Source organism: Leeuwenhoekiella parthenopeia (assembly GCF_020782115.1).
Taxonomy (GTDB): Bacteria; Bacteroidota; Bacteroidia; order Flavobacteriales; family Flavobacteriaceae; genus Leeuwenhoekiella; species Leeuwenhoekiella parthenopeia.
The window spans coordinates 1-57,671 of the sequence record NZ_JAJGMW010000019.1 but is presented as its reverse complement, the minus strand read 5'-3'; the positions used below and the strand labels follow the sequence as shown (position 1 = coordinate 57,671).

The window sequence follows — 57,671 nt, the reverse complement described above, 5'->3', positions numbered from 1 at the left end:
TAGTCGTAACGGGTATGCTGTGGCGAACGCCCAGTTCGGCATCGCGAAACATTTGAGGAGTGAAAAACAGGCTGTCTGTGGTTTGTATGCGGTTTTCACCACTACCCGAATAGTTGAAGTTGATATTTTGAAATATACCCTTTTTGGTGCCTGATTTTGGCGCAAAGGGATAGATACGACCCACGTTAACCTGTAAACTGGGCAGGGTCATATTTATTTGCTGCGTCTGGGTATTTTGCGAATGCCGTGCCGTAAGGGCCAGATTGACATCGGGTACGGTTTGAAAGGTTTTTGAATACGAAACAGATGAACTCAGCGTGTTGGTCAAACGGCTTGCTACGTTGTCAATATTTGTTGACTGCCTGAAATAGTTACTGCTCCCCAGGTTTACCGATGCCGAAAAACGACTGTTGGGGCTTGATTTGGTATCCTGACTGTGTGACCATTGAATGTTGTAGGTGTTGGTTTCCGAAAAATCGGGTAATCCGCGTTCGCTGGCGAGTAAGCGTTCAAAACGAATGTTCACATTTCCACTGAATTTGTAGCGCTTTCGGTACGAGCTGCTTCCGCGCAACGCGTAGCTTCCGTTGGTGTAATAATCACCCTGTAAGGTGAGGTCTACATAATCATTGATGGCAAAATAATAACCTCCATTCTGTAAAAAATAACCCCGTTCGCGGTTTTCACCCGGCGAAGGCAGAATAAAACCTGAAACACTGGTTTCCTTTTCCATCGGGAAGTAGGCAAATGGTACACCTAATGGGATAGGCACGTCATAGACAAACATATTCACCAGACCGGTTACTATCTTTTTGCCGGGTACAAATTTGACCTTTCGGGCGTAAAAGTAATATTCGGGATCATCCTCATTCTCACTCGTGGTGAAACGTACGTTTTTCATAAAAACAACCGAGTCATTAACCCGTTTACTTACTTCATTTCTGATGTAGAATTCCTGTTGTTGTGTACGTGAGCCGTAGATCAGCGCTTTTTCGGTTTTAAAATTGTATTTGATGGAGTCTGGCTCTACGGTATTGGGTCCCTGAACAAAGACCGGAGCCTGGATATAGGCTCCCGTTGAATCTACAATTCCTTTAGCAAAAACAGTATTTGTAGTGTTGTCTACCACGATCTGCCCGGCCGTGATATTGATATCGGTATAGGTTACCTGAGCCTCATTGTATAGGTAAAGTTTGTTTTCCCTTCTGTTGAAGCGACTGTAGTCTGTGGCATTGTATTTGACAATATCGGTAAGAGATTCTCTTGGGGCCTTGATGCTGTCTTTTGCGGTGGTGTCCTGTAAAGCTTCCGGTTTTTGCTCGCTTAGAAGAGTACCTTTGGGCATTAGCCTGTTAGTCTCAGAGGTGTCTGCGGGTATCGTGTTAAGCGTGCTAACCGGAAGTTCCTGAGACCATACAGACCCACATGTTATAAGGCTTAAGCCTAAAACCAGCAGTACTGAGAGGATCTTTGTTTGCAATGGGATTAATACTATTTTTGTAAATGTAAGGGCAAAATTCAAAGTGCCAAAATTACATCTATTTTTTAGAAGCCCTAGGCAAACCCGGGTAAAATAGAAATGCCTGGATCGCACTGTGTTTTTAACAGTGCAAAAATGAAGCACAGGTTTTAAAATGATTGTAAAATAGCCCAACAAAATTGACGTTACCCAAATATGAGAACGATTATAACCTACTTATTAGTATTTATAGTTTTCGCTTATGCGAAAACAAGTTATGCCAATCTAAAACCCGTTGATCTTAAGAAGTTTGTGGTGGTGATTGATGCCGGTCATGGCGGTCACGATCCCGGAAAAAATACCAAAAGCGGCATTAAAGAGAAAGATATTGCGCTAAAAATTGCTCTTTTGGTAGGAGATAAACTGAAGCGTGACCGGGATATTGAAGTGATTTACACCCGCAAAACCGATGTGTTTATAGGTCTAGAAGAGCGGGGTCATATTGCAAACCGTGCGAAGGCAGATTTGTTTATATCTATACACTGCAATGCCCATAACACGCAGGCTTCGGGAGCAGAAAGCTATGTTTTGGGATTACACCGTAACCAGACTAACCTCGAAGTGGCGAAGGCTGAAAACGAGGTGATCTTCTTGGAAGATAATTACAAAGAGAAATACGCCCAGTATAATTTAAATGCTCCCGAATCACTCATCGGGCTTACCCTGATGCAGGAAGAGTTTCTGGATCAAAGCATTCAGTTGGCAAGTTATGTTCAGGATAATTTCAGGGAAAAACTGAAACGAAAAGACCGTAGTGTGAAGCAGGCCGGTTTTGTAGTCTTACATCAGACCGTAATGCCCAGTATTCTTATTGAAACCGGATTTATTACCAATACGGAAGAAGGAAGGTATTTGAATTCATCAAAGGGGCAGGAAGAGATTGCGGGTTCTATCGCAGATGCGGTGATAAACTATAAAGACAATGTCAGGGCAAATGATTTTTTACCGGTTCAAAATGAATTACCTGTAGCCCAAGTAGAAGATGTAGTGGTTGAAGATGCCGTATTTCGCGTGCAGATAGCTGCAAGCAGCCGTGACCTCGAGCCCAAAGCCTATAACTTTAAGGGGCTTTCCCCCATAGAACGGGAGAAGGAAGGAAAGCTCTACAAATACTATTACGGCAATACCTCTAATTACTCTGAAATTCAACGTAAATTAAGCGAAGCTCAGGCCAAAGGCTATAAAACCGCGTACATTGTGGCCTTCAAAAATGGGATTAAGAGAAACGCTAATGATTTTATAAATAAAAGTTAGTGGGTTAAGTCCCAAGAGATTTTATTCCTAAATTTGAGGCTCATCAAAAATTCACTGCATTGAACATTTCTAGAGAGGTAAAAACAGGTCTTTTAGCGGTTGTTGCCATCGCGCTATTGATCTTTGGTTATAGTTTTCTGAAAGGGAATAACCTGCTCAACAACGACCGTACATATTATGCAATCTATGATAATGTGGAAGGCCTTTCCCCGGGTTCTAATGTAACCATTAATGGTTTGGTTGTAGGTAAAGTACTTTCTATTGATTTTGCAGATACTAAAGGTGATCTTCTCGTGACTTTTAATGTTCAGAACGATTTTCAATTTTCAAAAAACAGTAAGGCACAAATTTACGGCGGCGGACTCATCGGCGGAAAAAACCTTTCGATCGTTCCGGAATACGATCGTGACGAGATGGCAAAGTCTGGTGATACGCTAGAAGGAACCATTGATGAAGGAATATTTGAGTTGGTAAATGAGCGTCTTACGCCATTACAGGCCAAAGTAGAATCAGTCATCAACAGTACCGATTCTGTCTTAACGGGCGTCTCCAATGTGTTAGATGAACCCACCCGCCGAAATCTTAGAGAAACCATCGCAGATATCAGCCAGACCGCTATTTACTTCAAGGAGGCTTCAAAAAATCTCAATACGCTTTTAGCCGATAATGATCAAAAGTTATCCCGTACCTTTACCAATCTAGATAAGATGTCTGCTAACTTCAGCAAAGTGAGTGACAGCTTATCTCAAATAAACATCAATGAACTGGTAGGGAAAATGGAGCGTGTGGTAGCAGATTTTGAAAGCATTACTTCTAAAATTGAACAGGGAGAAGGTTCTTTAGGCCAGCTTATTAACGATAAAGATATGTACAACAATATGGAGCGGGCCACCAAACAGATAGAAGAGTTGCTTCAGGACATAAAACTCAACCCCAAGCGCTACGTACATTTCTCTGTTTTTGGCAAGAACCCCGGTCCGTACGAGGAGCCTAAAGACTCACTTAAATAAAGCTGATGGAGTATTTACCTAATATTTTATTTATTCTGGCACTGGCTGCCGGCGTTGGTTTTTTTGTTATCAATTGCAGAAAACTCATTCGCAATATAAAATTAGGTCGTGATGAAAACCACAGCGACAATAAACCGCAGCGTTTTAAAAACATGGCCAAGATTGCCCTTGGGCAGTACAAAATGGTGCGCAGACCGGTTTCAGGAATCATTCACGTACTGGTTTATTTAGGTTTTATCATTATCAATATCGAAGTACTTGAGATCATCATAGACGGGATCTTCGGCACACATCGTATTTTTAGCTTCCTCGGAGGCTTTTACGATTTTTTGATAGCTGTGTTTGAAATTTTTGCCCTGTTGGTTTTGGTGGGTGTGATTATCTTTTGGATACGGCGTAATGTGTTACATATAAAACGCTTCCTGAATAAGGAACTTAAGGGTTGGCCAAAACTTGACGCCAATCTTATTTTATATTTTGAAGTGGTTTTGATGTTGCTCTTCCTTACGATGAATGCAGCAGATCTTAGCCTTCAATTGCGAGGTGCTGATCATTATGCTCAGGCTTCAGGTGTTGTCGGGTCGTTCCCGGTAAGCCAGTTTATCGTCCCGTTGTTTGAAAACATGGACACGGCTTCCGTAATTTTAATTGAGCGTGCTGCGTGGTGGATACATATTCTGGGTATTTTGGTTTTTCTCAATTACCTATATTATTCCAAGCACCTGCACATTCTTTTGGCATTTCCAAATACCTATTTCGCCCGGCTTAAACCTCAGGGAGAATTTGATAATTTAGAAGCCGTTACCAATGAAGTAAAATTGATGATGGATCCTGATGCCGATCCCTACGCGATGCCTGCTGAGGAAGAAAGCGATGAGGTTCCGGCTAAATTTGGCGCCAGCGAAGCAACAGATTTAAGTTGGGCACAACTGTTAAATGCCTATACCTGTACCGAGTGTGGCCGCTGTACCAGCGAATGCCCCGCTCATCAGACCGGGAAAAAATTATCGCCGCGTCGTATTATGATGGCTACCCGCGATCGTATTGAAGATATCGGCAAAAATATAGATGCTAATAAAGGGGAGTTTAAGGAAGACGGTAAGCAGTTGCTTGACGATTACATCACCCGCGAGGAACTTTGGGCCTGTACAACCTGTAATGCCTGCGTTGAGGCCTGCCCGGTAGGTATCAATCCGCTATCAATCATTATGGATATGCGCCAGTACCTGGTTATGGAACAAAGTGCCGCTCCTTCTGACCTCAATAACGCAATGACTAATATTGAAAATAATGCAGCGCCCTGGCCGTTTAATCAAATGGACCGGGCAAACTGGATAAACGAAATCTAGCAACCAATCCTAATTTTATAATTTGAATCTCATGAAAAAAGAGGAAGTAGACAAAATGTTAAGTGAAAAATTGCAGGACGGCGAACACGTAAGTCCGGTTTTGCCCGAAGGAGTTAAAAACTACCTCATAGATATAGATGGTACGATTACCGAAGATGTACCAAATGAAGAGCCCGAGCGCATGGCTACCTGTAAGCCTTTTCCGGATGCTTTGGCAACCCTTAATAAGTGGTATGATGAAGGGCATATTATATGCTTCTTTACCTCACGTACCGAAGAGCATCGCGAAGTAACCGAAGCCTGGCTTGAAAAGCACGGTTTCAACTACCACAGTTTGCTTATGGGTAAACCCAGAGGCGGTAACTACCACTGGATAGACAATCACCTGGTGCGTGCTACGCGTTATAAAGGAAAGTTTACAGATTTAGTAGAAAAAGACGTTACCATAGAGGTATTTAAAGACTAAAAAAAGAACAGGATTTATGGCAGAAGCGATCAAAGTTCCTACAATGGCAGAATTTATGGCACAAGGCAAAAGCCCTGAAGTTTTATTCTGGGTAGGTTGTGCCGGAAGTTTTGACGACAGGGCAAAAAAAATAACCAAAGCCTTTGTAAAATTACTTGCAAAAGCGGGAGTGGAGTTTGCCGTGCTGGGAACTGAAGAAAGCTGTACCGGAGATCCTGCTAAACGTGCCGGGAATGAGTTTTTATTCCAAATGCAGGCGGTTACCAATATTGAGGTACTTAACGGTTATGAGGTCAAAAAGATCGTAACTGCCTGTCCGCACTGCTTTAATACCATTGCCAACGAGTATCCGGGATTGGGCGGTACGTATGAGGTTTTACATCATACCCAGTTTTTAAAATCATTGATTTCTGAAGGACGTCTTACAGTAGAGGGCGGGAAGTATAAAGGCAAACGCATCACGTTTCATGATCCCTGTTATCTGGCACGAGCAAACCGAATCTATGAGGCTCCAAGAGATCTTCTGGCAAAGCTGGAAGTAGAACTCGTAGAAATGAAACGTTGTAAGACTAATGGCTTTTGCTGCGGGGCAGGAGGTGCTCAAATGTTTAAAGAACCCGAGCCCGGAAACAAAGACGTAAATATTGAACGTACCGAACAGGCTTTAGAAACTAAACCAGACATCATTGCGGCAGGTTGTCCATTTTGCAATACCATGATGACCGACGGGATTAAGAATAAAGAAAAAGAATCTGAAATCGAGGTTTTAGATATCGCTGAAATGATTGCAGCTGCAGAAGATTTATAAGATTATCTAAACATTACTTTTAAAAAGCATCGTGAAAACGATGCTTTTTTTTTACAAGTTTTAAAATACATAAGTACAATATGTGTAGCTAAAAAACCTACAAATAAAGGTGTAAATTCTAAATTATAGAGTTTAAATTGCTTTTATCGATTAAATTAGCTTTTAGACTGAATTATATACTATATTTACAGAAACAAGTAGGATATGTGCCTTTTAAACATAAATCAGAGCTGTGTCCGTATAGTGTTTTATGTTCTAGGTATAATATGCGGCACTTGCCAGATTACCGCTCAGGGAGTGGGATTTGGTACTACAAATCCACAAGCTACGCTGCATGTGGCCGGGGCGATGCAATACATTCCTGATACTTCAGTACAACCTAAGCGTGTAGTAGGTATAGATAATACCGGTTTGCTTGGGGAGATTGGTTTAGGAGATGATTTTGGTATCGTAAACAACCAGCTTACCATTATAAACGATTCGGGTGCAGACCTTCTTAATATAGAAGATTTGTCTGTGACAACAAACGTTCTGAGCAGTGGTAATATTTACCACGACTTCAATATTGCTCTTGACGGGGTACATCAATTAACACCTATAGTAAGGCTTAATGATGTTTCGGGTAATTACAGCATCAGCGGTTTTGAAGGGGGTATCGATGGTAAACATATCTATGTTTTAAATGAATCTGAAGTAAATGTTACTTTTTTAGATAAATCAAATGGTGCAACAGCCTCTAAGATTGAGAATCAAATAGTACTGCCTAACGGAAGTAGTATGGGACTTAGTGGTAAAGGTGTTGCCGAGTTTATTTATGATGGAACCATTGATAAGTGGTTACTGGTAAATCTTAGAGACTAAATCCCTGTGCCTATGACTCGAAAATTACTTTTTCAACTTGGTGTGATTATTTTTGGAAGCGGTCTCATGACGGCTCAGGTGGGTATTGGCACTTCAAATCCACAACACCAGCTTGATGTAGCCGGAAACGTGCGTGTACGTGATTTATCGTCTACCGGTCTCGACCTTACCGGTACCACAACAAACGGTTTACTTCGTAAAACCGAGTTGGGAGGAGGTATCATTAAGGAGAATAATAAAAAGGAAATTCGGCTTACACCTACCAAGCTTTCCTTAGGGGAGTATGATTTAGATACGGTAATTCCCGATAACGATAGTGGAGGCAACCGTTTTTATAACAATCTGGACCTGGATATTCTAGGAACAAACAAAGACATAACCCTTCTAACCGTATTTAATACCGGTGGTAAAGTTTCGATTACCGGATTAAAAGATGGGAGCCACGGCCGTCGTGTGATTATTTACAATGCAGGTACTGCAAATATGAGCTTTGAGCAGGATAGTCCGGAGTCATTGCCCCAAAATCGAATACTTACCCTCGCCAATGCTTCGCGGTCGACTTCGGGACAGGGATTTTGTGAACTGGTCTATGATGAAAACGGTGGCGACGACGCTTTGGGACGCTGGTTTATTATCAAGTTTCAGGAATAATTATAACAACCCCCTACATTATGAAATTAGTTAATCCTCTGCTGATTGTGATTTTCAGTATCCTTACTGCACCTGTTTTTGCTCAGGTAGGTATTGGTACCACAGAGCCCACTACCATGCTTGACGTTAATGGTACAATAATGGTCGAGTCTGCAATTATAGATAAGAACGTAGACGCTCTCGTCGCAGCAGATGAGAACGGAGTGCTAACAACGATTGACTTAGGTCAAAATCTCGTTATGAACGAAGGTAGAATCTCCTACAGGAGTTCTAGTTTTTATTCTATGGGCGTTCAGGATTTATCGGGCATAAGCGTACTTCCGGGTGGAATAACCAGTAATCTGGACGTCAACATTGATCCGGGTGAGGCTAATGAGGGGAAAATCGTCATCAAACTCATCAATACTCCCGGAAATATAAAGATTACAGGTATTCAGGGAGGTTATGACGGCAGACACCTCTATTTGTATCAGGATGATAAAAGCACTCTTACCATTCTTAATATGAGTAACCTATCGCTACCGGGTAATCAGGTAGATACACTCACAGGTTCTTCCTTTAATATTTCAGGGCAGGGTATGATCGAGCTGGTTTACGACGGTCCCACCAGTAAATGGGTTGTAATCTCTCATATTGAATAGTTTTAAATTCCCCTAAATCCTTTTGATTTAAAACATTGGCTCTCTTTTAAAGCTTTGGTTTTTATAGCCTTTTAACACTCTGTTTTCGCGACAACTTTGCGATAAACCTTAAGTTTGTGATCCTATACAAGATCACAATTCATGCTTATACCATTTCAAGATTTAGCTAAAAATTCCCGCCTTTGGATCTACCAGAGCGACCGTAAATTTACGGAGGAAGAATTACCCAAACTCAATCAGGAACTTTCAGTCTTTTTGGAGCAATGGACTGCTCATGGGGCAGATCTCAATGCAGCCTTTGAGATCAAATACGATCGCTTTATTGTAATAGGTCTGGACCAAAGTTTTAACGCGGCTTCCGGTTGCTCTATTGATGCCCAGGTGCGTTTTATTCAAAAGCTGGAGGCAGCCTACGAAGTTTCTCTACTTGACAAGATGAATGTGACCTACATTCAAAACGACCGTTTACATTTTAAACCTTTGGCCGACTTTAAAAAGATGGCTAAAGATGGCGCCGTGGGTAAGAATACCATCGTTTTCAACAATTTGGTGAATACCGTTGAAGAATATGAGGAACATTGGGAAGTTCCTGCAATAGAAAGCTGGCATAACCGTTTCTTTAAATAAAAAAGATATGCTGCATAAATCAGTTTTCCTGATGCTTGTTTTTTTAACCGGCTTTCAGGCTTTTTCACAGAGTAAAAACCCCCTTATAGCAAAAGAAATCTCAGAGCAGCAGGCCTGGGTAGATAGCGTGTACAATGCGATGAGCTTAAAAGAGCGTATTGGCCAGCTTTTTATGGTTGACGTTTTTTCGAGCGATCCCAAGGCAAAAACCGATGCGATCAAATCACTCATTCGCAATCAGCATATTGGCGGAGTGATTTTTTCTAAAGGAGGACCTATGCGTCAGGCTAAACTCAATAACGAGTTTCAGGCTGCAAGTAAAGTACCCCTGCTGGTCGCCATGGATGCCGAATGGGGCCTTGCTATGCGTCTCGATTCAACCTATGCTTTCCCGTGGAATATGACCTTAGGGGCCATAAAAGACAATTCAATTGTTGAAGCTGTAGGGAGACAAATAGGTTTGCACAATAAGCGTTTGGGTGTTCACATCAACTTCGCCCCGGTGGTAGATATCAATGTAAATCCCGAAAACCCGATTATTGGTAACCGTTCTTTTGGGGAAGACCGCACTAATGTTACTCAAAAAAGTATTGCGTTTCTAAAAGGAATGCAGAGCACCGGCGTTTTGGGTAGTGCCAAGCATTTTCCGGGGCATGGGGATACCAATCAGGATTCGCATAAAACTTTGCCAACGATACCTTTTTCGCGCAAGCGTCTCGATTCTATAGAGATGTATCCCTACAAACCGCTTATTGACGCAGGTATTGCCAGTATCATGGTTGCGCACCTCAATGTGCCTGCTCTGGAAAGTCGTAAGGGCTATCCCACTTCGATTTCTAAAAAGGTGGTGACCGGTTTGCTTAAAGACAGTCTTGATTTTCAAGGGTTGATTTTTACCGATGCCTTAAATATGAAAGGTGCCGCCAACTTTAAGGAGCCCGGGGATATCGATCTGGAAGCTTTTTTGGCAGGAAATGATATCTTGCTTATCAGCGAAAATGTACCGAAAGCAGCAGCAAAAATTGAAGAAGCCTACAAAAACGGAAGCATTACCGAAGCCCGACTTTCCCGCTCTGTAAAGAAAATTTTATTCGCCAAGTTTAAAGTAGGACTCAATGCTTACCAGCCGGTTGATACCCAGAATCTCTACGAAGATTTAAATAAGCCGGAAGATGATGTGATTTACACCAAAGCGATGGCTCAGGCTTTGACGGTTTTAAAAAATGACGGTGCAATCCTGCCCGTTAAGGATTTAGACGATAAGAAAATCGCTTATGTAGAATTAGGCGATGACAGCGGTAAGGCCTTCTTTGAAGCGATGCGTAAATATGCCGATGTGACTCAGATAAGCGGTGCCAGTGCCGCTGAGCTTTTACAGAAACTGGAAAAGTTTAATTACGTCATTATTGGTTTTCACCGCTCAAATGAAACTCCCTGGAAGTCCTTTTCTTTTTCAGCGCAGGATGTAGCTACGATTGAAGCCATTGCGGCAAAGAAACCTACGGTGCTTGATGTATTTGTGCGTCCGTACGCCTTGCTTCAGCTTAAGGACCTGACTAAACTGGAAGGGGTTGTGCTTTCGTATCAAAACAGTCGTATCGCGCAGCAGCTCAGTGCTCAGCTTATCTTTGGAGCTATCAGTGCCGAAGGAAAGCTTCCCGTTTCGCTTAACCCGCATTTTAGAATCAACACCAGCTATGAGACCGGAACCTTGCGTCGCCTTAAATACGGCATCCCCGAAGAGGAGCAGATGGACTCTCAAAAACTACAGGGAATTGATAAACTGATGCGCGAGGGACTTACCGATCTTATGTTCCCCGGAGCTCAGGTGCTTGTAGCCCGTCATGGAAAGGTGATTTTTGAAAAAGCCTATGGTTATCACACCTACCGTAAAAAGCAACCCGTTGCGCTTGACGATGTATACGATTTGGCTTCAATGACCAAAATTCTGGCAACCTTACCCGTCTTGATGCAACAGTATGATGCAGGAATGCTCAAACTTGATGATCAATTGGGAGATTTGCTTCCGGTTTTAAAGGGTACCAATAAGCAGAATATTACAGTCAAAGAAGTTTTATCCCATTATGGGCGCTTAAAACCCTGGATTCCCTTTTATACGGCGACTTTTGATGAAAGTGGAAAGCTTTCTAAAAACTACTACCGCACCCGTCCCGAGGACGACTTCAGCATTAAAATAGCCGAAGATTTATACCTGCGTAACGATTACCCGGATAGCATCATAAAAACCATTGCAGATTCCGATTTGCTTTCAAGACGTGTTTATAAATACAGTGATCTTTCGTATTTCCTTTTTAAAAAATATCTGGAAGATACGTTAGGTTCTGATCTCGATACGCTTACGCAAAGACGGTATTACGAGCCTCTGGGCGCAAATTTTATGGGATATAAGCCCTTGTCCCGTCTTGCAAAAGCAAAGGTTGTGCCTTCAGAAAACGATACCTATTGGCGTATGCAACAGGTGCAGGGCTATGTGCACGATATGGGTGCTGCGATGGAAGACAATATTGGTGGCCACGCGGGCCTTTTCAGCAATGCCAATGATGTTGCCAAGATGATGCAAATGTATTTGCAAAACGGATATTATGGTGGTAAGCGGTATTTTTCAGAAAACACCATGAAAGCCTTTAATACCTGTTATTATTGCGATGAGGGTGTGCGCCGCGGGATCGGATTTGACAAACCGCAATTAGGTACTGCAGGACCCACCTGTGGCTGTGTGGCTAAGTCGAGCTTCGGTCATTCGGGTTTCACCGGTACGTTTACCTGGGCCGATCCGGAGTCTGAGATCATCTACGTGTTTCTTTCTAACCGAACCTTTCCGACCGCAGAAAACCGAAAGCTGATTACCTCAGATTTAAGAACCCGCATCCAGCAGGTAATTCAGGAGGCGATCATACTTTAGCGACTTCTTAATTATTTCTAAAAAAAAGCTTTTGTAATCGATGCCGTCTGATTATTGAGTAATTTTAGACGATGAAAATTGCTATAGTTTGTTATCCCACTTTTGGAGGGAGCGGTGTAGTCGCAACCGAGTTGGGAATTGCGCTTTCCAAGCGCGGTCACGAAGTTCATTTTATAACCTACAAGCAGCCCGTACGCCTTGACCTGCTCAATGAAAAAATATTTTTCCACGAGGTCAATGTACCGGAGTATCCCTTATTTCATTTTCAGCCTTACGAACTGGCGCTTTCGAGCAAACTGGTAAACATTATAAAGGCTTATAATATAGATGTGCTTCACGTGCACTATGCCATTCCACATGCCTATGCAGGCTATATGGCCAAAAAAATGCTGGAGCAGGAGGGAATACGTATTCCTATGGTCACCACGCTACACGGTACAGATATTACCCTGGTAGGTAATCATCCGTTTTATAAGCCGGCGGTTACCTTTAGTATTAATAAAAGTGATGTGGTGACTTCGGTTTCTCAAAGCCTTAAAGAAGACACCAACCGCCTGTTTGACATCAAGCGTAAAATTAAGGTGATCCCCAATTTCATTGATTTGGCAACTGTAAAAAATACGTTTACAGATTGTCAGCGCGGGCTAATGGCCAGCGAAAATGAGCGCATCATCACCCATATCAGTAACATGAGGGAAGTAAAATGCATCCCTGATGTAATTAGGACTTTCTACGCGATTCAAAAGAAAATCCCTTCAAAACTCATTATGGTTGGTGACGGCCCTGAACGCGGACCTGCAGAAGATCTGGCTGCTGAACTGGGCATTGCCGCTAAGGTGGTGTTTTTGGGTAATAGCAACGAGGTAGAGAAAATTCTGTGTTTTTCAGATCTGTTTTTACTTCCTTCTAAAGCCGAAAGTTTTGGTCTTGCCGCACTTGAGGCTATGTCGCACGGTGTTCCGGTAATTTCTTCAAATGCCGGAGGTCTTGCCGAAGTAAATATTCACGGGTTTTCCGGTTTTCTTAGTGCAGTGGGCGATGTTACCGATATGGCTGCAAACGCCCTTACTATTTTACGCACCGATGCCGGACTTAAAAACTTCAAAAAGCAGGCTAAAGAACAGGCGCAGAATTTTGCTATAGAAAAGGTTGTGCCTTTGTATGAAGAGGTGTATACCAAAGCCATTAAGCGCATTGCACTTAAGAAGAAATCTTCCCTTACAAAATAAGAACACTTCCTTTTTCAGGTTTAAACTGAAACTTTAAAGCATAAAAAAAGGCCGTCAATCGACGGCCTTTTCAATAGTGTTGATTTCTTATTAGAACTGGTAACGCAAACCTAATGCGATATCAAAATCTAAATCGTCATTATAGTCTCCGAAAGCAAACTCAGGTCTGAAGTCCAAAGAAATTAAAAGCGGAATGTCAAAATTATATTCAATACCTATATCTCCTGCGGCAAATACGAATGTATCATTCTCGTCTCTGAATGGTCCGTCATTATAATCATAACTAGCTAAACCACCACCAACACCGGCGTACCAGTTAAAGCCACCGTCAATGTTCCATACCCATTGGTATAATCCTGCGAGTTTAAATCCATCGTAATTTCTACCATCTCTTAACCCTAAATCTAATTCCAGACGGTTATTTCCGCCTAAAGCACGTTGGTAAGAGATTTCAGCACCAAAACCATCATTATCTCCAAGACGTATACCTAAAGCGTTGTCAGCGATTTCCTGTGCCTGTGAGCTAAATGAAAAGCCGGCGATTAAAACAAAAGCTATAAATAATTTTTTCATAATAAATTCGTGTTTGTTAATACTTGATTGGTGCAAATGTAGTTTTAGAAAATACAAGTTATAATAGCGCACACGCCAATCTTTTGTTAAGCTTATCTAAGACTCTGTTAATATCTGTATCCGTGAATAATTGTACCTTTAGCCTATGATTACAAGCCTTGACGAAGCCCTCGATACCCTTACAGCATCACTCGAAGGAGAGTTGATGTTAGATCAATTGCACCGCAACTTATATGCGACCGATGCCTCGGTATACCGCCGTCTGCCTCTTGCAGTGGCATTTCCTAAAACCGAAGAGGATCTTAAAAAACTCATTCTTTTTGCACACTCACATAAGGTGGGACTTATTCCCCGAACAGCAGGTACATCTCTGGCCGGGCAATGTGTGGGTGAGGGGATCGTGGTAGATGTTTCTAAACATTTTACAAGGATCATAGACTTTAATCAGGAGGAAAAAACCGTTACGGTTCAGCCCGGAGTCATTCGGGATGAGTTAAACCGTTTTCTGGAATCTCACGGTTTATTTTTTGGTCCGAATACCTCTACTTCAAACCGCTGTATGATTGGTGGAATGGTAGGTAACAACTCTTCGGGTACAACTTCTATTCAATATGGCGTAACCCGCGATAAAGTAGTTGAGCTAAAAACCCTTTTGAGCGACGGTAGCCAAGCGGTTTTTAAAGATTTAACTGCGGAAGAATTTGCGCTAAAGCGAAAACTAAACACGCTTGAAGGGAAAATCTACGATACGCTGTATCAGCAATTAAATACCAAAGAAGCTCAGACCGAAATTAAAAGTAACTATCCCAAGCCCGAAATACACCGTCGTAACACCGGTTATGCGCTTGATGCCCTGTTGAATAATGAGGTGTTTTCCAATACGCCCGAAGCCTTCAATATGTGCAAATTGCTCGCCGGAAGCGAGGGAACCTTGGCATTTACTACAGAGATCACCTTAAAGCTTGACGAACTTCCACCTGCAGCAGGTGTGATGGTTGCTGCGCATTTTAAAACCATCAATGCCTGCCTCGAGGCCGTTGTGCCGGTGATGCAGCATAATCTGTATGCCTGTGAAATGATGGATAAGGTGATTTTAGATTGCACCCTGAATAATCGCGAGCAGCAAAAAAACCGGTTTTTCATTCAGGGCGATCCAAAAGCGATTTTGATGCTTGAGGTACGTGCAGCAGATTTAGATACCGCCCGCAGGCAGGCTCTTAAGCTAATAGAAACATTGGATGCATCGGGATTAAGTTATGCGCATCCTACGCTCGAAGGACCCGAAATCAACCAGGCGCTGGAGTTGCGCAAAGCCGGTCTGGGCCTTTTGGGCAACATCGTAGGCGATCGCAAAACCGCCGCCTGTATAGAAGATACCGCAGTAGCTTTAGAAGACCTGGCCCCGTATATCAAAGAGTTTACCGCTCTGATGAGTACGTTTGATCAGGATGCCGTGTACTACGCACATGCCGGTGCAGGGGAGTTACACCTGAGGCCTATTCTCAACCTGAAGAAAAGTGATGATGTGCTGCTGTTTCGTCAAATTACCACTGCTGTGGCGCATCTGGTAAAAAAATACAACGGTTCCCTGAGTGGTGAGCACGGCGATGGGATTGTACGCAGCGAGTTTGTGGAGCTGATGCTGGGTAAAGCCAACTATGAGCGCATAAAAGCGGTTAAAAATGCCTTTGACCCGCAGCATATCTTTAATCCGGGTAAAATTGTTGATGCGCAACCGCTTGATACGCATTTGAGATATACACCGGACCGCGAAGAACCGGAAGTAGAAACATTGATGGATTTTTCAGATTCTGAAGGCATTTTGAGAGCGGCTGAACAATGCAACGGAAGCGGCGATTGCCGAAAACTTCCACTGGCCGGAGGAACCATGTGCCCCAGTTACCGTGCTACCCGTAATGAAAAGGATACGACCCGCGGCAGGGCTAATGCCTTACGGGAATTTTTGACCAATTCGCCCCGAAAAAATCCTTTTAATCATAAAGAACTCAAAGAGGTTTTTGACCTGTGTCTCAGCTGTAAAGCCTGTGCCAGCGAGTGCCCCAGCAATGTGGATGTAGCAGCATTAAAAGCTGAATTTGAATACCAGTATAAAAAAGAGAACGGGAGCTCCCTCCGTACCCGTGCTTTCGCCTTTAACAGCTATCTCAACCGCTTTGCTTCGGTAGTGCCCGGCGTTACAAACGGTTTGTATACCGGTAAACTTACTGGTAAATTGATTAAGAAAACCCTCGAGGTGGCCCCTGAGCGAAGCCTTCCGCCTTTGGCTAAAAAAACCTTGCGCAACCGCCTTAAAAAACTGCGGGCTTTCAACCCCAAAAATCCAATTAAGACTGTCTATCTATTTGTAGATGAGTTCACTAATTTTCTGGATGCACAAATAGGTGAAGATGCCGTGGTGCTCCTGCAACGCCTCAATTATGAAGTGCGTACGATAGACCACGCAGAGAGCGGGCGCTCGATGATTTCAAAAGGCTTTTTAAAGGAAGCTGCTAAGGTTTCCGACAAAAACATCAAGGCATTTAAGAATCTCGTTGATGCAGAACATCCGCTTATCGGGATCGAACCTTCGTCTATTTTAGGCTTTAGGGATGAATACATTCGGCTGAGTGAAGATGTGGAGGCAGCAAAGATTTTGGCCAAAAACGTATTTATAATAGACGAGTTTATCGCAGCCGAAATCAAGCTGGGGAATATCACCTCCAAATCTTTTATCACGCAAGAGAAAAAACTCAAGATTCACGGGCATTGCCATCAAAAATCCCTCAGCGGGATGGAACATACCTTCACGATGCTCAACCTTCCTGAAAATTATAAGCCAACACTTATTCCTTCCGGATGTTGCGGTATGGCCGGGTCTTTTGGGTACGAAAAAGAGCATTACGAACTCAGTATGCAAATAGGGGAGCAGACCCTGTTTCCCGCTGTGCGCAAAGCGCCTTCAGACACGCTTATCGTGGCGCCGGGTACCAGTTGCAGACATCAGATTAAAGACGGGACACAACGCGAGGCATTGCATCCCGTGACCGTTTTGCGGGAGGCTTTATTGTAGTCTATTATTCTACCGAAATTAATTCAAGATTTTGTAGGCCCAGGCGTTTGAAGGTGCCATAAACGAAATCCTGATCTTGTAGTTTAGTCTGAAGTTCTTCACAAAAACTAGTGCAGGTGATGTCAATTTCATTAAGAATTGAGAGTTGCGAAGTACCGGTTACAAAATTTTCGCCGTTGATTTTTAAAGCCAATTTAAAGGAAACATCAGCGTCAATTTCTTCAGTTGACTGTATTCGTATTAATGAATATTGAATAGTACTTGCGTCGGCGGGTGGATTAGTGATACGTTCTTTCTTAACAGTGAGATCATAGGTTTTGCCTGCAACGTAGTCAAAACCAGAAATGCCTTCGTACAAATAGGACCATTCAGATGACCCAATTGCATTGCCTTCCTGAACCATCAAAACCAGTTGGGGTGACAATCCTATAGCAGTGGTCTGATAATGATTAACACGCATTGATACAACCTCGCTTTCGTCTACATCATTGGAGCAGGAATAATTAATAAGACAAAGCAACGTGAGAAACAGAATCTTTTTCATAGTTAAGAGTTTTACTAAACTGAGATGCAGGTAAGCTCAAAAGGTTGCTTCAAGCTATAGACAGGGTAACTTTAAACCGCGCCGGCTCATTGATGAGTTGTCTAAAGCCCTTGTCCAGATTTTTCTGCTCTACTGCGTAGGGATAAAAGCTCACAGGCTCGATGCACAGCATATTGGTGACTTCGGTCCACAACATAAAATTGCCAAATCCCTGCGAACTGATACGCAGTGTTTTGGCGTCCTTAAGTGTGATCTCGGTACAATCTGCAACCTCGTAAGCCCTGCTGCCTACTGCGAGAATATCCTTTAATGGAATTTCCTCTTTTGAAGTAACTACTACCGGATTTTCACTGTGTAATTTAAATGCGGGATGATAACCCAGCATAAATGGCATCCCTTCGGGGCCGGTGATGATAAATTCAATTTCCAGCGCGTCCTGCTTGAGGTTAAACTGCTTTTGAAACCTGAAATCATAAGGCCAGGTCAACCATTCTTCGCTAGATTTTTTCGGGAATTTGGAGTTTTTAACCGGAGTATTGGCCGTGTAGGTTTTTTGAAAAACCGCCTGGGTTTCTGTAGCATCCACGCATTGGTATTTAAGTTCGCGTAACAAGCCATGCTGATCTAGAACCGCATCTCCTTTAGGTGTTTTTACCTTAAAACCGGCTTCATCAGTAGGGCCTATGATGGGGAACATTTCGTCGTCAGACTTGCCCCAACCGGGACTGCCTACCTGGTGTATGTATTCATGTCCGTTAGCCTTAAAGCTCACGAGTGAACCTTCATCTAATTGTACTTTTAATTGGTCAAGTTGTAAGGTGGTCATATTAATCTAATTTTTCAAGTGCATGTATATAGTCTAGCTGCAGATCTTCGTGCAGCGCTTCGATCTTTTTGGCGATGTATTCCTTCTGGCGCAGATACAGGTTTCGCAATACATTATTGTTGCGTATTGCAGGGCGCACCTCCGTCATTTTTTCGCAGAAATACAGCAAAAGCGCGACTTCCGTTTCTTTGTTGCCGGAGTAGCGGGCGTATTTTTTGGTCTCCTTCAGAATCTTACGGATGCCTTTCTTCATCCAGTAATAATTCTTGGTATTGATGGTCTCAAACTGTTCGGCGATCAGCTCCTTGACGCTTTCCACATAACCGGTTTCATAATCAGATTCAAACAGCAGGTAGGTAAGCAATTCTTTGTTTTCTTTCTTGAATTTTGCCAGTTTGAGGCAGATTTCGAGCAGGTCTGCCTCGTCCCGATGCTGCAATTCTTTCTTTAGTTGAGAAACCGTCGCTGTCTTCATACCCGCAAGTTAGCCAAAAAGCTGTTAAAGCCCGTTAATACTGGTGTTTCAAAAGCTAAAATATCATTAAAATGTTGCAGAACCGTCCTGTGCTTAGTAGTTTTAGATATAACCAAAAAAGAAAAATAATACTACTATGAAATTTACACGTAACGCATCTGCAACTTGGAAAGGAAGAATTAAAGCCGGAATGGGAACTATTTCTACCGAAAGTGGTGTACTTGATGCTGCAAAATATGGTTTTGCTACCCGTTTTGAAGATGGAAAAGGTACAAACCCGGAAGAATTAATCGGAGCGGCTCACGCAGGATGTTATACCATGCAATTATCTGCGTTTTTAGGCGAAGAAGATTACAATCCCGAAAATCTGCATACCGAAGCTAAAGTAACTTTTGAAGACGGTGCGGTGACTAAGGTGCATTTAACCTTAACCGGTAAAGTGCCGGAGTGCAGCGAAGACGAGTTTTTAAAGTTGGCCAATAAGGCTAAAGAAAATTGCCCGATCTCAAAACTGCTTAAGGCAGAGATCACGCTTGACGCTACTTTAGAATCCTAATTTCTTGCAGAACGATATAAAATTAAAAGTCGCCAACAGGCGGCTTTTTTTCATTTACGATGATTTGTAAACAGGTTTGCTTTGGCCTTGCGTATATTTGAAAACCATAAAATTGATACGTGCCCTATTCTTTAGCCAATTTACTGCCGCCGTTTATAGCTCTGTTGCTTACCTACGGTTTATGTATGCTGCTTTACAAAACCCGACTGGCAGACCTTTTTAGTGATGCCGGAGGCGGAAAAAAACTGCACAAAAAAGCAGTGCCGGCATCAGGAGGTATTGCGATAATTCTGGGAATTTTTGGAGCCTCAGCCTGGTTTTACCCCGAATTTCTTGTGACCGAAAAATGGCTTTTTCTGGGGCTGACCGGCATATTTATTTTGGGTTTGATAGACGATCTCAAATCTTTAGGCTGGTTACCCAAACTCATTGCCCAGCTCGTTCTTATTGGCTTTGTGGTCGTCGTGGCCGATGTACGTTTGGAAACGGTTTTATTTGAAGATCGTTTTCTGCTGATGCCTTATGCGTTAAGTGTTATTCTGAGTATAGCGATTCTCACCTTTGGTACCAACGCGTTTAATTTTATTGACGGTTCAGACGGACTGGCAGCTCTCGTTGCGCTTACGGCAATTTTAGGGATGCTGTTTTTTCAGATCCCTTTTTTCAATCCGTTTTTATTTGTAGTGGTTGCCGCGGTATTTGGTTTTAGAATGCTCAATAAAGAACCTGCCAAGATCTTTATGGGTGATAGCGGTTCGCTGTTTCTGGGCTTGTTGTGCAGTGTGTTACTCATCAAATTTATTGAAGCAGACCTTTCTACAACTAACTACTGGCTCGAGACCTACAGCCAGCGTCTGCCAGTCGCAATAGCTTTATTTTGGTTTCCCGTTTTTGATACGCTGCGGGTTTTTAGTCTGCGTCTTCGTGCCGGTAAATCCTTATTTGAACGCGATAAGCTACACAGTTACTCCTTGTTGTTGCGCGTGGGTTACCGTCCTGCCTTTATCGCGCTTGTGGTTTTTCTGGCAACCCTTATTCAGGTATTGGGGGCGGTTTATCTGGTTCCCGTAACCGGAATTTATCTGTATTTTGTTTTACAAGCGATGCTTTGGTTTGGGTTTCATTTTTACCTCAGACTTTTGGTAAAGCAGTTTAAAGAAGAAAAGTAATACAGTGTATTTATGACTAAAACGCCCAAAATAGGTCTTTCGCTTCCGTTGCTTAACGAAACGGATACTAACGCAGTGGCGGAGGCTTTGCAGGAGAACTGGATTACAGCGGGTGGTCCTTTTGTACAGACTTTTGAGCAGGATTTAAAAGCGCATTTAAATACCGAAGCTGAGGTTGTTGCTTTAAATTCAGGTACTGCCGCATTACATCTGGCGCTTATTTTGGCCGGGGTGAAACGTGGCGATTTTGTGATTTGCCAGACGATGAGCTATGTAGCTACTGCCAATCCCATCGCATATCTCAACGCCATTCCGGTTTTTGTAGACAGCGAGCCTGAAACCTACAACCTGGATCCCGATGCAGTGCTCGAGGCTATTCAATTTTGTTTAAGTCAGCATAAAAAACCGGCTGCGATTGTAGCGGTTCACTCATACGGTATTCCGTGCAAAATTCAGGAGATCGCAGCGATTGCACAGGAATACGAGATTCCGCTTATTGAAGATGCTGCAGAAGCACTCGGAAGCAGTGTTGCTGGAAACGCCTGCGGGACTTTCGGCGATTTTGGAATCTTATCCTTTAACGGCAATAAAATCATCACCACCGGTGGGGGCGGAGCATTGATTTGTAAAAATGCGGAACAGGCAAAATTGGCACGGCATCTCGCGAGTCAGGCGAAAATCACTCAGCAAGCTTTTGAGCACGACACGGTGGGCTATAATTATGCAATGCCCGGTCTCAATGCAGCTTTAGGAAAAAGTCAGTTGCAGTCTTTGGATGTTAAGGTTTCCGCAAAGCGGAATATACACGCAGTGTATAGCGAAATTTTCAAAGAACAATCAGGTGTTGCATTGTTAAACGAACCACCGGAATGCTTTTCAAACTATTGGCTGAATGTTTTACGTTTTAGTACACCTCAGGAAAACGCTACGCCAAAAGGCCTACTGCAACACTTGCAAAGTGCCGGGATTGAAAGCCGCCAGCCGTGGAAACCCTTGCATTTACAGGGAATCTATAAAGAACAACACTATTTTGGGAATCCCGTTGCCGAAAGTCTTTGGCAAAACGCCCTGTGCCTGCCCAGCGGTGCCGGACTCACAAAAACCGAACTTAACTACATTCAGGAAACGCTAATTGCGTATTTTTCGCGCTGATTATGACGCAACATTCAGTACAGAACGAAATCATTCTAATCACGGGAGCCGCAGGAAGCATTGGCCGCGAACTCACCCTGGGTCTTGCTAAACGCAATCCAAAACAGTTGATTCTGGTTGATTTTGCCGAAACGGCTTTACACGGCTTGTTACTTGAATTAAAACAGGTCGCCCCGAATACCGCGATCAGGTATTTTATAGACAGCATTTGCAATGAAGCTTTCGTTACGCATCTGTTCAATGAGTTCAAAGTCACGACGCTTATACACGCGGCGGCTTACAAGCACGTCTCTATGGTTGAGACTAACGTGTGTGCAGCTATTAATACCAATTTTACAGGAGCTAAGCAGATTCTCGATAAGGCGATAGCGCATCAGGTAGCTCGATTCATCTTTGTTTCAACAGATAAAGCAGTAAATCCTCAGAGTGTGATGGGACGCACCAAAAAGCTCTTTGAAATGTATGCGCTGAGCGAGCAGAAGCAAAATCAAAATATTGAAATTCACATCCTGCGGTTGTGCAATGTGTACGGTTCGTCAGGTTCTGTTGTGCCCTTGTTTGAAGAACGTATTGCTAAAAATCAGCCGCTTATTATTCGCGGAAAGGAGTCCAGGAGGGCTTTCGTGCAGCCCGGGCAGTTGATGCCTATGTTAGCCGTTTTGATGGGAGGTGCAGCTTCGGGAGTCTATATTCCAAAGGATTATGAACTGTTAACCGTACCCGAGGTTGCAAACCGGGTGTTGGAATCCTTGGGTATCAATAAGGAAGATTATCCCCTGGAATACGAACCGCTCTTTTCATCCGAAAAAGAAAATGAAGAGCTTAAAGCTTCCACCGAAATGGAAAGTACTGCGTATACCGGATCATTGGTCTTGGTTAGCAATACCAAAGAAACCCTGCTTGATTCAGCCTTACTGCTGCAATGTATACGTTCCGCCCAGAACTACAGGGTAAAAGAAGCTCAGTCGCTTTTAGAAAGGATTACTTCAGAATAAATTTCAGCTAAATGTCTCAGTAGTATTGCTGATGATGCGTTCCAGAGCCTGCTCGTATTTACCGGGGTATTTGGCGTTCTTCAGGTTTTCAATATGCCGCATATGATGGGTATCGGTCCCAAAGAAGTCAAACATCCCATCTTCCAGAAGCTTGAGCGCTGTTTTGGCAATTCCCGAACCGTAATAGCCGGTGATTGAAAGTGCGTTAAGCTGAAATTTGCAGATGCTTTTCAATTCGGTATAGGTGTCGTATTTGCTGTGGTAAAAGGCGTAGCGCTCGGGATGTGCCAGTACGGGAACAAAGCCGGCGTTGCCTATTTTAAATAAAATTTCGCGCAGGTTTACCGGAGGTTGCAGATAAGACATTTCGACCAAAACAAACTGCTCCTTAAGCGGCAGGATTTTTTTGGCTTCCAGTAAATCGGTAAAGGCACTGTCCATCATATACTCAGATGAAGCGCGTATGTTGAAAGCATCCTGGCCTTTTTCGGCTAAGAACTTCTCCAGTTTGTTTTGGGCTCCACAAATAGTTTCAGGTGTATTGGGGTGAAAATCACTCATGGTATGCGGTGTGCAGATAAGCTTTGTGATTCCCAGTTCCTTAAAATGGGAGAGCAATTCCAGAGAATCTTCAGGTGTTTTAGCCCCATCATCGATTCCGGGTAGTATATGATTGTGAATATCTGTAAATTCGCCTAACCTGGAGGCGAGGAGTTTTTTAGAACTGAAAATAGAAAACATGCTGCCGGTTTATTTTGTGCAAAAGTACATGTATTGACCGGTTTAAGATGTTAAGAACTTCCCTCCACGTTCAAAACAAGCAATTATGAAAACCCTTTTTAGTCTCCTGAGCCTGATGCTCGTTTCCGTATTACAGGCCCAGGACAGTCTGGTAACTTCAATTGAGCTGCGCGGAATGGCCTCAAGCGGCGATGCTAATAACTTCTGGTTTTATGCCAATCAAAAAGGCCGCGTAGATGAGCAGACCAACTTTTATGCTCTGGCAGAGACAAAATACGAAAAGGCTTTAAATGAAGATAACCGCTTTGAATTGGGCGGAGGGGTATTATACAAAGATGGTTTGTATGACGGGGCAATCCTAGACCAGCTTTATGGCACCTATCAGTGGAAGATCATCAGAGCCGATCTTGGTTTAAAGCATCGTGACGAAAAATTAAGCGGAATCTCTAGTGTAGGTGGAGATATCATCTGGAGTAACAACGCACGTGCTTTACCCGGAGTCTATTTACAAATGACCGAACCCTTCAAAATTTTTAAATGGTTTGAAGCCAATGCCACTTTTGGACATTACTTTCTGGGAGACGACCGGGTGGTTGAAAATGCACAGGTACATCACAAAAGCCTCGAGCTGGCACTGGTTTTTTCGCCGGGAGATCGCCTGAGCGGCAGTATGAAGCATTATGTACAGTTTGGAGGGACTTCAAGTAATCCCCGATTTGGAAAGCAACCTTCCGGTTTCAGGGATTTTATAGATGTTTTTTTCGGGCAGGGATCCAGTAATTCTGGTGCATTTGGTGGTGAGCAGGTAAACTCCTTAGGAAATGGTTTAGGATCTTACGAACTTGCCTATGATTTGACCCGCGAAAACTTTTATTTGAGAATGTACCATCAGTCACTTTTTGAAGATACCTCTGGGATTGAACTCAGCAATTTTCCCGATGGGGTCTGGGGCGCGTATCTCGAGCCTGAAAACTTGGGTTTTATCGATGCTCTAATTTATGAATATGTGCAAACTGTTTCGCAAAGCGGGCGTTTTGGAAACGCATCAAATGGTGGAAGCTTTAGTGGTGGCGACAGTTATTTCTGGAACGGCATTTACAATACCGGTTGGCAATACCACAACCGCATCATAGGTTTGCCTTTTGTAATCCCGGATCGGGTTAATCCACAAAGTAAAAATATCAACGATCGCTTTTACATTCATCATCTTGGAGCCGCAGGTACTCTGGGCAAGTTCAATTTTAAGGGTAAAGTGAGTTATGTGAAAAATTTGGGTACTTACGGCAGACCCTATCCTGTAACCGAGGAAGCGATTTATTCCTTTCTGGAGCTTACCTATCCCAGTAAGTTTGGAAGCTTTACCGGTTTGTTTGGAGTAGATTACAGTAACCTCTCCAAAGAAAATCTGGGAATTGGGCTTAACTACCGGTATCAGTTTTAGAAGTTAACTTCGGTTTTAAGTATCTTGCTTAAAAACACCGTCTTGTTGAGATTTCTGTATTTCATTTTTTGCTTTATACTCTTTCTGCCTGCGATGATAGGGCAGGAGTTGCCTCCTGTGCAAAACTTTTCGCCCGAAGAGTATGCAGCAGAGAATCAAAACTGGGCCATCACCCAGGGAGCCAATGATTTTATTTACGTGGCTAACAACTCGGGTCTGCTGGAATATGACGGAGCACGCTGGCGCGTTTACGATTCCCCCAATAAAACCATCATCAGAGCCGTTGAGGCCAGTGGCAATCGTATCTACACGGGAGCCTATATGGAATTTGGCTACTGGGAACCCAACCGGAAAGGACTTTTAGAATATCATTCCTTAAGCAGCCAGAAGGAATTGCAACTGGTCGAGGATGAACAGTTCTGGAATATTTTTACCATCGACAACCTGGTACTGTTTCAGTCTTTAAACCGAATTTACAGCTACGATACCCAAAATCAGAGTCTTGAAACGTTTTCTCCCCGGGGTAATATAACCAAAGCTTTTCGCATTGATAAATCGGTCTATTTTCAACTGGAAGGGCAGGGGCTTTTTCAGCTTCAGGAAGGAAAGGCGGTCTTACTATCAGATGCGGAGTTCTTAAAGTCTGATGTTCTGGTCGGCTTTTTCAAAAGTGAAAGTCGTTATATTATGATCATGGCACGTTCAGGGTTTTTCAGTTTGAAGAATGATGAAGTGTCGACTCTTACCGTACCTCAAAGTGTTCAGGAGGCGGTTATTTACAGTTGCCAAAAGCTCAGAGACGGCTCCCTGATGCTGGGTACTATTTCTTCAGGTCTGATACATTTAGATGAGGCCTTTAATTTTGATTACGTTCTCAACCAGCAGCGTGGCATCACTAATAATACGGTGCTTTCAATTGAAGAAGACCGGGATGCTAACGTATGGCTGGGACTTGACAACGGTATAAGCGTTATCAACAGCAGCACTGCTTTTAAAGTGTTTAGGGACAATGCCGGTAATCTGGGTTCGGTATATACTTCAGCTCGGGTAGGGGACTATTTGTACCTGGGCACCAATCAGGGATTATTTTACCGTACTATTCAGGATAAAACAAGCAATTATCAATTAATTCCCGGAACTAAAGGACAGGTTTGGAGCCTAACTAAAATAGGGGATGATTTGTTTTGCGGTCATCACGAGGGGACTTTTTTGGTGGATAAAGCCCAGGTTAAGCAACTTGCCAGAACACCGGGTACCTGGCAGGTACAATGGCTTTCTAAAGCCCAGGGACTCGCCATTCAGGGAAATTACAGCGGTCTTTATGTCTTGCAAAATACAGCCAATGGCTGGCAGCTTAGAAATAAAATTTCCGGTTTTGATATCTCAAGCAGGTATTTTGGTCTCGGACCAAACCAGACCATTTATGTGAGTCACGAGTACAAAGGGGTTTTTAAGGTTTCGGTAAACGAAAATTTCACAAGTGTTCGCAATTATGAATTGATACCTGAATTACCCCCGGCAGAAAAAGCGGGTATAACACCTTATAAAGACCGCTTGTTCTACGTAAGTAATGCGGGTGTTTATGAACTCGATAAACAGACCGAAGCTTTTCAGCTTGATAGTTTGCTTACCAGGAGTTTTTTTGAAACAGGTACTTACACCACCGGAAAACTAACTTATGACGACGCAAATGATCGCTTGTGGTCTTTTAATTCGCAGGAAATCAGTTATCTGAAACCGGGCATTCTGGCTGATGAGTTTGAAATAAACCGTTTTGCCTTACCGGCGAAAGCTCGCAGGGATATTCCGGGTTTTGAGAATATTACTCCTGTTGGCGCCAACGTGTATTTGTTGGGTAATTCAACCGGATATACGCTTTTTGACCTGAATGAGGCCCGCGAGGAAGGGTTCAGCATACGACTACGCGGTGTCGAGAACGGTACCCGGGATGGAAAGTTGCAATACATCGATCAGGACAACAGGGAGCCTTATCCCAATGAGCAGTCAAATTTTAGGTTTATGTTTAGCGTGCCGCAATACGACAAATTTCGTGCTGTGGTTTATCAGTACCGGCTACAGGGCTATTACGAGGAGTGGTCAGCCTGGTCACCTGAAGCACTGGTTTCTTACGAGAATCTTCCGCATGGGGACTATGTTTTTGAAGTACGGGCGCGTATTGGGGAATCGTACTCAGAAAACACACTTAGCTATCCTTTTCAGATCAAACGACCCTGGTACTTATCTATACTCGCTATTGTATGTTATGTTGTTTTAGGGCTTCTGCTCATTGCAGGAATTCAAATTTATAACCGGCGTTACTACCGGAAGCAAAAACAACGACTCATCGAGATCAATAACCGCAGGATTGAATTGGCCAATTCTGAAAAGCAGCGGGAGATTATCAGGCTTGAGAATGAAAAACTACAGCAGGATGTAGATAGTAAGAGCCGTGAGCTGGCAGCTTCTACCATGAATCTGGTTAAGAAAAACGAGTTGCTCAACACCATTAAAAAGGAGTTGGAGCAGACCGAACAAAAAAACACAAAGACGGTTATTAAAATCATAGATAACAATCTGGATCCTAAAAAGGATTGGGAATTCTTCAAGGAGGCTTTCAATAATGCAGATAAAGACTTTTTAAAGAAGATCAAGCGCCTGCATCCCAAGCTTACTCCAAATGACCTAAAACTTTGCGCATACCTCCGCTTGAATCTGACTTCCAAGGAGATTGCTCCATTACTTAACATTTCGGTACGCAGTGTAGAGATAAAAAGATATCGTTTGCGTAAAAAAATGGATTTAGAGCGCGAGGATGGACTTGTTGAGTATATTCTTTCGATCTAAAAGACCTATACAAGTCTGGTTTAGAACTCAACATTACCTATACAAAAGCCTGTAATGTGGTGTTTTTGAGTGTTTTTTGATTTTACATTCTTAATTTTAACATCTGTCCTTAAGCCTTATTACGAAAGCGTTTGCGTTGAGTTTTTTTCGGTTATGCCGGTTAATACCGGGGTTGTTGATTTTTTGTAAAGGCAGATTTTAAGGAATTGTTAATGCTTGCGGGTAGATTTGATTTCAAATTAAACATGTATGAGATCAATATTATCCTTAATGGTTCTTGTTTTGTTTTCATCGGGGCTTTTCGCACAGACCGGTGATCCCATTCAGGCATCAGGTACAGTGACAGATATGACGGGAATGCCACTTCCCGGGGTTAATGTCATTGTAAAAGGAACTTCAAGAGGGACCAGTACAAATTTTGACGGTGAATTTAGCCTCTCAGTTCTGCAATCAGGTACCCTGGTTTTTTCGTATCTGGGTTTTCAACCCAAGGAAGTAACTGTTACGAGTACCAATCCCATCACCGTTCAACTGGTAGAAGATGCCAGTGCCTTAGAAGAGGTAGTGGTAATTGGTTACGGTACACAAACCCGTAAAGAGGTTACCGGAGCCGTTGCTGTGGTAGGTTCTGAAACTATCGAAGAGCAAAACCCGGTACGCATAGAACAGGCGCTACAAGGGCGCGTTGCGGGGGTTAACATCAGTTCGACCTCAGGTTCTCCCGGTAGTGCTTCAACCATTAACATTAGAGGTATTTCAACCAATGGAGACAACCGTCCTCTTATTTTGGTTGATGGAGCGGTAATTGAAGACTTAAGTGTACTCAACCCTAATGATATTGAAAGTATAAATGTTCTAAAGGACGCAACTGCCGGTATTTATGGAGTTCGTGCTGCCAACGGTGTTATTTTAATCACTACTAAAACAGGACGTAAGAACACAGACTTAAGAGTAAATGTAGATTCGTATGTAGGTGTTCAGGAAACCACACGTAAATTACCTGTTTTAAATGCTACCGAATACGGAGCTATTATTAATGAAGCCTTTGTTGCCGGCAATCAGGCGCCACCATTCCCCAATCTTAGAAATCTGGGTATGGGTACAGACTGGCAGGATGAGGTTTTTAGAAAAGCCTTTTTATCTGATGTAAACGCTACTATTTATGCCGGGGGCGAAAATTCTACGTATTCTATTGGTTTGGGTTATCTCGATCAGGACGGTATAGTAGGAGGCGGTGCAGCAAACTTTGAGCGATTTACCGGTCGCGGAAGCTATAATCTCGATATTACCGATAACTTGAAATTTAAAGCTTCGGGTATTTACACCAATTCTAACCGAAGCACGCTGCTTGAAAACACATTAGGATCAGTACTCTTCAACGCAGTTAATATGGATCCTACCAGACCGGTGCGGGATGCTAACGGCGATTTTACCTTAGCTACCGGTTTAGGAAATGAGGTAATCAATCCCGTTGCGCAAATTGCCAATACCTTCAACGGTACTCAGGTTGATAAAATTACCGGTACTGTGGGTTTGTCCTATGGATTCTTAGACAATTTCAAAATCGAATCGAACTATCAGTTCAACTATTCGGAAGTTCGTAATCGTGCTTTTAACCCATCCGGATTAAATTATGGTGATGGTAAAGTGTTTAATAACCTGGGACGTAACGAGTACTTCGTAAACGATAGTTTCTTCAGGGATTATACCTGGGATAACCTGTTGACTTATACCAATACCATCGCCGATGATCACAACATCACAGCTCTTTTGGGTATGTCGGCCTTTAGAACCAGCGGAGAGTTTTACAACTTCACCGGCCGCGGTGTACCGGGTAATACCTTTGCAGAAGCAAGCCTTGTTGGTGCAGAGGAAGTTATTGATGCACGTACGGTGAGTGGTGGCCCCAATGAATTTGACCAGCGTTTATTATCCTATTTTACGCGCTTGCAATACAACTTTAAAGAAAAATACTTGTTCTCTGCTTTGCTGAGACGAGATGGTTCTTCAAATTTTGGACCTGAAAATAAATTTGGGTATTTCTATGCCTTATCAGGGGGTTGGGTATTAAGTGATGAAGATTTCTTTGATAGTGAATTTATAAATTTCGCCAAATTAAGAGGTAGTTACGGTTTGCTGGGTAATGACCGCATTGGAGCCTTTGGGTTTGTTTCAACCCTCAATGGAGAAGGCACCTATGTTTTTGACGACGAATTGGTCTTTGGCGTTGCACCTGGACAACTATCAAACCCTGAAATTAAATGGGAGCGACAAAAAACCTACGATATAGGTGTTGACCTGGAATTGTTTAGTTCTGCCATAAGAATAACCGCAGATTACTTTAATAAGCGTACTGAAGACTTATTACTGGTGCCTCAGGTTTCAGGATTGCTAGGGGTTACGGCTCCGGGATCTTCTCCGCCTATTGTAAATGCCGGTAGTGTTGAGAACAGAGGTTTTGAATTTTCAATCAACTACAACCAGATCATCAGCGATGATGCCGATTTCAACATTGGATACAACTTTACAACCCTTAAAAACGAAGTGCTTCAGGTAGGAAATCAAAGTGGATTCATACCAGGCGGTTCATTTGGTTTTGGTCAGGAAGCTCCGGCACGTATGGAAGCCGGTTTCCCAATAGGTTATTTCTACGGGTTACAAACCAACGGTATTTTCCAAACCCAGGCTGAGGTTGATGCGCACGCCACGCAGGCAAATGCAGTGCCGGGAGATTTACGTTATGTAGATCAAAATGGTGACGGAGTGATAGACGGTGATGATCGTGTCAATATTGGCGATCCTATTCCTGATGTGACGATGGGCTTGAACATCGGGTTTAATTATAAAAACTTTGACTTTACCGCTTATGCCTATGCATCAATTGGTAATGACATTGTACGGGCTTACGACCGTAATCAAAACCTGACCAACAAGACCAACTATGTTTTAAACCGATGGATTGGTGCCGGTTCTACAGATACCTATCCCCGGGTGACTATTGGGCCTAACTCAAATTTGCTGTTTTCTGATTTTTATGTGGAAGATGGTTCGTACCTGAGACTTCAGAACGTTCAGGTGGGATATAGTCTGGGCAATGACGTTATTGAGCAGTTGGGAATTAGTAAACTGCGTTTTTACGTGGCTGTGGCTAATGCCTTTACCCTAACCAAATACCAGGGCTTTGATCCTTCTGCATCTTCAGGAGCTCCTATTGGAGGCGGTATTGACCAGGGATTCTACCCGGTACCGCGCATTTATACAGCCGGACTTAACTTCAAATTTTAAACGAAGAGCGATGAAAAAATATATAACATACTTTCAAATTTTAGGCCTTTCTGCCCTGTTGCTTTTTACATCTTGCGGGGAAGACTTTATTGATGTAGCGCCTAATAATGAAAATTCTGAGGACTACTTTAATACCCCGGAGGATTACGAACTTGCCCTGGTGGGTGCCTATGATTTATTACAGGCCACGTATCTGAATGTTCTGGTAGGAGAAATTGCTTCCGACAACACCCTTGCCGGTGGAGAAAGCGCTACCGATACTCCCGGAATACAGGAGATTGATAATATGACCCATACTCCGGTTAATCAGCAATTGCGTGATATCTGGGGCTGGATGTTTAGCGGCGTAAACCGGGCGAACTACATTCTGGAGTTTCAGGATAAAATTGATTTTGACGGTAAAAATGAAATCATTGCCCAGGCCCGTTTTTTAAGAGCCTATTACTATTTTGAATTGGTAAAATGGTTTGGTGATGTGCCGCTTGCCGTAGATCAGCGTTTGTTGTTTGGAGATCAGTTTAATGTAGATCGTACTCCGGCTCCAGAAGTCTATGCACAGATTGAGCTGGATTTGATTTTTGCTGCCGAAAACCTGCCGGCCACTCAGGCTCAGGAAGGTCGCGTTACCAGTGGTGCTGCTCGCGCGCTTTTGGGCAAAGCCTACCTGTATCAGGATAAATTTACTGAAGCTGCAAACGCGCTTGATCAGGTAATCGCAGGTCCTTATGATTTGCTTGATGATTATTCTATTTTATTTCTTCAGGAAGGTGAAAACAGCGTGGAGTCTGTGTTTGAAGTACAGTACACCGATAAGGAAGGAGCCGGTTTTGGATGTTTACAATGTAGTGAAGGTAACGTAGCCGTTGGTTTTAACGGAATACGTAATTATTCAGGTCCTGAATTTGACAGCGGTTTCAGCTTTAACGTGCCGGTAGCCGAAGCTTACAATGCTTTTGAACCGGGAGACAGCCGTCAGGACAATGCGATTTTAGATATTGAAGCCTTTGCAGCACGCACCGGCGCAACCTATAACGAAGGTTATGAGCATACGGGTTATTTCAACCGTAAATACTTACCGCGTAAAGGCGATGCCAACCTGGGAGATGCTAACCTTACCAATCCCAATAATTACCGGTCTATTCGTTTTGCTGATGTATTGCTTATGGCTGCAGAAGCGCACAACCGTAAGACCAATCCTAACGATGTTTTGGCACAGGAGTACCTTAACCGCGTAAGACGCAGGGCTTTTGGAGATCTGGACCACGATATCGTGGCAACCGGCGCAGCACTCACCGAGTTTATTTATGCAGAGCGCAGACTGGAGCTGGTAGGCGAAGGACACCGTTTCTTCGACCTCGTTCGTACCGGTCGCGCGGCAGATGAGATACCCGGCTTTACACCCAATAAAAACGAATTATTCCCCATCCCGTCAATCGAAATCGAACTGGCCGGAAACCGATGGGAACAAAATCAAGGATACTAATTAATACACCAGAATACGATGAAAATTTTTAAACTCTTAGTGTTAGTTCTTACGGCAGTGACCGCGTTTACCGCCTGTGAGGAAGATATCATCACCAATTACGCCTTTGAAGATATTTCGGCACCCCAAAATCTGAAAGCCAATTTTGTCGTAACTCAGGATGATTCGGGTCTTGTGACAATTACGCCGGTGGGTGAAGGGGCTTCAACCTTTACGGTGTATTCGGGGATTGAAGGGGACAGTGCAATAACCATCAATGCCGGTGAGTCTGTAAACTTTACCTATACGGAAGGTGAGTATCTGGTACGAATCGTGGCGACAGGAGCTACCGGGCTTACCAGTGAATACAATCAAAACCTGATTATATCATTTACAGCTCCCGAAAATTTGGCCTTTACCACTTCGGTAAGTGGTCTTAAGCTTACCGTAACGCCTGAAGCTACCAATGCAGCACAATTTGACGTGTATTTTGGTCTTGGAGATGAGGAGGAGCCGGTTACGATTATGCCCGGTGAGTCTGCGGTTTATGAGTATGCCGAACCCGGAACCTACGATATTAGAGTAGTTGCACGTGCAGCTTCGGTTGAAACTGTAGAACTTACCAAATCTATTCTGGTTGCGGGTGCAGTTGACCCCATCGTAATGCCTATTACGTTTGACAATCCTGATGTAAACTACGAATTCGTAACCTTTAACGGAGTAATCTTTGAAGTGGTTGCAAATCCAGATCAGTCTGGGGCAAACACTTCAGATTCTAATGTTGGCGCTATTAAAAATAGTGGAGCACAGTTCGAAGGAGGTACGTTCAACCTGGGAACTCCGGTAGACTTTAGCGGTGCAGATAAAACTATTACGATGAAGTTTTGGTCAGATAAACCTACATCAGTTCTGCTGAAATTTGAAGGTGGTGTAAATGGAGAACGCCAGAATGAGATTTCTAAAGCACACGGTGGTACCGGATGGGAAGAGCTAAGCTTTAATTTTGCTACAGAAGCAAATACCAGCTATATCGATCAAAGTGATACCGGAGGGCAGCCTTTTGTGCCTACGGGCCAATACACAGCAATGACTATTTTTGTAGATGGCCCCGGTACCCTGGCCGGAACCTTCTACATTGATGATATCGAGCAAACCGGCCTTGCAGCTCCTAAACTTCCTGTTACCTACGATCAGGCGGCCTTTGATTATACTATGGGAACCTTCAATGGGACTTCTTTTGAAGTGGTTACAAACCCCGATCAAAGCGGAGCGAATACCAGAGCGTCAAAAGTTGGGGCAATCACTAATAGCGGTCGCAACTGGGAAGGTGTTGCGTACAACCTTTCTGAGCCGGTAGACTTCAGTGGAGAAAACAAAACCATTCAGATTAAAGTATGGTCTAACGTATCGGTACCTGTACTGCTTAAGTTTGAAGGTGGTGTAAATGGGGAACGTCAAAATGAAATTTCAAAAGCACATACCGGTTCGGGATGGGAGCTTTTAACCTTTGATTTCGCTACCGAAGCAACAAAGAGCTTCATTGACGGCAGTCAGGGAGTAGGTGAGCCATTTGTACCAACAGGTCAGTATAATACACTGGTGTTGTTTGTTGATGGTCCCGGTACTACTGCTGGTACGTTCTACATTGATGATATCCAGAAGAATCCGGCACCAAGGCTTCCTATAAATTTTGACAATAAGGCCTTCTATTACGCAATGGGAACTTTTAACGGTTCGAGCTTTGAGGTAGTGGCAAATCCTGATCAGTCTGGTGCAAACACCAGCGCTTCAAACGTGGGAGCATTGACCAACTCGGGCAGAAACTGGGAAGGTGGTGCTTACAATTTATCGCAGCCGGTAGATTTCAGTGGTTCTAATAAAACCATTACGATGAAAGTATGGTCTAACGTATCGGTTCCTGTATTGCTGAAATTTGAAGGTGGCGTGAATGGCGAACGTCAAAACGAAATTTCTAAAACCCACGGTGGAACCGGATGGGAAACGATGACCTTTAATTTTGCCACAGAAGCTGTTAAAAGTTATATAGATGGCAGTCAGGGAGTAGGTGAACCATTTGTTCCTACAGGTCAGTACGGCACGTTAGTATTGTTTATTGACGGTCCGGGTACTACAGCAGGTACCTTCTATCTTGATGATATTGTTCAGCAATAAAAAATAATCTATGAAAACTATTTTAAAACTAGTTACGGTAATGAGTTTGTTTCTGACATTTAGTTGTCAGGACGACGACGCGACTCTTGAGTCAGTCGCTGTACCTCAAAATCTTACCGTGTCTACAGATATTACGACAGACGGGTCGGGTAATGTAACCTTTACCGCAACTGCAGATCATGCAATTACGTATCGCTTTATATTTCCTGACGGATCTTCAGACGTTGCGCCAAGCGGGGTGTATACCAAACGTTTTACCAAAACCGGTTTAAATACCTACACCGTAACTGTTATTGCATACGGGCAGGCAGGGGTAAGTACTTCGCAACTCATCGTAGTTGAGGTAGAAAGTGATTTTTCTGATCTTGATGCGATTGAGCTGTTAACGGGATATAATCCCGCGAGCGGAAGTCCTTCCACCAAAACCTGGTACTGGGCGGCAGATGTGCCTAACCATTTGGGTGTAGGGCCAAACAACGATGATCTAAGCCAAAACTACTTTTGGGCATTCTTCTCGTTTACCGATCCTTTCGCGCTGAACTTTGATGCCGCAAGCTGTGCGTACGATGACGAATTCATTTTCAGCACCACAAATGGTGAAAATCTAAATTACCTGTACGACAATAATGGTGCTACCTTCTTTAACAGAAGTTATGCCAGCGTAGCAGGCGGTACTTCGCCAGACGACCAGTGTTATGAGTTTGATACGACTTCAGGTGGTACACAGACCGTTACTTTAGGACCTTCAGAATCGGTTGTTGCTCCGGAGCGCAAGCGCGGAACGGTGATGACCTTTAACGACGGTGGTTTTATGGGCTATTATATTGGGACCACCCGATATGAAATTCTCTCAATTACCGAAAATCGTATGGTTACCCGTGCCATTCAGGGCAATGATGATTTCTTAGCCTGGTATCAGATTTTTACGTCTACTAAACCTGTTCAAAGTACAGGTCCGGTTGCCGAAGAAGATGAGTTTCCAACGCTGCTTTGGTCAGACGAATTTGATACTAACGGTGCTCCAAGTTCAGCAAACTGGACTTATGATATTGGCGTAGGTCAGGCCGGCTGGGGTAATAACGAAGTTCAATATTATACAGACCGTCCGGAAAACGTGATTGTTGAAGACGGAATGCTTAAAATCACTGCTAAACGTGAAGAGTTCAACGGGCAGCCGTTCACTTCGGCGCGTATTAAGTCTGAAGGTTTACAGGAGTTTACCTTTGGTAGAGTAGAGGTGAGAGCCAAATTGCCTACCGGCGTAGGTACATGGCCTGCAATCTGGATGCTGGGTGCAGACTACCAGACCAATGCCTGGCCTGCAGCCGGAGAAATCGATATTATGGAGCACGTAGGCCGTGAGCAGAATACCGTCTTCTCAACCCTGCACTTCCCGGAAAATTTTGGAGCAAATGGCGTAAGTGAAAGCACAACCGTGCCTACTGCTTCAACCGAGTTTCACGTGTATGCAACCGAATGGACCGAGACCCAGATTCGTTTTTACGTAGATGACGAGCTCTACCACATTTTTCAGAATGATGCGAGCAAGCCATTTGATAAGGACTTTTTTATGATCCTCAATGTAGCTATGGGCGGAAACTTTGGAGGTGACGTTGATCCCGGTTTCCAGCAGTCCAGTATGGAAGTAGATTATGTACGCGTCTATCAGCGTGACTGATAAAAATACAGAATCGTAACTGATTCTCTTGTTGTGAATTAAACGAAAAATAGAAAACGCTCCCCAAACGGTTTTTATCTGCTGAGGAGCGTTTTTTTATTGATGAAAAATACTATGAAAACACTAAAATTAACCGCATTGCTAGTCTTGCTTATAGCGTACAGCGGCAATGCCCAAAATCAAAAACTGGTTTGGGCCGAAGAATTTGACGGACAAAGCCTGGATGAGGCATCCTGGAATTACGAATTGGGCGATGGTTGTCCCAATCTGTGTGGCTGGGGTAATAACGAGCGGCAGATTTATACCAAAGAGAACCACCGGCTGGAAGACGGGAAGCTAATCATCACCGCAAAGAAAGATGGTGATACCTATACTTCTACCCGAATTACCACCAAAGACAAGCACGAGTTTCAATATGGTCGTATGGAAACCCGTGCCAAATTACCTGTAGGTCACGGCCTGTGGCCTGCCTTCTGGATGCTGGGGGCAAACATCAGCGAAGTGGGCTGGCCGGCTTGTGGCGAGATCGATATTTTGGAGTATGTAGGTCGTGAACCCGGGGAGATTTTCACTTCCTTGCATACGCCGGATAGCCACGGCAATACCATTAATACCAAAAAGACCCAATTTCCGGGTATTGAAGATGCCTATCACGTGTATGCAGCAGAATGGTCACCTGAGAAAATAGACTTTTTTGTAGACGATCAGTTGGTGTACACCTTTAATCCCGAAGATAAAACCGAAGCCGTTTGGCCTTTTGACCAGCCCTTCTATTTTATTCTGAATTTGGCCATCGGCGGAAACTTCGGCGGACCGGAGGTTGACGATACGATTTTCCCACAGGAATTCAGTATTGATTATGTGCGGGTTTATGAGCTGGAATAGGGCTCACAGAGCCTAAATGGGCCTTGAAAACGGCCAGAAAAACCGTAAATAGAGCGCGGGATAAATTTTAACATTTAAAAGAAACGCACTGGCTACAACGTTTGCACGATGTTTTGATCAATTAACGGGTTTAAGGGCTTTAAAAAACGGCTTAAACCGCTGAAATAAAGGAAATAACACCATTTAAAAGATTAAATTTAAGAAGATAACAGGGCTAATATTACGTATTTATGATTTACAAAAAACTACTTGCGCTGGCTATTGTTTTGTACAGTTCCGCATTAATCAGTCAGACTCAGCGAGTCATGGTTGATAAGAATGCAGGGGGTATGCAATTGCTGGTTGAAGGCAAACCATTTATGATAAATGGGATGAACTGGGATTACTTTCCCATAGGTACTAACTTTTCATACAGTCTGTGGAATCAGCCTGATGATATTATCAAGGCTGCGCTCGATTCAGAGATGGGGCTTCTCAAAAATATGGGGGTCAATGTGGTGCGCCAGTACACCGGTATTCAGCCGCGATGGATTACCTATATCTACGACAACTATGGGATTTATACCATGCTCAACCATTCTTTTGGGCGCTATGGTCTTACCCTTAATGGGGAATGGGTTGCCAATACCGAGTATTCCAATCCCTTAACCCGGGAGTTGCTGCTTAAGGAAGTAACCGAAATGACTGCGAAATACAAAAACACCCGCGGTCTTTTGATGTTCCTGTTGGGTAATGAAAACAACTACGGCCTGTTTTGGGACGGTGCAGAGACCGAAGATATTCCGTTTGAAGATCGCAAGTCTACCATACGTGCCGAAGCTATGTACAAATTGTTTAACGATGCTGCCGTAGCGATGAAGGCGATCGATACCGATCATCCCGTAGCGATGTGTAACGGGGATTTGCTGTTTCTTGAAATCATCAAACAGGAGTGTAAAGACGTGGATATTTTTGGTACAAACGTGTATCGGGGAATGTCTTTTGGTGATGCGTTCACCCGGGTGCGGGACGAACTCAATATGCCAATTATGTTTACCGAGTTTGGCTCTGACGCATTTAACGCAATCGAAAACCAGGAAGATCAGGAAGCTCAGGCCAAATACCTTAAAAGCAACTGGGAAGAAATTTATGCCAATGCTTCGGGTATGGGTAAAGCCGGTAACTCTATTGGAGGTTTTACCTTTCAGTTTAGCGACGGCTGGTGGAAATACGGTCAGACCGAAAATCTTTCGGTACACGACAACAATGCGTCCTGGTCTAACGGGGGTTACGCGTTTGATTTCCGCGATGGCGAAAACAATATGAACGAAGAGTGGTTTGGTATTTGTGCCAAAGGCCCTACTAACGAACGCGGACTCTACGATCTGTATCCGCGTGCAGCCTATTATGTGTTAAAAGAAGCGCATAGCCTGAACCCTTATTCCGGCGGAATGACTGCCGAAAGTATTTCAACCGCCTTTAAGGATATCGAAATCATGGACGCGGTACTGCGTGCCCGTGGCGATAAAGCGGCTTTGGGAGTGGAGCTCAACAGCAAAGCGCGACTCAGCAACCTAAGAGCCGAATTCACGACTTTCAACACCGGCGGAAGCCTCATTACCACGCCTCGTGATGCAGATCCAGACGCGATGATGTACCCCGATGAGCTGGGCTTTGACCATATGCAATCCTATTATGTGGGTGTGGAAGGGAATCCTACTGCCAATATGCGTGCAGAAGTAAATTTCAACATCGTAGGCAATGTGGCCGAAAATCCCATAGACGAGATTTTCTACGAAAACCGGGCACGCGCGAGACGCTTTTTAAGTCCGGACGGCACCGTAGATGTTACCGATGTGAATCGTGTACAGGTGTACAGCGCCGAATACGAGTGGAATGCTGAGTACTTTGACCTACGCGGATTCTACCGTACCGGGCATTACCACTGGGGTTACGAGGGCGACTTCTTCGGTCTGTATCCTGAAGCCAATTACGGGCCCAACCTCGATATCTACAACGGGGAGATTTTAGGTTTTGAAGTTGATGGTAAAAAAGCCCTAAAAGATTTTAAAGTAGCCTTTGGCCCTCAATTGTGGTGGGGCGCAAACCCGGCTGTTTTCCTTAAATATTACAAGCAGTTCAAAAACGTTGATGTAGCTGCCATCTATCACGAAGATATTGACGATTACGGTACTACAGTCAGTTCAATAGCGATTCCCCAGCCTAAAACCAGACGCGTAACCCTTCAGGGTAAAACCACGCTGGGTAAATTCGGTTTTGAAGCCGGAGCCATTTGGGCAGGACAACCGCTTAATGGCCGCGAATTTCAGGTAGTACGCGGCGATAACCCTGATAATTACATCGTGTATACAGACAAGGTAAATTCAATGGATAACTGGGGAGGTAAAGCAAAAATAACGTTCTCAAGTGGTCCCTTAAACTGGTACGCTCAGGGATCGGCCATGGGTCTTGTAGCCCGCAGCGGTTTTGATCAAACCCAGACTTTTACCGGCTGGAGATTAAAAGATGTAGGAGGTGGAAATATTACCAATTTCCTTTCCGGGTTTACCTATCTCACCGGTAACTGGACGCTTGCACCTAATTTCCTGTGGCAAAAACCTTTGGTGGAAGCCATTCCAAACGACGCACCAGCTCCGGCACGTTTGCGTAACATTCAGGACGATCCGTTTTCGGTGCGTGAAAACCGGGAAACGGTTGCAGGTGAGTTCCTGCTAACGTATGACCCTACACCGGGAACCTGGATGTACGCCTGGGATAACGATGAGATGGAAGACGCGAAATTTGCCTTCAACGCCGGTTTTGTGTATTGGCATTTACCTACAACTATGGATGCCGCGATTGGTTTCCTGGGTAACCGTACTTCATTTGCTTTCCCCAATTCCGTACCGGCAGAAGATTTATGGGAATTCAACACCCGTATCGTTTCAAAAGCAGCACCTAATCTGGGTCTGATTGCCAATATGTACTTAGGTAACGCCCAGGCTCGTGGTAGCGATCCACGTTTGATCGAGCGGGTAGGTGGGGACATCCGGGTGATCTATAACAAGTTTAAGTTTATCCATTCCTTTAAGATCAATGACTGGGGGCCTTTTGACTACCACCGCGATTTTAACCTCACTTTTCCGGTGCAGTTGATGCTTGATGTGTCAACAACTCTGGGCAAACCCAGCTGGTTTATTCTGCCCAATACCCGCATCGGTGTTCGCGGCACATGGCGCTCACTTAACGAATTTTCAAACCGCTACGCACCCCTGCAGGGAGAAGAATTTGCTACTCAACCCACAATTAGTCCGGTAGGTTTTCCCGATGGAAACGAATGGGAAATCAGAACATACATACATATCAACATTGGTAACTAGAGAGATGATGAAAACAAATTTATATAAACTCATATGTACAGGTATTTTAATAGGTTTTACCGCCTGTGAACGACCCCTGTCTGACGATGTTGAATTTGCAACCTATGCAAGCAACGGCGATGTATTTCTCGATGGCTTTACCGCCGGCTTAAATTACTTCCCGTTTGAAGGATCTAAACTCGACGCCTTTACGGTCGATTCAGAAGTCAGCTATGATGGTGAAGCTTCTATGCGTATAGATGTACCAAATTTTGGAGATCCCGGAGGGGCTTACGCGGGTGCTGTTTTCCCTACAAATAGTCCGCGTGACCTTTCGGGTTATGACGCCCTTACCTTTTGGGCGAAAGCAACAAAGGCAGCGACTATAAACGAGATTGGCTTTGGCAACAATTTTGGCGAAAATAAATTTTTGGTAACCAAAACCAATCTGCGCATCAGCACAAACTGGGTGAAATACATAATCCCGATTCCTGATCCGTCAAAACTCATTGCTGAAAGCGGCCTCTTTTGGTACTCAGAGGGTCCTGAAGATGGCGACGGCTATACCTTTTGGGTTGATGAAGTGCAATTTGAAAAACTGGGTACAGTAGCGCAGCCCAGACCATCAATTCTAAACGGTGAGGATGTGGAGCAAACTACATTTACAGATATTACCATTCCTGTAACCGGTCTTACCCAAACCTTCAATCTGGCAAACGGGGTAAATCAAACCGTTAATGCTGCTCCGGGTTATTTCACGTTTGAAACATCAAACCCCGGCGTGGCTTTAGTCAACGAGCAGGGTGTTGTGACCACGCTCAATGAAGGTACTGCGGTCATTACCGCTTTAGTAGGCGGTGTACGTGCGGCTGGTTCGCTCACGCTCAATGTGGGAGGTGCTTTTGAACTGGCACCCACACCTACACGCCCCGCTGCAAATGTGATTTCGGTGTATAGTGATGCCTATACCAATGTGAATGTTGATTTCTATAACGGCTTTTTTGAGCCTTTTCAGACCACCCTTGGTGGAGATGATCTAAATATCAACGGCAACAGCATCATCAGTTATACCGACTTTAATTTCGTAGGAATTCAATTTGGCCGTGTAAATGCATCAGCAATGACCGGTTTACATATTGATTTGTACATCCCCGAAGGTATAAATCTGAATGCGAGTAGCTTTATCGATATTGAATTACAGGATTACGGCAGTGACGCTGTAACCGGTGGAGGAGACGACACCGTATCCCGTATCAAAATAACAGCAGACCGCTTACAAACCGGGCAGTGGGTCACGCTAGATATTCCACTTTCAGACTTTACAGCACTTACCACGCGCACCAATCTGGGACTTATTCTTTTTCAGGGAAGTGCAGAAATAAACGAATTGCTCGTGGATAACATTTACTTCTACACCGAATAAAAAATAGGATTATGAAAGATAAGAAACGATTTATACCAATGCTTCGGGTTGCCAAATCGAAACTTGCCCTGCTTGCTGTTGTATTTGCTTTTGCGGCTTGTGACACCAGCGAAGAGCAGACTGTGGCTGTTTTCGAAGATTTGATACTCGAAGATAATTTTGATCAGGATGGCGCGCCAGACGCTTCCATCTGGAACTACGATATCGGAACCGGACAAAACGGCTGGGGCAATAACGAACTTCAGTATTACACCAGTCGCAGTGAGAATGTAAGTGTGCAAAACGGCTACCTGCTCATTACCGCCCGGAAAGAGAATTTTCAGGGTTCAGGGTACACCTCTGCACGTTTGCTTACCAAAGGCAAATTTGAGAATACCTATGGTCGTTATGAAGCCCGCATCAAACTGCCTTACGGGCAGGGAATCTGGCCGGCATTCTGGCTTTTAGGTTCAGACATTCCGGGGGAAATTTGGCCACAAATAGGCGAAATAGACATTATGGAATACCGCGGGCAGGAACCTACTGTGGTGTTAGGTACGGTTCACGGACCGGGCTACTCTGCCGGGCAATCCATTTCGAAGCGTTACGAACTGCAGGGCGACCGTTTTGATACCGGTTTTCACATATTTGGTATTGAATGGGGACCTGAATACATCAACTTTTATGTAGATGACGTGCTTTATAATCAGATCACTCCCGATGATGTTCCCGGCGAGTGGGTCTTCAATCACGATTTTTACATCATTCTCAACCTCGCCGTGGGTGGAAGCTTTGTAGGCTCGCCCAATGCAGAAACCGTATTCCCACAAACCATGCTCGTTGATTACGTACGCGTTTACGAAAGCAATGGACAACGAAACTTTTAAAACCAGTATTATGAGAAAATTTATACAGAACATAAAATTTGCCGGAGTACTGGCAGTAGTGCTAAGCCTTGTCGCTTTCGTATCCTGCGAAGAAGATGATGCAGAATTGCCGGAAGTTTCGGCAGGATTTACCTATACCCTTGATGAAGATACCGGGGCAGTTACCTTTTTCAATACCTCAGAAGAAGCTACGATGTACAGCTGGGATTTTGGCGACGGGCGTACTTCTAAAGAGATCAACCCCATGCGAGCTTTTGGAACAGGTACGTATGAAGTAACCCTGACGGCTAAAAACGCTGCGGGTGGTTCAGATAGTTTTACAGATACTGTAGTGATCAACATTCCATTACCTATGAATCTTCCGGTGACTTTTGACGATCCTAATGTGAATTATGTGGTAAATACCTTTAATGGTACGACTTTTCAAATTGTATCCAATCCTGACGTTTCGGGATCAAATGATAAAGCTTCTCAGGTAGGTGAAATCGTTAATGCAGGTAACCAGTTTGAAGGAATCACCTTCGATGTGGGTATGGCTGTAGATCTGACCACTGAGAAAACCATCACGATGAATTTCTGGTCTGAAACTGCGATTCCGGTTCTGTTGAAATTAGAACAGGGTACCGGTGCAGATGTTGAGGTGAGTGCAAACCATACCGGTAGCGGTTGGGAAAGTCTTCAGTTTGACTTTAATTCTGCAGCGAGTTATTCGCGAGTGACCCTCTTTGCAGATGGCCCGGGCAATACTGCCGATACGTTTTATGTAGATGATATTGCACAGATTGAAACTCCGGTACCACCATTTGATTCAGGCTTGTTGATAAATGGTGATTTTGAGGCAGGTATCCAACCCTGGATAGGTAATGGTGCCAACGCCGTGACAGAAGGAGGTAATACCTATAATTTCGTAAACGTAGAAACTGCAGGGGAACCTTTTAATGTGAATTTGAGTCAGGTTGTTGAAATCACTCAGGGAACCAATTATATTCTGACGTTTAACGCTTCATCAGATCGCGCCAGAACGATTCTCGCGGGTATTGGTCTTAACGAAGCCCCTTTTACCAATACGGCTCCACAAATCAATCTGACCACAGAAACCCAAACCTTTACCCTGCAATTGAGTGCTGCCGACTTTGGCGGTGCAAACAGCCGCGTGCTTTTTGATATGGGTGCAGATACTGGTGTTGTGGTTCTGGATAATATTTCCCTTGTAGTAGGAGGTGACGGAAGTGACAGTAACCCCGGAGGAACCGGCGGAGGTGGCTGTACCGGTACCCCGGTAGCCGCAACAACGCTTCCTTTAAATTTTGAAGGTTGTCAGACCTTTTTAGCTTCCAACAATTTTGGAGACGGTATCACTTCAGGTCTTGCCGATAACCCAAGCAAAACAGGTATAAATACCTCAGATTATGTACTTCGTGTTGACAAGCCTGCCGGTTCAAGTTTCTTTGCAGGTATTCAAAACACCTTCAATCCTAATTTTGATTTAACGACGACCAATACCTTCAAACTTAAAGTGTATTCCACTAAAGCGAATGTGGTCTTTAGATTTGAGCTTGCGGTTGATCCTCAAACCGTTCCGGTAACCGGTAATCCTGCTCCCGTTTTTGTAACGATTCCGGAAGCAAATACCTGGACAGAAGTTCAGTTTACGTTCACCAATTTACCGGCTGCGCCTACGGCTTACAATCAATTGGTTATTAAGCCCGATAACAATCAGGCTAATGATGCAATTACCGCAAACGGCACCTATTACCTCGATGATCTTAGATTGGAAGCTGCCGGAGGCACCGGCGGAGGTGGCGGAAGTGATTTCGATTCAGGATTGCTCGTAAATGGTGATTTTGAAGACGGAGCCAGCCCCTGGACGGTAGGAGTAGGAAGTAACCCTGCGCCCACTACTACCGAAAATGGAAATACCTTTTATTCGGTTAACGTAGAAACTGCGGGTGATGCGTTTTTAGTAAACCTGAGCCAAAAATTAACCATTGTTCCGGACGCTACCTATACGCTTACTTTTGACGCCTGGTCTGATCGCAATCGCTCCATAATAGCCGGGATAGGTTTGAGTGACGGTAATTTTGCCAATACATCAGCAAATGTAGCTATAACTTCAGAGCGTACAACGTATACCTTAACGCTAACAGCAAATGGTTTTGGTGATGCAAACAGCCGCGTACTTTTTGATAACGGTGGCGCAGTAGGCCTTGTAAATATTGACAATGTATCCCTCACTCGCAATGACACCGGCGGCGGAACCGGAGGAACCGGCGGTGGCGGTGGTACTTCTGATAACTTTATCACCAATGGTGGTTTTGAAGCCGGAGAAACCGGATGGACATTTTTTCAAAATGGAGGCAGCTCCATTTTGGATAATTCTTTAGGTAATGGAAGTGCAGCATCTACGAAGATTAGTACTAATGGTCCTAGTAACCCGGCCATTAAACAAGAGCGATTTGGTGCCGGCGTTGTAAAAGCAGGAGATGTGATCGAGGTAAAATTTGATCATATAGGTTCCGTAACTCAGCCCGGAGCGGTATTTAATGTGATTTTATTTGGTGAAACTGCGAATGGTGCCTCATTTACGCAGGTTTTTGATCCAAGGCCCGCCCTAACCGATACCTGGACAACGTTTACAGCGACCTATACCATTCCCGCAGGAACGAATGTGAGTGAAGGGCTGTCGTTGCTTATCGAGTCGGTTTGCGGTGGAGATGCGGGATGTAGTGTTTCTGCTAACGTAGATAATGTTTCTGTGACCGTAAGAAATTAGAAAACTTTAAAAGCAATTAACTATTCAGGAGCTGATCAGGTTTAAAGATCAGCTCCTTTTAATACCTAAATTTTAAGACTATGAATACGACAAAAGCGCTGCTATCCCTTATGGTTTTGGCTTTTGCCACGCAGCTTGCTTCGGCGCAAAAGGGAGTAAACGATCTCGATCCCGTAACCGAGCGGAAAATCGATTCGATCATCAATCTGATGACCCTCAAGGAAAAAATGGGCCAAATGGTGCAATACAACGGGAGTTTTGATCTTACCGGAGCACCCTCAGAGATTGATGGGAATACCAAGTTGCAAAAACTGCGCGCTGGTGAGGTAGGTTCGATGCTCAATGTATTGACTGCTGCCGGTACCCGCGAGGCTCAGGAAAATGTAATGAAGTACAGCCGGTTAAAGATTCCGTTGATTTTTGGGTATGACGTGATTCACGGGTATAAAACCATGTTTCCCGTGCCCCTGGGCGAAAGCGCAAGCTGGGACCTTGAAGCTATTGAAAACGGAGCGCGTATTGCAGCTGTAGAGACCGCAGCTTCCGGGGTGCACTGGACTTTTGCGCCTATGGTAGACGTTTCCCGTGACGCACGTTGGGGTCGTATCATGGAAGGCGGCGGAGAAGATCCGTATCTCAACAGCGTCATAGGCGTTGCCCGCATAAAAGGTTTTCAGGGAACTGATCTTTCTGATGTATTCAGTATTGCAGCCTGTGCCAAGCATTTTGCCGGATACGGTTATGGTGAAGGCGGAAGGGATTACAACACGGTAAATGTGGGTATTTCCGAATTACAAAACTCGATATTGATGCCTTTTAAAGCTGCTGCCGAAGCCGGCGTAGCTACGTTTATGAACAGTTTTAACGAGATTGACGGTACTCCTGCGACAGCCAGTGTGTATTTGCAGCGCGAAGTGCTAAAAAAAGACTGGGATTACAAAGGTTTTGTGGTTTCAGACTGGGGTTCTATTGTTGAAATGATCAACCACGGCTATGCAAAAGATAAGATGCAGGCCGGTGAACTCGCCGTGAAGGGAGGAAGCGATATGGATATGGAAGGTTTGGTCTACGAGGAGTCTCTGGTTCCTTTAGTTGAAAACGGAAGCATAGACGAAGCGCTTTTAAACGATGCGGTACGCCGAATCCTAAGGGTGAAATTTAATCTGGGACTTTTTGAAGATCCTTATAAATACAGCGATGAGACCCGGGAGGCTCAAAATGTCTATACCGAAGCACACCTGGAAGCGTCTGAAGACATCGCCCGCAAGTCTATTGTTTTGTTAAAGAACGAAAATAATGCACTTCCGCTAAAAACCTCTTTAAAAAGTATTGCGGTAATTGGTCCGCTGGCGGCAGATAAAGATTCGCCATTGGGTAACTGGAGAGCGCAGGCCGTGCCTAATTCAGCCGTTTCGGTTTTAGAAGGTATTCAGAATAAACTGGGAGCTGCTGTTGAAATCAATTATGCCAAAGGTGCCGATTTAGCTATCGGGGAGCGTGCATTTATTCAGCCTTTAAAACTTAATCAAACCGACACGACAGGTTTTGCCGATGCCGTTGCCGCAGCAGCAAAATCGGAAGTTGTCGTAATGGTATTGGGTGAAGACGCCTACCAGACCGGCGAAGCGCGCAGCTATACCGATATTACCCTGGCCGGAGTACAGCAGGAATTGCTTGACGCCGTGCACGCGGTTAATGAAAACATTGTTTTGGTACTGATGAACGGGCGTCCGCTAGATTTGTCGAAGCCAAACGAGCAGGTACCTGCAATTTTAGAAACCTGGTTTTTGGGTTCACGTGCCGGTAATGCCATTGCAGATGTGTTATTCGGCGATTATAATCCTTCCGGAAAGCTTCCGGTTTCGTTTCCGCGCAATGTGGGGCAGGAGCCGTTATACTACAACCGTAAAAACACCGGTCGCCCCAGCAGCGATTTGATATTCTATTCAGGTTATGAAGACTCGTCTATTGAAGCTTTGTTCCCCTTTGGTTTTGGCTTAAGCTATACCAGCTTTGAATACAGCGACATCAGTCTGGGTGCAGAAACCTTAAACGCTGATGGAACGCTGACCGCTTCGGTAAGTGTGACCAATACCGGCGATGTTGCAGGTAAAGAAACGGTACAGTTGTATATACGTGATCTTTTCGCCAGCAAAACCAGACCTATAAAAGAATTGCGCGATTTTAAACAGATCGAATTAGAGCCGGGCGAAAGCAAAACGGTAACTTTTGTGATCACGCCTAAAACACTGGAATTTTACAGTGCAAACAACATCTGGGAAACCGAACCCGGAGATTTTGAGGTGATGATAGGTACCAACTCGATGGATTTGAAAAAGGCTGCTTTTAGCTACGAGTAAATTCCAATTTTGAATAAATTAAAAAGGCTTCAGTAGATTACTGAAGCCTTTTTTTATGTCACTTCGAGTGGCTAAAGCAAAGCAATAGCGTAGCTTTAGATGTATCGAGAAGTCTTCTTAGTTAGTATGTCTCTTGCTCACCGGGCTTCTCGATACACCAGTCTCGGTCTCACCTCGTCTGGCACTCGAAGTGACACTCCTCGATAACTTTTACTAAGTTCTTGCTCTCAAAATCACTCGAATCCATATTCAGATCAGAATAAAGCTGACACCTTAGGCAGTAGAAAGACTGGAGCTGAGGCGACTTAAAACCGGTAACTCAAATAAACCCCCTGATAATCATCACCCATTATCGGGCTAAACGAAAGGTTCTCGTACTTTTTCTTATGCAGCTCGGGGACTAATATACCACTGGCGGCTCCCAGAGCATAACCCAGCAGAACGTCGCTAAAGAAGTGGTTTCCGGCCTCCATACGCAGGGTTCCCACCGTTGCAGGGATTAGGGCAGCACCCGTCCAAACCAGCCATTTGTTTTTCATATCGGGATTAAAATCGGTCCATACTTTAGCAGCAAAAAAGGTTGCAGTCGCCGAAGCTGCCACGTGACCCGAGTAAAAGCTGCGGGTATTGGTAGATTCAGTGCGCTCATTCAGCGGAATATTTTCGTTATAGGTACGCGGACGCAAACGATCGGTCAGTCCGGCCGAAAGTGTAAATAAGGCTGCCGTGGTCGACAGCGATTCCAGATACATCACGCTGATCTGCCCGGTGTGGTTGCTTTGATCTTTGGTAAACAACATCGCCAGCGGGATGGCAAACGAAGTGTAAAAGGGCACATCGCTTATTTTGCTGAGGTTTTCATCGTAGTTGCCGGCATTCCAGCGGTCAAAAAACGGAATGTTATCTTCATTCAGGTTCATTATCGTTTCTTCATCGATGCGTTCTTTATCCTGAATGATAAGAAAGCCCGCGGTGGTACCGGCCAGTCCCAGTCCCAGCCAGGTCGCATCTTTACCCCAGCTGAGTTCATAGGGAGATTCGGTTTCCTGAGCAAAAACGCCCGACGTTAAAAGCAAAAAGCAAAGACAAAGAATACGCATAAAGTTAAGATTAGGTTGTTCTGACCAAAATGCCTAATTCTGCCGTTCCTACAATCTGCTTTAACGATTCTATAAGCAAGATTTAGTAGTATTTTAAAGATTACTACTGCCTATATTTGCGCTATGAGTACATTAGTTGCCATTACCATCAGGCCAGAGTTGCTTGAAAATAACGAGTATATCATCAAGCAGGCGCTGCAAAAGGCCAATATTCCCTTTTCGCAGGTGTCAGACTGGCGCATCCGCAAACGCTCTATAGACGCGCGTAAGCGCCCGGTAAAGCTGCAGTTGCAGGTAGAAATCTGGAAAAAAGGGGAGTCTAAGGCACAGCTCAGTCGTTTTATAGCCCGGGATGTGCGCCCGGCACCTGCTATTGCCATAATAGGTGCCGGCCCTGCGGGATTGTATGCGGCGCTCCGGGCCATTGAGGCCGGTTTAAAGCCGGTTGTGTTTGAACGCGGAAAAGATGTGCGCGAGCGCAGACGCGATTTGGCCAAAATCAATAAGGAGCTAATTGTAAACCCGGAGTCGAATTACTGTTTTGGCGAGGGGGGTGCCGGTACCTATTCAGACGGGAAATTGTACACCCGTTCTAAAAAGCGCGGCAATGTCCTCAAGGCGATGGAATGGCTGGTGCATTTTGGCGCAGATGAAGATATCCTGGTAGATGCGCATCCACATATTGGGACCAACAAATTACCCAAACTCATTACGGCTATGCGGGATGCCATTCGCGAAGCAGGAGGGGAGGTACACTTCAACTCCAAGCTCACCGATTTGTTGATCGAAGACAAACAGATCACCGGACTGGTCATCAACGACAAAATCAAGTACGACTTTAAAGAAGTGATATTGGCGACCGGGCATTCGGCACGGGATATCTTTTATTTGCTTCACGAAAAAGGGGTGAAGATCGAAGCCAAACCCTTTGCGCTTGGCGTACGGGCAGAGCACCGTCAGGAAGTGATTAATTACATTCAATACCACGGGGAAACCGATAATCCTTATCTGCCGCCGGCGTCCTACAGCCTGGTAGAGCAGGTAGACGGGATGGGCGTGTATTCGTTTTGTATGTGCCCCGGAGGAATCATCGCCCCCTGCGCTACCGATCAGAACGAGGTGGTGACCAACGGCTGGAGTCCCAGCAAACGCAATAATCCTTATGCAAACTCAGGAATTGTAGTGAGTGTGGAGCCCAAAGATTTGCCGGGATATAAACCGGATGATCCTTTCGTAAGCCTCAATTTTCAAAAGATGGTGGAGCATGCCTGCTGGATAGCCGGGGGTAAAACCCAGCGTGTACCGGCACAGCGTATGACCGATTTTGTAAAGGGCGTTAAATCGAAAGACTTCCCCAAAACCTCGTACCAGCCCGGGATTGTGAGTGCCGATTTAAACGAGGTGCTTCCGCCCTTAATCGCCAAACGCCTGAAGAAGGCTTTTGTGGCTTTTGGCAAAAAGATGCCGGGCTATTTATCAGCTGATGCGGTATTGCACGCGCCCGAGAGCCGTACCTCTTCACCTGTTTCCATCCCAAGGGATGAACGCAGTCTTCAGCATATCGAAATCAAAGGTTTGTATCCTTGCGGGGAGGGAGCCGGTTATGCGGGGGGAATCATGTCTGCTGCTATTGACGGGATCAATTGCGCAGATGCCGTTGCGGTTAAATATGGGCTTTAAGTAAACTACCCCAGGGGCAGTACTACAAAGTATTTTTCGGTAAAAATGTTCAAATTCAACGAAAGTCTTTGGGTGCTGAAGTCCTTTGTTGGTGCCCATAAACACAAAACCCTGCACTCGGCAGGGTTTTGTTTCTAAGCTTTGGGGCTTATTACGTCTTGGTATCTGGATTATTGAACTTCAGGAGCAGCAGTAGTATCAACTACAACTTCCTCAACTTCTTCTACTTCTACTTCAACAGGAGCTTCAACTGGAGCAGCTTCCATAGAAGTTTCCTCCATTACTTCCTCTGTTTTCTCCTCAGCAGACTCTCTGCAAGAAGAAACAGTGATCATTAAACTCAAAGCAAAAACAGCTAAAAAAATGCGTTTCATAGTATAAAATTATTTTGCGTTAAAAATGCGTGCGAATCTAATTTAAATTTAGACTCGTGCAACATCTGCAACTACTTTTTTTTAATTTTTTTAACTGATTTTTATTTCAATTAAAATATTGAAAATCAATTTATTAAAAATAAATGTAGCTCAGAATCAGGCAATTTTTCTTTTAAAACTTCCTGTAAAAGGGCTTTACGACCTCAAAAATCACGCACAGATCTTCTGGCCTAAATTTAAAGGAATGCAAGCCAATAAAAAACTCAGCCTTTTGGGACTGAGTTTTATTCTATAAAAGTGAGTTATTACTACAATTTTTGAAGCCCTTTCACTTCCGCTTTATCGGTCACCGGAACGATACTAATTGCATAACCTCCACCCGGAGCACAAACCTGCTTCAGTTTTGATTTTGAAGTCACCACATATTGGGTAATGGTGTACGCCTGGGGATTGGTCTTGTAATGCGCGTCTGCTGCATCGGCATAAACGGTCGCGATGTATTGGGTTTTGGGCGAAAGAAAATCAAACGCGATAGATGAGGTGCGTTTTTCTTCATCATTGGTACGCCCTACAAACCAGTTCGGCGAATTTTTCGCTTTGCGGGCATAGGTAATAAAATCTCCCGGCTCGGCTTCAAGCACTAAGGTCTCATCCCAATCGATCGCCACATCTTTAATAAACTGAAAGGCATCCAGAAACTTCTCATACGTTTCCGGTAAATCGGCGGCCATCTGTAGCGGACTGTACATCGTCACATACAAAGCCAGCTGATTGGCAATGGTAGCATTTACGTGCGAGTTATTGTCCGGGTTGTATTTGCTCACGTCCATCTCAAAAATTCCCGGCGTATAATCCATAGGTCCGCCAATGAGGCGGGTAAACGGAAGAATGGTCGTGTGATCGGGATTGTTTCCGCCAAAGGCCTGGTATTCGGTACCACGGGCAGATTCGTTTCCGATCAGGTTGGGATAGGTGCGACGCAGACCAGTAGGCCTTACAGCCTCGTGCGCGTTGACCATCACCTGATAGTCTTTAGCCTTATCAATAGCATACAAATAATGATTGTTGGCCCATTGCCCGTAATGGTATTCGCCACGTGGGATGATATCGCCTACATAACCGCTTTTAACCGCGTTGTAGTTGTTTGCTTTCATAAACTGATACGCGGTATCCATATGGCGCTCGTAGTTGCGTATAGCCCCTGAGGTTTCGTGGTGCATCATAATACGTACGCCCTTGTCCTTAGCATATTCGCGAAGCTCCACCACATCAAAGTCAGGATACGGAGTGACAAAGTCAAACACATAATCTTTTGATTTGCCAAACCAGTCTTCCCAGCCCACATTCCAGCCTTCTACCAGTACCTGATCAAAGCCGTGTTTAGCGGCAAAATCAATATACGCTTTCACATGTTTAGTGTTGGCAGCGTGTCTTCCGGTGGGTTTTAGGTTTTCAAAATCGGTTACGCCCAGTTGTACGCTGGGTACGTCCCCGTAGGCCCAGCTGCTTTTACCGGTAATCATTTCCCACCAGACCCCGATGTATTTTACGGGCTTGATCCAGCCGGTATCTTCAAATTCGGTAGGCTCGTTGAGGTTAAGCGTCATATTGGATAGCAGGATGTCTCCGGCTTTTTCCCCGGCTATTATCGTTCTCCAGGGCGTATTTCGCGGAGCCTGCATATACGCCATATTGCCTACCGCGTCCGGGGTAAGATGCGCCTCAAAAGTCATAGCTTCGGTATCAAAATCCAGGTGCATGGCCGAATATTCAACCAAAGCGGCTTCGTGCAGATTGAGGTACATCCCGTCGTCGCTTTTCAGCATCAGCGCGGTTTGTACGGTAGAATCAGATATGGGCGTCATCGAGGCATTGGCGCCGTTGCGCTCGAGCGCGGCCTGTACCGAATTTTTGATCTGCGAGATTTTGGTTTTGGTATAGTTGTATTCCTGGGTATCAAAATCCCCGGGAATCCACCAGGCGGTATGATCGCCGTTCATCGCAAACTGTGTTTTTTCGTCCTTAATCACAAAATAAATCAGATTATCCTGCGCCGGAAACTCATAGCGAAAGCCCAGACCATCGTCAAATAACCGGAAGCGAATGTGCATCATACGAGCGGTAGTTTCCTGCTTCAGCATTACGAGTAGTTCGTTATAGTGGTTGCGAATGCTGCTGCTTTCGCCCCAAACAGGCTTCCAGGTTTCGTCAAAGCTGGCAGTTTCTGATTTTTCAAGGCTAAAACCTTCGGTCAGATCTTCGGCATCTGTAAGTTCAAAGCCTAAACGACTGGGTTTAATCAGAACTTTCCCTTTATACGAAAGAGAATAGGTGGGTTTTCCGTTTTCAACAGAAAAGTCTAAAGTAAAATTTTGATTGGGTGAACTGATTTGCTGCGCGTGTAGCGGTAAGAAGGCCAAGGCACAAATCAGGTAAAGTACATGTTGATATTTCATGAATTTTAATTTAATTATAAAGTTGTAGTATCAGGAAAACAAAGGTACGGGATAGAAAGCCTAATTAAAAAGAGGATCAAAAAAAAGAGTGCTTAAAAAAGCACTCTTTAGGAATTTCAGGTGATTTTAAAGGAGATCAGTTACTTTGATTAACACTTGAACTGTTAGTAACTCCTGTTTGGGTAACCGTACTTAGATGCGCAAGTCCGGTTTGGAAAACGCTGCTTTGGTTGGTGTTTCCATCCTGAAAAACAAGACTGCTGTTGGAGGTCCCATATTGAATAACGCTTGAGATATTTGCGGTTCCTAACTGGTCAACGTTTGAATCGTGATCTGCTCCATCCTGATACACCGAACTCCGGTGAGACGTACCCAACTGATAGGTGTCTGCCTGATTGCGGTTACCCTGCTGGTCTGTTGAGGCGGTATTGTAGTTGCCCGATTGAACCAGATCGGAATTGTTGTAATACCCGCGCTGATCGGTGCCAAAATATCCGCGAGACAGGCCGTTGCTGACATTGCCGTCACCGGTTTGTACAATGGTAGAGATATTGTGATTCCCGCCCTGATGTGTACCCGAATTGTTATTGTTACCCACAGAGCTTGAGGTAGCGCGGTTGTTGCTTCCTACCTGTAAAATGCCCCAGTTTAAGGCAGAACCCCCGGCCCGGTTGCGGTTTCCCGATTGATAGGAGGAGGCGGTATTTACAAAACCCTCCTGTGTGATGCGGAATGCGTTGTCATCACCCAATTGTTCTATGGAAGCGGTATTATCATCATCGATCTGGTCGATATCTGCCGCATTGCGGTTCCCGATCTGCTGAATACCCCAGTTTAAACTCGTTAAATAGGTACCGCTGTTGCGGTCTCCCCGTTGTACCAGAGAAGCTTTGTTATCAGATCCACGCTGAAGGGTTGCGGCACCATTATCGTCTCCCACTGAAGAGGTTTCCGAAAAATTGCGCGATCCTGCCTGGTAGGTACCCCAGTCGTTTCCGCGGCCTCCGTAGTTTCTGCGACCTTCCTGGCGCACCATTGCAAGGTTGTCGTTTCCATTTTCAGCCTGCGTGACACGGTACTCATTACTGCTCCCAATTTGCTTGATATATGTATCCTGATTGGTACCAATCTGATCGATATCGGCATCGTTTGACTTTCCGGTCTGTCTCGAATCGGAAAAGTTAGTCAGCCCCTCCTGGTTGAGGTCTAAAATATGGAGTCTCCCGGCCTGTAGGGCATAGGACTCGTGGCCCGTTCCGGTTTGTGTAACTACACTCGTATTGGTCTGTGCGATTAAGAAGGTACCGCAGAACAGTGTTCCGAGCAAAAAAAACAGTTTCCTCATAACAGGTTGATTTAATTAATATATAGAATGGTTAAATGTCACAATTGTATGCTGCCTGAGTTGGCCGGGGGTGCTTATAGAGGAAAGCAAAGGGTGAGTACTGGGCCAGCTACAAACACCTGTAGCTAATTTACGGGAAAGATTGGGTACATGGCAGCCGATGGAAGCTGTTTTTTAGTGCGGAAGGAGGATATTTGATTAAAACCTGTTTTTAATCGCTGAACGACTGCTCAATACCTTTTCAGGATGCCGAAATGCTTTTTAAAACCATTCCGGATGAATTGGAGTACTGTTTAAGCCTTAGTGTAACTACCCGGTCAGTTGAGCATCATAGCGCCATAAATGTTAAGGTTTTTTTATTCGGAATCTTAAAATCACGGGAATGCAGGAGCTGTATTGGGAAGGCTTTAGCACTTGATGCTAAAGTATGTATAAGACTCTTTAAATAGGCGGTCTTGCTTCTTATCTTAGTGAAACAAAATCGAAAACTATGAAACTTTTAATAAGCATCATCAGCGTCCTAATACTTTCTTTTTCGCCTATAACTTCTAAAGAGGCGAACGCAGAAATCACTAACGATACCTTTGTAAATGCAGAACTTACCTTTGACGGCTATGAAGGCGAATATTACTTTTTTACCGACGCCGATTTACAGGCGGTGGTTCTTGAAAGCTCAAGCGAACTGGCCATTGACCTGGAAAACGGAAACTATGAAGGAAGCCGGGTAGTGGTAGCCTATAAAGCATTAGACCGGTCTGCCGATTCGTCCAGTGAGGGTATCATCAAAAGCATTACGCTTGCCAATGACAAATAAGATCTAAACATCTCAAAGAAATAATATTAAAAGCCAGACAGTTCTTGTTTGGCTTTTCTTTTGGGTACCGGTCAATAGTAGACCGGATTCAAAAATCTCAAAGCCCTTTCAGAAAACCGCTATTTTTAAAGCGCGTAACATTCTTAGAAAGCCTGGTTCGCTTGATTAGAGTTGGTTAGAGGGTGGTGAGGTGTTTTTTTTGGGGAAAAGTTGGGTTTGGTTTAATTATAAAAGTGTTATGAGCAAAGACCAGAAAGGGTTGTATAAGGGTGACAATTTAAATTTAATTAATTCGTCTTGCCATCTTATAAAAAGGAACAGAAATACTTTCTTTAATCCTTTTTTTTACTCTCCGGCTCAATTATATTTCCGTCAATCTGGTTTTTAAATATGCCTTTTCCAATAAGTAATTGAATTGCAACGGACACGAATTTATTTGAGTATCCAAGCTTTGAAGCGATAGTTTTATGAATACCAGTTTCCCAAGGCTGTTTAGGAAGTTCCCTAGCTATTTGCTTCAACATTTCTTCGTTAAGATACACAGGTTTTAAAGGTTCTTGATAATTTGATTTTGTTTTAAATCTACTCAGTTTAATTTCACCTTTTTTTGCACCATCTTGAAGTACCTTTTTATAACTTGATATTTGCTTTTCGGTTCCCGAAATAATTAATTCCAGCGTTTTCTCATCAGTTTTATTTCGGTTTTCGGTGAGGGAACTAAGCATAGTAAATTCGTCTCCAGCCCAGAATTCAAAAGATGGTTTCAAATAATCTTGTTCACCTTGTTTGAGCATTACTACCACCCGGCTTTTGGCCTCAACAATTTTTGGTTTTCTGTTTTTCGTATAGATAAGCTGATTAACCTTATATTTGATTTGATCGTTAATAAGAGCAGCAAAACCTTTAAAGTCTTTAAAACTTTGTTGCAGATACTCTTCTGTAATTGTAATGGACGGATGATCATAATTATATCGCTTTCTATATTGATCATCTGTTTTGCCTAATCTATGAACTAGTAGATGCCGACGATCATGATACTCTTCCATTTTCTTTTTTCCGGGACTGAAATTTCCAAACTCAATTCCGAAGTGTCGCTTATAATATTTAACTATTTCATTAAATCCACCACTGCTTAACTTTCGCAATTCTTTAGTGATCACTTTATTGAAAATTATAGAAGGTGAATCGAGGGATAGTAATTCCGCTTGAGTAAATTCAAGTTTAATATCCTGTTTCTTAAATGGCTCTTTGGTAGCAATAAAAACATCACGAATTAAATCAATGAGAAAAAGTTCTAATGCCGAAATAAGCCTGACGTAAACAATTTCTGATAGGTTCTTTTCATTTTTTAAAAGATCTTTTCTTCTATTGATATAATAATCCGACTCATTAAATTCCACACCGACTGTATTAAAACTAGTTTTATCCTTTTTCCATAAATGGATAAGCAGGCTCGTTTGTTCGTAGGTAAAAAGTGTCGCTTTATAAAACCGCAATAAATTTTCACTTTCAGCTAAGAAATTTTTGTATGATTTCAAGTGTGATATCTCTTAAAATAGCAGCTAACGATCTCAGATAACCGTCAGTTACGGGTTAGTATGCGTTAATTTTCGGTTTAGCATTGGCGTTTGCAATTTCGATTGGGTTTGGATATTGTCGAATCCACACAATTACAGATAAAAATTGTAGACTACAGTTATTTTTATTTAATCAGCCAATAAATTAAAATCGCTGGAACAATAATTAGGACGTGATATAAAAATTGAGTATTCCAATAGTATCTTAGTTTAATAATTCCAATATTCAACCTGAGCATCCCCCAAAAATTAGGACAGTAATTTAAGTTCCAAAATAACTTTAAATTTACTGTTTTATGACACGAAGAAAATTCACACCCAAGTTCAAGACCAAAGTGGTTTTAGAAGCTCTCAAAGAG

At 43.9% G+C, this 57,671-nt stretch carries 42 protein-coding genes (1 of these 42 running past the window's edge); 31 read left to right on the top strand and 11 right to left on the bottom strand.

All coding sequences use genetic code 11. The features are described from left to right. Nucleotides 1-1,480, bottom strand: the 5' portion of a protein-coding gene (locus LLW17_RS13785; protein ID WP_228230875.1) for a putative LPS assembly protein LptD. The gene continues 1,238 nt to the left of window position 1, outside the view; only the first 1,480 of its 2,718 coding nucleotides appear in the window; it begins with the start codon at nucleotides 1,478-1,480; its stop codon lies off the left edge, out of view. A gap of 195 nt (nucleotides 1,481-1,675) precedes the next feature. On the opposite strand from LLW17_RS13785, the gene LLW17_RS13780 reads away from it, so the two are divergent. The 11 genes from LLW17_RS13780 (at nucleotide 1,676) to bshA (ending at nucleotide 13,338) form a co-directional block, all read left to right on the top strand. Beyond that, nucleotides 1,676-2,773, top strand: a complete 1,098-nt coding sequence (locus tag LLW17_RS13780; RefSeq protein ID WP_228230874.1) for an N-acetylmuramoyl-L-alanine amidase family protein — start codon at nucleotides 1,676-1,678, stop codon at nucleotides 2,771-2,773. Between the two features lie 59 nt (nucleotides 2,774-2,832). Continuing rightward, nucleotides 2,833-3,783 carry an MlaD family protein gene (locus tag LLW17_RS13775; RefSeq protein WP_228230873.1) on the top strand — a complete coding sequence of 317 codons (951 nt, stop codon included), beginning with the start codon at nucleotides 2,833-2,835 and terminating at the stop codon, nucleotides 3,781-3,783. A gap of 5 nt (nucleotides 3,784-3,788) precedes the next feature. Continuing rightward, nucleotides 3,789-5,132 (top strand): 4Fe-4S dicluster domain-containing protein, encoded by a 1,344-nt coding sequence (locus tag LLW17_RS13770; RefSeq protein ID WP_228230872.1) that lies wholly within the window; start codon nucleotides 3,789-3,791, stop codon nucleotides 5,130-5,132. Between the two features lie 31 nt (nucleotides 5,133-5,163). After that, on the top strand, nucleotides 5,164-5,598 hold the full coding sequence (locus tag LLW17_RS13765; RefSeq protein WP_228230871.1) for an LNS2 domain-containing protein: 435 nt from the start codon (nucleotides 5,164-5,166) through the stop codon (nucleotides 5,596-5,598). A gap of 16 nt (nucleotides 5,599-5,614) precedes the next feature. Further along, on the top strand, nucleotides 5,615-6,406 hold the full coding sequence (locus LLW17_RS13760) for a (Fe-S)-binding protein (RefSeq protein ID WP_228230870.1): 792 nt from the start codon (nucleotides 5,615-5,617) through the stop codon (nucleotides 6,404-6,406). 243 nt (nucleotides 6,407-6,649) lie between these two features. Then, on the top strand, nucleotides 6,650-7,267 hold the full coding sequence (locus LLW17_RS13755; protein WP_228230869.1) for a hypothetical protein: 618 nt from the start codon (nucleotides 6,650-6,652) through the stop codon (nucleotides 7,265-7,267). Between the two features lie 12 nt (nucleotides 7,268-7,279). After that, a complete protein-coding gene (locus tag LLW17_RS13750) occupies nucleotides 7,280-7,918 on the top strand; it encodes a hypothetical protein (protein WP_228230868.1) in 639 nt (212 codons plus the stop codon). Between the two features lie 20 nt (nucleotides 7,919-7,938). Then, the gene (locus LLW17_RS13745) at nucleotides 7,939-8,559 is read left to right on the top strand and encodes a hypothetical protein (protein WP_228230867.1); all 621 of its coding nucleotides are present in this window, start codon (nucleotides 7,939-7,941) and stop codon (nucleotides 8,557-8,559) included. Between the two features lie 141 nt (nucleotides 8,560-8,700). Continuing rightward, nucleotides 8,701-9,186, top strand: a complete 486-nt coding sequence (locus tag LLW17_RS13740; RefSeq protein ID WP_228230866.1) for an ABC transporter ATPase — start codon at nucleotides 8,701-8,703, stop codon at nucleotides 9,184-9,186. Nucleotides 9,187-9,193: 7 nt separating this feature from the next. Continuing rightward, the gene (locus LLW17_RS13735) at nucleotides 9,194-12,109 is read left to right on the top strand and encodes a serine hydrolase domain-containing protein (protein ID WP_228230865.1); all 2,916 of its coding nucleotides are present in this window, start codon (nucleotides 9,194-9,196) and stop codon (nucleotides 12,107-12,109) included. A gap of 71 nt (nucleotides 12,110-12,180) precedes the next feature. After that, the gene (bshA, locus tag LLW17_RS13730) at nucleotides 12,181-13,338 is read left to right on the top strand and encodes an N-acetyl-alpha-D-glucosaminyl L-malate synthase BshA (RefSeq protein ID WP_228230864.1); all 1,158 of its coding nucleotides are present in this window, start codon (nucleotides 12,181-12,183) and stop codon (nucleotides 13,336-13,338) included. A gap of 90 nt (nucleotides 13,339-13,428) precedes the next feature. On the opposite strand, the gene LLW17_RS13725 is transcribed toward bshA, so the two are convergent. Further along, nucleotides 13,429-13,911: a hypothetical protein gene (locus LLW17_RS13725; protein ID WP_228230863.1), complete on the bottom strand. Its 483-nt coding sequence runs from the start codon at nucleotides 13,909-13,911 to the stop codon at nucleotides 13,429-13,431. A 145-nt stretch (nucleotides 13,912-14,056) separates the two neighbouring features. Between LLW17_RS13725 and LLW17_RS13720 the strand changes: the two genes are divergently transcribed. Then, nucleotides 14,057-16,981, top strand: coding sequence for an FAD-binding and (Fe-S)-binding domain-containing protein (locus LLW17_RS13720; RefSeq protein WP_228230862.1), 2,925 nt, complete (start codon nucleotides 14,057-14,059; stop codon nucleotides 16,979-16,981). Nucleotides 16,982-16,985: 4 nt separating this feature from the next. Here the strand turns inward: LLW17_RS13720 and LLW17_RS13715 are convergent, their stop codons facing one another. From LLW17_RS13715 to LLW17_RS13705, 3 genes are read right to left on the bottom strand one after another with little or no spacing between them, the layout of a single operon-like run. Further along, nucleotides 16,986-17,525: a DUF4377 domain-containing protein gene (locus LLW17_RS13715; RefSeq protein ID WP_228230861.1), complete on the bottom strand. Its 540-nt coding sequence runs from the start codon at nucleotides 17,523-17,525 to the stop codon at nucleotides 16,986-16,988. A gap of 49 nt (nucleotides 17,526-17,574) precedes the next feature. Further along, nucleotides 17,575-18,351 carry an aldose 1-epimerase gene (locus LLW17_RS13710; protein WP_228230860.1) on the bottom strand — a complete coding sequence of 259 codons (777 nt, stop codon included), beginning with the start codon at nucleotides 18,349-18,351 and terminating at the stop codon, nucleotides 17,575-17,577. 1 nt (nucleotide 18,352) lies between these two features. After that, nucleotides 18,353-18,826 (bottom strand): hypothetical protein, encoded by a 474-nt coding sequence (locus LLW17_RS13705; RefSeq protein ID WP_099646213.1) that lies wholly within the window; start codon nucleotides 18,824-18,826, stop codon nucleotides 18,353-18,355. 136 nt (nucleotides 18,827-18,962) lie between these two features. On the opposite strand from LLW17_RS13705, the gene LLW17_RS13700 reads away from it, so the two are divergent. From LLW17_RS13700 to LLW17_RS13685, 4 genes are all read left to right on the top strand, one after another. After that, on the top strand, nucleotides 18,963-19,382 hold the full coding sequence (locus tag LLW17_RS13700; protein WP_099646214.1) for an OsmC family protein: 420 nt from the start codon (nucleotides 18,963-18,965) through the stop codon (nucleotides 19,380-19,382). A 119-nt stretch (nucleotides 19,383-19,501) separates the two neighbouring features. Continuing rightward, the gene (locus LLW17_RS13695; RefSeq protein ID WP_228230859.1) at nucleotides 19,502-20,551 is read left to right on the top strand and encodes a glycosyltransferase family 4 protein; all 1,050 of its coding nucleotides are present in this window, start codon (nucleotides 19,502-19,504) and stop codon (nucleotides 20,549-20,551) included. Nucleotides 20,552-20,563: 12 nt separating this feature from the next. Continuing rightward, complete coding sequence (locus LLW17_RS13690) at nucleotides 20,564-21,703, top strand: aminotransferase class V-fold PLP-dependent enzyme (RefSeq protein ID WP_228230858.1); 1,140 nt, start codon at nucleotides 20,564-20,566, stop codon at nucleotides 21,701-21,703. Nucleotides 21,704-21,705: 2 nt separating this feature from the next. After that, complete coding sequence (locus tag LLW17_RS13685) at nucleotides 21,706-22,698, top strand: polysaccharide biosynthesis protein (protein ID WP_228230857.1); 993 nt, start codon at nucleotides 21,706-21,708, stop codon at nucleotides 22,696-22,698. Between the two features lie 3 nt (nucleotides 22,699-22,701). On the opposite strand, the gene LLW17_RS13680 is transcribed toward LLW17_RS13685, so the two are convergent. Next, the gene (locus LLW17_RS13680; protein WP_228230856.1) at nucleotides 22,702-23,439 is read right to left on the bottom strand and encodes a tyrosine-protein phosphatase; all 738 of its coding nucleotides are present in this window, start codon (nucleotides 23,437-23,439) and stop codon (nucleotides 22,702-22,704) included. A gap of 85 nt (nucleotides 23,440-23,524) precedes the next feature. Here LLW17_RS13680 and LLW17_RS13675 point away from each other — a divergent pair, with 85 nt between their 5' ends. The 12 genes from LLW17_RS13675 to bglX all read left to right on the top strand — a co-directional run bounded on the left by LLW17_RS13675 (nucleotide 23,525) and on the right by bglX (nucleotide 47,966). Then, on the top strand, nucleotides 23,525-24,880 hold the full coding sequence (locus LLW17_RS13675; RefSeq protein ID WP_228230855.1) for a capsule assembly Wzi family protein: 1,356 nt from the start codon (nucleotides 23,525-23,527) through the stop codon (nucleotides 24,878-24,880). 45 nt (nucleotides 24,881-24,925) lie between these two features. Next, on the top strand, nucleotides 24,926-27,724 hold the full coding sequence (locus LLW17_RS13670; RefSeq protein WP_228230854.1) for a triple tyrosine motif-containing protein: 2,799 nt from the start codon (nucleotides 24,926-24,928) through the stop codon (nucleotides 27,722-27,724). 249 nt (nucleotides 27,725-27,973) lie between these two features. Further along, nucleotides 27,974-31,009: a SusC/RagA family TonB-linked outer membrane protein gene (locus tag LLW17_RS13665; RefSeq protein WP_228230853.1), complete on the top strand. Its 3,036-nt coding sequence runs from the start codon at nucleotides 27,974-27,976 to the stop codon at nucleotides 31,007-31,009. Nucleotides 31,010-31,019: 10 nt separating this feature from the next. Beyond that, nucleotides 31,020-32,492 (top strand): RagB/SusD family nutrient uptake outer membrane protein, encoded by a 1,473-nt coding sequence (locus tag LLW17_RS13660; RefSeq protein ID WP_228230852.1) that lies wholly within the window; start codon nucleotides 31,020-31,022, stop codon nucleotides 32,490-32,492. Between the two features lie 18 nt (nucleotides 32,493-32,510). Beyond that, nucleotides 32,511-34,643, top strand: coding sequence for a hypothetical protein (locus tag LLW17_RS13655; protein ID WP_228230851.1), 2,133 nt, complete (start codon nucleotides 32,511-32,513; stop codon nucleotides 34,641-34,643). 10 nt (nucleotides 34,644-34,653) lie between these two features. Beyond that, complete coding sequence (locus tag LLW17_RS13650) at nucleotides 34,654-36,321, top strand: family 16 glycosylhydrolase (protein WP_228230850.1); 1,668 nt, start codon at nucleotides 34,654-34,656, stop codon at nucleotides 36,319-36,321. 114 nt (nucleotides 36,322-36,435) lie between these two features. Next, entirely contained in the window at nucleotides 36,436-37,206 is a 771-nt protein-coding gene (locus LLW17_RS13645) for a glycoside hydrolase family 16 protein (RefSeq protein WP_228230849.1), read from the top strand. Nucleotides 37,207-37,436: 230 nt separating this feature from the next. After that, entirely contained in the window at nucleotides 37,437-40,565 is a 3,129-nt protein-coding gene (locus tag LLW17_RS13640) for a glycoside hydrolase family 2 TIM barrel-domain containing protein (RefSeq protein WP_228230848.1), read from the top strand. A 4-nt stretch (nucleotides 40,566-40,569) separates the two neighbouring features. Continuing rightward, a complete protein-coding gene (locus LLW17_RS13635) occupies nucleotides 40,570-41,967 on the top strand; it encodes a hypothetical protein (protein WP_228230847.1) in 1,398 nt (465 codons plus the stop codon). Nucleotides 41,968-41,978: 11 nt separating this feature from the next. Continuing rightward, nucleotides 41,979-42,833 (top strand): glycoside hydrolase family 16 protein, encoded by an 855-nt coding sequence (locus tag LLW17_RS13630; protein ID WP_228230846.1) that lies wholly within the window; start codon nucleotides 41,979-41,981, stop codon nucleotides 42,831-42,833. Nucleotides 42,834-42,843: 10 nt separating this feature from the next. Further along, nucleotides 42,844-45,606, top strand: a complete 2,763-nt coding sequence (locus LLW17_RS13625) for a carbohydrate binding domain-containing protein (RefSeq protein ID WP_228230845.1) — start codon at nucleotides 42,844-42,846, stop codon at nucleotides 45,604-45,606. A gap of 80 nt (nucleotides 45,607-45,686) precedes the next feature. Continuing rightward, nucleotides 45,687-47,966, top strand: coding sequence for a beta-glucosidase BglX (gene bglX, locus LLW17_RS13620; protein ID WP_228230844.1), 2,280 nt, complete (start codon nucleotides 45,687-45,689; stop codon nucleotides 47,964-47,966). 305 nt (nucleotides 47,967-48,271) lie between these two features. On the opposite strand, the gene LLW17_RS13615 is transcribed toward bglX, so the two are convergent. Further along, nucleotides 48,272-49,066, bottom strand: a complete 795-nt coding sequence (locus tag LLW17_RS13615) for a phosphatase PAP2 family protein (protein ID WP_228230843.1) — start codon at nucleotides 49,064-49,066, stop codon at nucleotides 48,272-48,274. Nucleotides 49,067-49,189: 123 nt separating this feature from the next. On the opposite strand from LLW17_RS13615, the gene LLW17_RS13610 reads away from it, so the two are divergent. After that, a complete protein-coding gene (locus tag LLW17_RS13610) occupies nucleotides 49,190-50,746 on the top strand; it encodes an NAD(P)/FAD-dependent oxidoreductase (protein ID WP_228230842.1) in 1,557 nt (518 codons plus the stop codon). Between the two features lie 170 nt (nucleotides 50,747-50,916). Here the strand turns inward: LLW17_RS13610 and LLW17_RS13605 are convergent, their stop codons facing one another. Then, on the bottom strand, nucleotides 50,917-51,120 hold the full coding sequence (locus tag LLW17_RS13605; protein WP_099646232.1) for a hypothetical protein: 204 nt from the start codon (nucleotides 51,118-51,120) through the stop codon (nucleotides 50,917-50,919). 118 nt (nucleotides 51,121-51,238) lie between these two features. On the opposite strand from LLW17_RS13605, the gene LLW17_RS13600 reads away from it, so the two are divergent. Continuing rightward, nucleotides 51,239-51,415, top strand: coding sequence for a hypothetical protein (locus LLW17_RS13600; RefSeq protein WP_228230841.1), 177 nt, complete (start codon nucleotides 51,239-51,241; stop codon nucleotides 51,413-51,415). A gap of 13 nt (nucleotides 51,416-51,428) precedes the next feature. On the opposite strand, the gene LLW17_RS13595 is transcribed toward LLW17_RS13600, so the two are convergent. Together LLW17_RS13595 and LLW17_RS13590 are read right to left on the bottom strand one after the other, a co-directional pair. Next, nucleotides 51,429-53,576: a glycoside hydrolase family 97 protein gene (locus LLW17_RS13595; protein ID WP_228230840.1), complete on the bottom strand. Its 2,148-nt coding sequence runs from the start codon at nucleotides 53,574-53,576 to the stop codon at nucleotides 51,429-51,431. Between the two features lie 136 nt (nucleotides 53,577-53,712). Continuing rightward, entirely contained in the window at nucleotides 53,713-54,921 is a 1,209-nt protein-coding gene (locus LLW17_RS13590; RefSeq protein WP_228230839.1) for a hypothetical protein, read from the bottom strand. A gap of 490 nt (nucleotides 54,922-55,411) precedes the next feature. On the opposite strand from LLW17_RS13590, the gene LLW17_RS13585 reads away from it, so the two are divergent. Further along, nucleotides 55,412-55,735 (top strand): hypothetical protein, encoded by a 324-nt coding sequence (locus tag LLW17_RS13585; RefSeq protein WP_228230838.1) that lies wholly within the window; start codon nucleotides 55,412-55,414, stop codon nucleotides 55,733-55,735. Between the two features lie 332 nt (nucleotides 55,736-56,067). Here the strand turns inward: LLW17_RS13585 and LLW17_RS13580 are convergent, their stop codons facing one another. After that, a complete protein-coding gene (locus LLW17_RS13580; protein WP_228230837.1) occupies nucleotides 56,068-57,273 on the bottom strand; it encodes a hypothetical protein in 1,206 nt (401 codons plus the stop codon). Between the last annotated feature and the right edge of the window lie 398 nt (nucleotides 57,274-57,671).

What these genes read in the sequence shown, in the direction of transcription:
- LLW17_RS13780 (WP_228230874.1), top strand. Translation starts at nt 1,676, where the DNA reads ATGAGAACGATTATAACCTACTTATTAGTATTTATAGTTTTCGCTTAT.
- LLW17_RS13770 (WP_228230872.1), top strand. Translation starts at nt 3,789, where the DNA reads ATGGAGTATTTACCTAATATTTTATTTATTCTGGCACTGGCTGCCGGC.
- LLW17_RS13765 (WP_228230871.1), top strand. Translation starts at nt 5,164, where the DNA reads ATGAAAAAAGAGGAAGTAGACAAAATGTTAAGTGAAAAATTGCAGGAC.
- LLW17_RS13760 (WP_228230870.1), top strand. Translation starts at nt 5,615, where the DNA reads ATGGCAGAAGCGATCAAAGTTCCTACAATGGCAGAATTTATGGCACAA.
- LLW17_RS13750 (WP_228230868.1), top strand. Translation starts at nt 7,280, where the DNA reads ATGACTCGAAAATTACTTTTTCAACTTGGTGTGATTATTTTTGGAAGC.
- LLW17_RS13745 (WP_228230867.1), top strand. Translation starts at nt 7,939, where the DNA reads ATGAAATTAGTTAATCCTCTGCTGATTGTGATTTTCAGTATCCTTACT.
- LLW17_RS13740 (WP_228230866.1), top strand. Translation starts at nt 8,701, where the DNA reads ATGCTTATACCATTTCAAGATTTAGCTAAAAATTCCCGCCTTTGGATC.
- LLW17_RS13735 (WP_228230865.1), top strand. Translation starts at nt 9,194, where the DNA reads ATGCTGCATAAATCAGTTTTCCTGATGCTTGTTTTTTTAACCGGCTTT.
- bshA (WP_228230864.1), top strand. Translation starts at nt 12,181, where the DNA reads ATGAAAATTGCTATAGTTTGTTATCCCACTTTTGGAGGGAGCGGTGTA.
- LLW17_RS13725 (WP_228230863.1), bottom strand. Translation starts at nt 13,911, where the DNA reads ATGAAAAAATTATTTATAGCTTTTGTTTTAATCGCCGGCTTTTCATTT.
- LLW17_RS13720 (WP_228230862.1), top strand. Translation starts at nt 14,057, where the DNA reads ATGATTACAAGCCTTGACGAAGCCCTCGATACCCTTACAGCATCACTC.
- LLW17_RS13715 (WP_228230861.1), bottom strand. Translation starts at nt 17,525, where the DNA reads ATGAAAAAGATTCTGTTTCTCACGTTGCTTTGTCTTATTAATTATTCC.
- LLW17_RS13710 (WP_228230860.1), bottom strand. Translation starts at nt 18,351, where the DNA reads ATGACCACCTTACAACTTGACCAATTAAAAGTACAATTAGATGAAGGT.
- LLW17_RS13705 (WP_099646213.1), bottom strand. Translation starts at nt 18,826, where the DNA reads ATGAAGACAGCGACGGTTTCTCAACTAAAGAAAGAATTGCAGCATCGG.
- LLW17_RS13700 (WP_099646214.1), top strand. Translation starts at nt 18,963, where the DNA reads ATGAAATTTACACGTAACGCATCTGCAACTTGGAAAGGAAGAATTAAA.
- LLW17_RS13690 (WP_228230858.1), top strand. Translation starts at nt 20,564, where the DNA reads ATGACTAAAACGCCCAAAATAGGTCTTTCGCTTCCGTTGCTTAACGAA.
- LLW17_RS13685 (WP_228230857.1), top strand. Translation starts at nt 21,706, where the DNA reads ATGACGCAACATTCAGTACAGAACGAAATCATTCTAATCACGGGAGCC.
- LLW17_RS13680 (WP_228230856.1), bottom strand. Translation starts at nt 23,439, where the DNA reads ATGTTTTCTATTTTCAGTTCTAAAAAACTCCTCGCCTCCAGGTTAGGC.
- LLW17_RS13675 (WP_228230855.1), top strand. Translation starts at nt 23,525, where the DNA reads ATGAAAACCCTTTTTAGTCTCCTGAGCCTGATGCTCGTTTCCGTATTA.
- LLW17_RS13665 (WP_228230853.1), top strand. Translation starts at nt 27,974, where the DNA reads ATGAGATCAATATTATCCTTAATGGTTCTTGTTTTGTTTTCATCGGGG.
- LLW17_RS13660 (WP_228230852.1), top strand. Translation starts at nt 31,020, where the DNA reads ATGAAAAAATATATAACATACTTTCAAATTTTAGGCCTTTCTGCCCTG.
- LLW17_RS13655 (WP_228230851.1), top strand. Translation starts at nt 32,511, where the DNA reads ATGAAAATTTTTAAACTCTTAGTGTTAGTTCTTACGGCAGTGACCGCG.
- LLW17_RS13650 (WP_228230850.1), top strand. Translation starts at nt 34,654, where the DNA reads ATGAAAACTATTTTAAAACTAGTTACGGTAATGAGTTTGTTTCTGACA.
- LLW17_RS13645 (WP_228230849.1), top strand. Translation starts at nt 36,436, where the DNA reads ATGAAAACACTAAAATTAACCGCATTGCTAGTCTTGCTTATAGCGTAC.
- LLW17_RS13640 (WP_228230848.1), top strand. Translation starts at nt 37,437, where the DNA reads ATGATTTACAAAAAACTACTTGCGCTGGCTATTGTTTTGTACAGTTCC.
- LLW17_RS13635 (WP_228230847.1), top strand. Translation starts at nt 40,570, where the DNA reads ATGATGAAAACAAATTTATATAAACTCATATGTACAGGTATTTTAATA.
- LLW17_RS13630 (WP_228230846.1), top strand. Translation starts at nt 41,979, where the DNA reads ATGAAAGATAAGAAACGATTTATACCAATGCTTCGGGTTGCCAAATCG.
- LLW17_RS13625 (WP_228230845.1), top strand. Translation starts at nt 42,844, where the DNA reads ATGAGAAAATTTATACAGAACATAAAATTTGCCGGAGTACTGGCAGTA.
- bglX (WP_228230844.1), top strand. Translation starts at nt 45,687, where the DNA reads ATGAATACGACAAAAGCGCTGCTATCCCTTATGGTTTTGGCTTTTGCC.
- LLW17_RS13615 (WP_228230843.1), bottom strand. Translation starts at nt 49,066, where the DNA reads ATGCGTATTCTTTGTCTTTGCTTTTTGCTTTTAACGTCGGGCGTTTTT.
- LLW17_RS13610 (WP_228230842.1), top strand. Translation starts at nt 49,190, where the DNA reads ATGAGTACATTAGTTGCCATTACCATCAGGCCAGAGTTGCTTGAAAAT.
- LLW17_RS13605 (WP_099646232.1), bottom strand. Translation starts at nt 51,120, where the DNA reads ATGAAACGCATTTTTTTAGCTGTTTTTGCTTTGAGTTTAATGATCACT.
- LLW17_RS13595 (WP_228230840.1), bottom strand. Translation starts at nt 53,576, where the DNA reads ATGAAATATCAACATGTACTTTACCTGATTTGTGCCTTGGCCTTCTTA.
- LLW17_RS13590 (WP_228230839.1), bottom strand. Translation starts at nt 54,921, where the DNA reads ATGAGGAAACTGTTTTTTTTGCTCGGAACACTGTTCTGCGGTACCTTC.
- LLW17_RS13585 (WP_228230838.1), top strand. Translation starts at nt 55,412, where the DNA reads ATGAAACTTTTAATAAGCATCATCAGCGTCCTAATACTTTCTTTTTCG.